Below are 57671 nucleotides of genomic sequence, written 5' to 3'. Positions count from 1 at the left end.
CCTGGCCGAGCAGCATCCGATCGATTGGCTGCTTCCATGACCGCGCAACAGCACCAGCAACAACAGCCGCAGCAGCAACTGCCGCCGTCCGGCCGCCGCCGGCACCGCCCGGACAGCGCCGCGCCCGCCCCTCAGCGCGGCACGCGCCGCCGCGCCCCCGCCCCGAAGCCCAAGAAGCGGAAGGCGGTGCGCACCCCCACCGTTCTCCAGATGGAGGCCGTCGAGTGCGGCGCTGCGGCGTTGGCGATGGTGCTCGCCCACTACGGGCGCCATGTGCCCCTTGAGGAGCTGCGCATCGCGTGCGGCGTGTCCCGCGACGGCTCGCGTGCCAGCAACGTGCTGAAAGCGGCGCGCAGTTACGGTCTGCAGGCCAAGGGCATGCAGATGGAATCGGAGGCACTGGCCGAGGTCCAGGCGCCCGCCATTCTCTTCTGGGAGTTCAACCACTACGTCGTCTACGACGGCATGGGACGCAGGTTCGGCCGCCGCGGCGTGCACATCAACGACCCCGACAAGGGCCGCCGTTTCGTCGCGACGGAGGACTTCGACACCAGCTTCACCGGTGTCGCCCTCGTCTTCGAGCCCGCCGACACCTTCCGCAAGGGCGGCCGTAAGCCGGGAGTGATGAGCGCGGTCCCCGCCAGGATGCGCGGCACCACCGGCACCCTGCTGGCCGCGCTGCTCTCCAGCCTGCTGCTCGTCGCCGTCGGCGCCGCTGTGCCCGCGCTGAGCCGTACGTACATCGACATGTTCCTGATCGGCAATCAGACGTCACTGCTGGGGCCGCTCTTCGCGTCGATGGCCGCGATGGTGGTGCTCACCGCCGTACTGACCGGTCTGCAACAGGCGAATCTGCTGCGCGGCCGCATCATCTCGTCCACCCTCAGCAGCGCCCGCTTCCTGCGCCACCTGCTGAGGCTCCCGGTCACCTTCTTCGCCCAGCGCAGTCCGGCCGATCTCGTGCAGCGGCTCCAGTCCAACGATGCGGTGGCCGAGACACTGGCACGCGACCTCGCCGCCGCGGGCGTGGACGGCGTCGTGGTGATTCTGTACGCCGTCCTGCTGTGGACGTACGACCCTCAGCTGACGGTCGTCGGTGTGCTGATCGCGCTGCTCAACATCGTCGCCATGCGGATCGTGATCCGGCTGCGGGCCACCAACACCCAGAAGCTGCGCGCGGACAGCGCCCGGCTGACCAACACCTCGTACACCGGCCTCCAGCTCATCGAGACCATGAAGGCCACCGGCGGCGAGAACGGCTACTTCCGCCGCTGGGCCGGCCAGCACGCGACCACACTCGACGTGCAGCAGCGCCTCGGCGTACCGAGCGCCGCCCTGGCCGTCGTCGCGCCCACCCTCGCGACGCTCAACAGCGCCCTGATCCTGTGGATCGGCGGCATGCGGGCGGTCGAGGGCCACATCTCGATCGGCCTCCTCGTCGCCTTCCAGGCACTCGTGGCGCGCTTCACCGCGCCCATCACCCGGCTGAACGGAGTGGCGGGCAGGATCCAGGACTTCGCCGCGGACGTGGCCCGGCTGAAGGACGTCGAGAGCTTCCCGGTCGACCCCATGTACTCGCGACGCGAGCCCGACGCGAGCACGCGCAGGCTCAAGGGCAACGTGACGCTCGACAACATCACCTTCGGGTACAGCCCCCTCGACAAGCCGCTGCTCAGCGGCTTCTCACTGGAGGTCGGCCCCGGCCGGCAGGTCGCGCTCGTCGGCGGATCCGGCAGCGGAAAATCCACCGTGTCCCGGCTCATCTCCGGCCTCTACACCCCCTGGGAGGGGACGATCCGTATCGACGGGCAGCGCCTGGAGGACATCTCCCGCAGCGCGCTGGCCGCCTCCGTCTCCTTCGTCGACCAGGACATCTTCCTCTTCGAGGGCACGGTCAGGGACAACGTGGCGCTGTGGGACCCGTCGATACCGGACGAGGCCGTCGTCGCCGCCCTCCAGGACGCCGCCCTCTACGAGGTGATCGCGCGGCGCCCCGAGGGCATCCACAGCAGGGTCGAGCAGGACGGCCGCAACTTCTCCGGCGGGCAGCGCCAGCGGCTCGAAATCGCCCGCGCCCTGGTCCGCCGGCCGAGCATCCTGGTGCTCGACGAGGTGACGAGCGCCCTGGACGCGGAGACCGAGCGCGTCATCATCGACAATCTGCGGCGGCGCGGCTGTGCGTGCGTCGTGATCGCCCACCGGCTGAGCACAGTGCGCGACAGCGACGAGATCGTGGTCCTCGACCACGGCTCGGTCGTCGAACGCGGGCGTCACGAAGACCTGGTCGCTGCCGGGGGCCCGTACGCCGAGCTGGTCAAGGAGCACTGACGTGTCGTCCGCATACCCCTCTGCCTACTCGTCCGCCCAGTCGTCCGCATACCCGTCCGGGGTCGTGGGCCCCGGCGAGACCGACGCGGTGGTCCACGCGCTGGGCGGCCTCGGAGCGTCCCTCGACTGCACCGGCCTGCGCAGCGTTCCGCTGGAGGGGCCGCAGGTGCTGTGGCTCGTCGTGGGCGGGGCGCTGGACCTGTTCGCGGTCGACGCCGCCCAGCAGGGGCACTGGCACTTCCTGGGCCGCCTCGAAGCGGGGGCGCTGCTCCTCGGGCCGGTCGAGGGCCCCCATCACACGCTGCTCGGCAGGCCGTCGCAGGACTGCGTGCTGCACCGGATCGCGCTGCGAGAGCTGTACCAGCCGGAGTACCAGTACGGCGATCCGTACGGCGGCCAGTACGGCGACACCTACGGCGGCCAGTACGGGGATCCGTACGGCGGCCAGTACGACACCCAGGGCGGCATCGCCCCCACGCCGCTGGAGCATGCCTTCGCGCTCGGCATCGGACGCAGCCTCGGGGTGTTGTTCGAGGCACCCATGGACGGCGGGCGCGCGGTGGCCGACGAGGCCGTGGCGGACGACGACGTCCTGTGGATGCCCGTTCCTCCCGGCAGCGTCCAGTACGGCGCCTCGTTCAGCGCGGAGGCTGCGAGCGACCTGCTGGTCGACGGCGCCTTGTGGCAGCAGATGGTGAACCAGCAGTACCGGCTGCTGTCCGCGGTGGACCGCTGGATCGAGCAGATGGAGCGCGCCCACGAGGACCGGACGGCGGCAGGCATCAAGGCGGGCGCCGCCGTCCGCGCCCGTGCGGACGAGGCGCTGCTGACCTCCATCGGCAAGCCGGACCGGTCCGGGCGCAGCGCCGCCGGCGTCGACAGTGCCACCGACGACGCGACGTTCGCCGTCTGCCGCCGGGTCGCCGAGGCGGCCGGAATCACGCTCTCCGAATCCTCCAGGGGCGACGCGGTCAACGACCGCATCACGCCCGTCGAACGCATCGCCGTCGGCTCCCGCATCCGTACCCGTGCAGTACGGCTCGACGGGCGCTGGTGGCGGGCGAACACCGGCCCCCTGGTGGGCCACCGGGCCAAGTCGGGAGCCCCCGTCGCACTGCTCTGGCGCCGCGGGCGATACGAGGCGGTGAACCCGGCCACCGGCTCGCGGATACGCGTCGGCAGCGACAATGCCGACGAATTCGAGCCGCGCGCGGTCATGTTCTACCGCCCGCTGCCGGAACGGCCGATGACCCCGTGGCGGCTGATGCGCTTCAGCCTGCGCGACACCCGGCCGGACATCCGGAACCTGCTCCTCAGCGGGCTGGTGACCGTCGGCCTGGGCGGTCTGGTGCCGATCGCGACCGGGCAGGTGCTCGGTGTCTACGTACCGAACGCCGAGACCAGCCTCATCGTCCAGGTCTCCCTGGCCGTCATGGTCACCAGCATCGTCACCGCCGCGTTCATGCTGCTCCAGAACCTCACCATCCTCCGGATGGAAGGCCGCATCGAAAGCACACTTCAGCCCGCCGTGTGGGACCGGCTGCTGCGGCTGCCGACGAAGTTCTTCACCGAGCGGTCCACCGGAGAACTGGCCAGTGCGGCCATGGGCATCAGCGCCATCCGCCGGGTGCTGTCCGGCCTCGGACCCGTGGCCGTACAGGCGACGACGGTCGGCGCGATGAACCTCTTCCTGCTGCTCTGGTACAGCGTGCCGCTGGCGCTGGCGGCCATCGGCATGCTGCTCGTCATCGGCGCCGTGTTCCTGGGGATGGGCCTGTGGCAGCTGAGGTGGCAGCGAAAGCTGGTCGAGCTGGGCAACAAGCTCAACAACCAGGCGTTCCAGACCCTGCGCGGGCTGCCCAAACTGCGTGTCGCCGCTGCGGAGAGTTTCGCGTACGCCGCCTGGGCCCGCGAGTTCGCCCGCTCGCGCGAGCTGCAGCAGCGGGCCGGCCGCATCAGGAACCTCACCACGGTCTTCGACGCGGTCTATCTGCCGCTGTGTTCGCTCACCATGTTCATGCTGCTGGCGGGCCCGGCCCGCGGCAGCATGACGGCCGGCGAATTCCTGACCTTCAGCACCGCCGTGACCATGCTGCTGACCTCGGTCACCCAGCTCACCGGCCTGCTCGTGTCGGCCGCCGCCGTGCTGCCCATGTTCGAGCAGATCAAGCCGGTCCTGGACGAGGCACCCGAGGTCCGCGGCTCCAGCGCCCAGCCCGGCGCCCTGTCCGGTGGCATCGAGGCCAAGAAGCTCTCCTTCCGCTACACCGACGACGGCCCGCTGGTCCTCGACGACGTGTCGCTCCAGGTCCGGCCGGGCGAGTTCGTGGCCATCGTCGGCCCCAGCGGCTGCGGCAAGTCGACCCTTCTCCGGCTGCTCATCGGATTCGACAAACCGGTCTCCGGCAGCGTGCTGTACGACGGCCAGGACCTGGCCGCACTCGACCAGGCGGCAGTGCGCCGCCAGTGCGGCGTCGTACTGCAGAACGCACAGCCGCTCACCGGATCGATCCTGGACTGCATCTGCGGCGCCGAGGCCTTCTCCCAGGAGGAGGCCTGGGAGGCGGCCGAGATGGCGGGCCTCGCCGAGGACATCAAGCGCATGCCGATGGGGCTGCACACCATGATCTCCGGCGGTGGCGCGATCTCCGGCGGCCAGCGGCAGCGCCTGATGATCGCCCAGGCGCTCGTCCGCCGCCCGCGCATCCTGTTCTTCGACGAGGCCACCAGCGCGCTGGACAACGAGACCCAGCGCATCGTGACCGAGAGCACCCGCAGGCTGAGCGCCAGCCGTGTCGTGATCGCCCACCGGCTGTCCACGGTCATGGACGCCGACCGCGTGATCGTCATGTCGGAGGGCCGGGTCGTCGAACAGGGGCCGCCGGCCGATCTGCTCGCCGATGCGGGCGGGCGGCTGCACGAACTGGTGCGGCGCCAAATGGCGTGAACATTGCACGGCCCCGGATGCGGCTTCTGGCGTAAAATGTGAGCAGCGGCAATTGAGCACGACGGCGTAATCCGATCATGAGCAAACAAATCGAGGATTACGCCCTCATCAGCGACCTGGAAACAGCTGCCATGCTCGGCAGGGACGGGTCGATGGATTGGCTGTGCCTGCCGCGCTTCGATTCCCCCGCATGCTTTGCCTCATTGATCGGTTCGGGAGACAACGGATTCTGGCGTGTTTCTCCCGTCGGCGGAGGCCCGTGCACACACCGGGCGTACCGCGAGGACACGCTCGTACTCGATTCCGTCTGGGAGACCGAATCCGGTGCGGTACGTGTCACCGATTTCATGCCGCTGCGCGGCAACCTGCCCTGCGTAGTGCGGATGGTGGAAGGCATATCCGGCTCTGTCCCCATGCGCAGCGAAATGAGACTGCGCTTCCATCAGGGCCGCATCGTGCCGTGGGTGCGGGTCACCGACCAATGCACTGTCGCGGTCGCCGGGCCGGACTCCGTGTGGGTGAGCAGCGACGGCCCGCTGCACAGGCTGGGCCGTGAGGCCACCGCGGTCCTCGACTTCACGATCGAGGCGGGCCGACGGCTGACGCTGATGCTCGTATGGGCACCCTCACATCTGCCCGCTCTGCCCGCGCCGCTCTGTCTCCCTTCGGAAACGGCACTCAAGGAGACCAGCGATTTCTGGCGGAAGTGGACCGGACAGTGCCGCTACCAAGGGCCGTGGCGAGAAGCCGTAGTCCGCTCGCTGATCACACTGAAGGCGCTCACCTACGCACCCACGGGCGGCATCGTCGCAGCGCCCACCACTTCGCTCCCCGAATGCATCGGCGGCGAACGCAACTGGGACTACCGGTTCTGCTGGCTCCGCGATTCCACCCTCACCCTTTCCTGCCTGCTGCGCAGCGGATACCGCGACGAGGCGACGGCATGGCTTGACTGGCTGCTGCGCGCCATCGCGGGTGAACCCGCCGATCTGCAGACCATGTACGGCATCGGGGGACAGCGGCGGCTGCCGGAGACGGAGGCGCCCTGGCTGACCGGATACGAGGGGTCGCAGCCGGTCCGGTTCGGAAATGCCGCCGTGGACCAGTTCCAGCTGGATGTGTACGGCGAAGTGCTGGACACGCTCTATTGGTCCTTGCAGGCCGGTATACCCATGCAGCCGCACATGTGGACCCTGGTGAAGGCCCTGATGCGCTACCTCCAGGAACACTGGCGCGACCCGGACCAGGGACTGTGGGAAGTCCGTGGACAGCGGCGGCATTTCGTCCACTCCAAGGTCATGTCGTGGGTGGCCGCCGACCGGGCCCTGCGCATGGGAGACATCCTCGGCAGGAACGGATCGTCGGCCGCGTGGCGGGCCATGCGCGACGAAGTGCACCAGGAGGTGTGCCGGGAGGGCTGGGACGAGAAGCAGCGGTCGTTCGTGCAGTCCTACGGCTCGTCCGCCCTGGACGCGTCAGCCCTGCTGATTCCCAAACTCGGCTTCCTGGCGGCTGACGACGCAAGGGTGTGCGGCACGGTCCGGGCGATGCGGGCGCTGGATCACGCCGGATTCGTCCGGCGGTACGAGCACAACGGCCACGGGGTGCACAGCGTGGACGGGATGCACGGCTCCGAGGCCACGTTCGTGGCGTGCTCGCTCTGGTACGCCGACGCCCTGGCCGCGATCGGCGACCTGGACCGGGCGGGGGAGACCTTCGAACGAGTCCTCGGTGTCCGCAACGACGTGGGTCTGCTCTCCGAGCAGTGGGATCCGGGCAGCCACCGTCAGCTGGGAAACGCTCCGCAGGCATTCAGCCATATCGCTCTGGTGGAAACGGCGTTCGCCCTGCAGAGGGCGCCCCACCGCGGCGCCTGACCGCCGTCAGGAGCACCATGCCGGAGTCGCCGTAGTCGGGCAGCGTCGGGTCGGCGTCGATCCGGGTAACCGCGAGCCGCTCCGTGATCGGTGCGAACACCTCCGTGACGACCTCCGGGTTCACCGGGCAGCCCGGCCACCGGGAAGCGGGACCGATGCGGTACGTGGGCATGTTCTCCATGAAGGCCGCGACCAGGTGCCCGCCGGGTTCCACGGAGCGGACGAAGCGGTGGCAGAACTCCGTGAACTCCGCGAAATCCTCGGTGACGCCCTCGGCGACGAAGTTCATCGACGCGCTGCCGTAGGTGCCGGGTGTGAGGGCCCGGATGTCGCCGTGGATGACCTGCACCGGCGCCAGTGCCTCCCGCAGGGTCTCGGGCAGATCCGGATTCAGCCGTCGGCACAGCGCGTAGAACGGCTGCCAGCTCTCGTCGGGCCCCCGGTCGCGCTGCCGCATCAGATAGGCCACGCACGAGGCGCCGGCCTCGACGGCATCGATACGGCGGCTCGCCGCGGCGGCCAGCATGAGCGGGTAGAGGTTGGGCCCGGCCCCGAATTCGAGCGAGCGGGCGACACTCCCCGGCGCGAACCGGCGGTAGAAGGCGGAGTGGTGCGTGATGACCGCCGCGTCCGACGGGTGCAGCTGCCGGTAGTTCTCGGCGAGATAGTCCTCAACGGGCCAGCTGTCCCAGTCCACATCGTCGTTGTGGGTCGGCGGACCACTGCGGGCCGGCGGAGAGTTGTGGGTCGGCGGACGCACGGGGTCGGTCCCACGCATGGCGCGCTCAGCGCCCCGGCCGCAGGGCGAAGCGCTCGGAGAGCCGCGTCAGTGTGTCGTTGAGCTGGTCGATGTCCTCGTCGGAGTTCAGGGCCGTGATCTGAATGCGGAAGCCGACACGGTCGTGCGGGACGAGCGGATAGGCAGCCAGCGTCACGTAGATGCCGTGGTCCCACAGGAATCCGGCGACCGCGCTGAGGTCCGACGCGTCCTGAAGCGGAATCTCCACGATCGGCAGCCGGTCGGTATTGAGCGTGTCGAGGCCGAGGCCGTGGACGTGGTCGAGGAGCCGGACGGTCTTGCGGTACAGATCGGCGCGGATCGGGTCACCGCGCCGGTCGTTGACCTCCAGGCCCGCCAGCGTCGTGGCGAGAGAAGCCGTCGGCGACGGCCCGGAATACAGATAGGGGGCCGCTGCCACCTTCAGATGGTCCTTGAGCCAGGTCGGCAGCGCGAGGAAGGCCAGCAGCGACGAGTACGCCTTGGAGAAGCCGCCGACCAGCACGATGTCGTCGTACGTCTCGCCCGTATGCCGTACGACGCTGTTGCCACGGCAGCCGTACGGGCACAGCTCGTCCGCCCTGCGTTCCCCGATGACGCCGAAGCCGTGCGTGTCGTCGATGTACAGCGTCGCGTTGCGGTCCCGGCAGATTCCGGCCAGTTCGGGCAGGTCCGGGATGTTTCCGGTCATGCTGTTGACGCCGTCCAGGCAGACCAGCCGCACCGAACCGGGCGGCACGGCGCGCAGCATCGAGTCGAGCTGCTCCGGCCGGTCGGCGCGGAACCGCTGCATCGTCGCGCCCTGCCCTCGGGCCGAGACACATCCGTCGTACACGGTCCGGTGTGCGGCGGCCTCCACGAACACGTGCCCCTTGCCCGTGAGGACGGGGATCACCGAGGCGTGGATCAGGGTGGCCGTCGGCAGGAGCAGGGTGTCCGGCGCTCCGAGCAGAGCGGCGAGTCTCTCCTCGATCTCCGGGTAGAGCCGCGGGCTGCCCAGCAGCCTCGACCAGCTGGGATGCGTTCCCCACTTCCGTACGGCCGGCTCGATCGCGTCGATGATCTCCGGATCGCAGTCGAAGCCCAGGTAGTTGCACGAGGCGAAGTCGATCAGCCAGTGGTCTCCGCTGCGGATGTGCCGGCCCCGTACTTCGTCGAGGACTGCGTCGCTCATGGGGCTCGTACGCCGCAGATGTTCTAGGTCACCCCAGCGCTGATCGTGCCGCACTTCTAGGGGTGGGGTAGCGGCTTCGCGCATGACGTTCTCCTTTGGCGCGATGGCCCGGCCCTTGATGGCCGCCCTGGATCCCCCGGCTCCCCCCTCGGGCCCGATGCCTGCACGTGCCTGCGTCGGCGCACCGCTGTCCTGCGCGGACGGGGACAGCCAGGCTCCGTCGCGGTGGCGCAGCAGGAATTCGCCCTGCTCCACGGTCATCGGACGTGCGAAGAGATAACCCTGTCCGAACCGGCAGCCCATACCGGCCAGGAGATCTCGTTGCGCGGAGTCCTCGATTCCCTCGGCGATGACCTGAAGGCCGAGCGTGTCGGCGATACGGACGATGCCCTCGACGAGCGCGACCTGCTGGGTGTCGAGCGCGATGTCGTCGATGAACGTCTTGTCGATCTTCAGGACGTCGATCGGGAACTCCCGGAGATAGCCCAGCGAGGAGAATCCGGTACCGAAGTCGTCCACGGCTATGCGCACACCGACGTCCTTGAGCGAGTGCATGACACCCTGGATCTGCCCGTCCCGTCGCATCAGCACCGATTCGGTGAGCTCCAGCTGCAGGCAGCCGGGGGCGAGTCCGGACGCTTCGAGTGCTCTGCTCACCTTGTCCAGGAAGCCTGTGTCCTGGAACTGCCGGGCCGACACGTTGACGCTGACGTACGGCGGCGTCGACCGCGGCGTCGCCCGCTGCAACCCGGCGATGTCCGCGGTGGCGTTCCCCAGGACCCAGGCCCCCAGTGGTGTGATGTGACCGGTCTCCTCGGCCAGCGCGATGAACTGATCCGGCGGGACCAGGCCGCGCTGCGCGTGCGGCCAGCGGGTCAGTGCCTCGAAGCCGACGACATCACCTGCCGCGATGTCCACGACGGGCTGGTAGCGCAGGGTGAACTCCTCATCGGCGATTGCCTTGTCCAGGCTCGCCAGGAGGTCGTGCCGCTCCACCATGCGGGCATGCAGCCTCGGCTGGAAGCGGCGCCACTGGTGCTTCCCGGCGGACTTGGCCGCGTAGAGCGCGAGATCGGCGTGGCGCAGGAGTTCCCCGGTGTCGCTGCTGTCCATGGCCGTGGCGACGCCCACACTGGCCGACACGCTCACGGCACCGTCGGGGAGCCGGAAAGGCCGGTTCAGGGTCTGTACGACCTGCGCCGCCAGGATCTCGGCATCGATCGGCGCCTTCGCATCCTCCATCAGCACCGCGAACTCGTCACCGCCGAGGCGTGCTGCCGTGTCGCTGCGGCGCAGCGCTCCCGACAGCCGGCCGCCCACGGCGGCAAGGAGCTGGTCGCCGACCGTGTGCCCCATCGTGTCGTTGACGACCTTGAAGTCGTCCAGGTCGATGAACAGCACACACGTGACCGTCGACTCGCGGCGCCCGCGCAGCAGCGCACGCTCGATCCGCTCCAGCAGCAGCGTCCGGTTCGGCAGACCGGTGAGCGAGTCGTGAAAGGCCCGCTGGGTGAGTTCGTGCTCCAGCCGACGCTGCTCGGTCACGTCCCGCAGGGTGACGACAAGACCGCGGACGGTCCGGTCCTGCCGCAGATCGCTGCACCGCACCTCCACTTCGATGCGGCCGTTGTCCCGCGGCACCCACCAGTGGTCGTGGGGGTCCTGCTGCTCGCCCTCCCGCACGGCCGTGAGCATCCGGGTGGCCCGGTCGCGGTCCCGTAGGTCCACCAGTTCCGGAAGCTCGGCACCGCTCAGCCGGACGCTGCCGAACACAGCCTCCGCCGACGGACTCGCGTACCGGACGGTGTTGTCGTCCTCGACGATGAGGATGACGTCCGAGGCGTTGCCCACCAGCGTGCGGAAGTACGCCTGGCTCTCCCGCCGCGAGATCTCCTGGCGCAGCGCCACGCGCTCCATCGCCAGTCCGGCGTGCGAGGCCAGGATCTCCAGCGAGCCCCGCGTCTCGTCGAGCTGCTTCTCGGGGCCCGCCGCAAGCAGTACACCGGGCATCTCGCCGCCGGCCGGGCGATCGGGCTGGATCATCGGGCACACGAGAGCGCTCGGCAGGTCCCCGAATTCGGCGGCGACACCGGGGCCGAGTTCGGCGACGGGCACCAGGTTCGTACGGCGCAGGGCCGAGGCGGTGTCCCCGCCCGGCGGTGTCCCGCCCTCGGCGTCGGCGACGCGCCGGTCGCCGATGGCGGCCGAGGGCGGTGACCGTACGGCGTACAGGTCCTCGGCACGCGCGGCCGACAGCAGCATGGTTCCGTGCCGGACCTTCGGCCCGAACAGTGCGCTGACGGCCGCGTCGCAGGACCGCTCGATCTCCTGCGGTCTGATCGCCGCGACCAGCGAGGCGGCCGCCGTACGCAGCGCCTGCTCGCGCGCCACGGCTTTGCGCTGCGCCACCATCATGCCCGCGAGACGCAGCATCACCAGCAGGAACAAGGCCCCGGAGAAGGCGGCGATCACGGCGGCGTCACCGACGTTGCCCCGGACCGCCTCGTGGAGCAGGATCGCGGGCGCGATCAGTGTGGCCGCGGCGAGGAGCACGAGCCTGTGGGGTTGCGGGATCAGGGACTGGGTCTGATGGGTGCGCGCGGTCAGCGCCGCCATCGACGGATGCAGGCCGGCCAGCCCCCACGCCGTGTAGAAGACGATCCAGCCGGTGTCCAGCAGCGTGCCGGCCTGCCATGTCCCGTTCAGCTGGAGAATCCCGTAGGCGATGTCGAAGCCGAGCAGGGTGATCGTGCCGAGGACGAGTAGCTGGAGGGCCCGGTTGGGGCCCGACAAAGTGCCCGGGGTGATCAGCCGGACCAGCAGCGCAAGCACCAGCACGTCGCCGAGCGGGTAGGCGATGCTGATGGCCCGCTGCTCCCAGGTCAGGCCCTCGATCTGGGTGAGCGGCTGGACCAGATAGACCCATACCGGCAGCGCGAGCCCGCCGGTGAAGATCAGTGCGTCCAGCAGACTCGGCAGGTCACGGCCCACCCAGCGGTACCGGACCAGCCCGAGCAGGCCTGCGGCGAACAGCGGGTACGTCGTGAGATAGAGGGCGTCAGCGGGGGAGGGGAACGGATTGGACTCGTGGAAATACTCTTCGAGCACGTTGTAGTAGGTGTCGCCCGCGGCGAACGCGAGCAGTGCCGCCGCGAGCACCCACCAGGGCCAGCGGTGCGCGGGCCGGTTGAGCTGAACACCCGTGAGAAGGGCCGCGGCACCGCCGACTCCGATGAGAGCCCACAGCGACGTGCGGGCGCCCGGGAACGTCATGTAAAGGCTTGTGGCGCACGCAACGAGGATGATGTAGGCGGCCATCAGCCGATGTGCCCGAAGCACAGGCAAGCGCCTCCCTGCGTTGCCGGACACCGGCCCGCTGACAACGCGTTGGCCTGGATTTCCGATCCCGCTCCTTCGATCGTAGGCACAGCGGGGGGTGCGCTGCATCTCGCCGCCCGGTGCTCGGCGAGTGCAGTTCAGCCCGGGCCGCTCATCGCGTTCCGGCCTCCGGCAGAACCCGCGTAGCCATGGGGGTTGAGCTGCTGAAAGCGCCAGGCGTCCCGGCACATGTCGATCAGGTCCCGGGTCGCCTGCCAGCCCCAGTCACGCGCCGCCGCTGTCGCGTCGGCGACGAGTTCGGCCACGTCGCCCGGGCGGCGGCCCACGATCTGGTACGGGATCGGGCTGCCGCTCACCTCACCGAACGCCTCGACGACTTCCAGGACCGACCGGCCCCGTCCGACACCGAGGTTGTACACATGCATGCCCGGTGCGTCGGCGAGGTGGTCCAGGGCGACACGGTGGGCCTCGGCGGTGTCCATGACGTGGATGTAGTCGCGGATCCCGGTTCCGTCGACGGTGGCGTAGTCGTCTCCGAACACGTGGAGCCGTTCACGCAGGCCGATGGCCACCTGGGCGACGTACGGCATCAGATTCTCGGGGACTCCGACGGGGGCCTCCCCGAGCAGTCCGCTGGGGTGCGCGCCGACGGGGTTGAAGTACCGCAGGCAGAGCACGGTGAACTCCGGGAGCCGGCGGCACACGTCGTCCAGGATCCGTTCGCAGAGCCACTTGGAGGCCGCGTACGGACTGGTGGGCCGGGCGGGGGTGTCTTCGCTCAGTGACCCGTGCCCGGCGTCGCCGTAGACCGAGCTGGACGAGGAGAACACGAGCTGGTGCACCCCGTGTTCGCGCATCGTGCGCAGCAGGGCGGTCGTGCCGCCGACGTTGGTGTCGTAATACTCGACAGGCATCCGTGTCGACTCACCCACGGCCTTGTGCGCGGCAAAATGCACGACGGCGTCCACGGAGTGGCGGTCGAAAACGGCCGAAAGGGCGTGTCGATCACGGATGTCCAGCTCGTACACGGCACCGACGAAGCGGTCGGCGATCCGTTCCACACGGGAGAAGACCTGGGGCGTGCTGTTGGAGTAGTTGTCGACCGCGATCAGTTCGTAGCCGTGGTCCAGCAGCTCGACGCAGGTGTGACTGCCGATGAAGCCGGCCCCGCCGGTGACGAGGACCGTCGACGGGGGCGAAGCGGGCCGCGCGCCGCCTGCGAGGCCGCGCTGGTGGTCCGGCTCGCTGTGCGTCATGGCCTGACGCTCCTGAGTAAGAAAACGCTGTACGCTGACGCCGTATATTTACGCCAGATATGTACGACTTTGCACCTGTTGTTCCTTGGCGTCAAGGGGGTCAAGGGGCGACGATGTGCGGGAGAGCGGCGCGGAGGCCACCACCATGTCAGGACAACCGGAGGAAGCGGCGGAAGGTGCCGGACGACGCGCCAGCGACCGGGGCCGCTACGGGCGACTGAGCAGGGAACGCGTGCTGGCCATGGCCCTGGAAGTCGTCGACCGCGACGGGCTGTCCGGCCTCAGTATGCGCAAGCTGGGCGCTGAGCTCGGGGTGGAGGCCATGGCCCTGTACCGGTACGCCCCCAGCAAGGACGCGCTGCTGGACGGGCTGGTCGAGGCGCTCTGCCAGGAGCTGGAGAAGGTACTGGCGGCCGAGCCGGAGCCGCATCAGGGGGCGGAGGCGGTGGACTGGCGGCAGGCGCTGCACCACATCGCGCTCGCCACCTACCGGGTCGCGATGCGCCACCCCAATGCGGTGCCCCTGCTCGCCACCCGCCTGCTGTCCACGCCCCTGGCCCGCCGCCCCCTGGCCGTACTCCGCAGCGACGAGCGCGTCCTGGTCCTGCTGCACGACGCCGGACTGGGCGAGCGCGAGGCCGTGGCGGCCCACCGGGCGTTCACCGCGTGGCTGCTCGGGTACCTCCTGGTCGAGCTGCGGGCCATGGACGACGAGCCCGACGAACCGGATCCGGCCTTCCGGCTCGGCCTGCACCGTATGCCCGCGCAGGAACTGCCCCGGCTGAGAGCGACCGCCATCGCCCTCGCCGAGCGCGGCGGCCCGGAACAACTGGCCGCCGGGCTCGACGCCTTGCTCGACGCATTCCCCGGTCGATCCTGAGCCCTGATCGGTCCTGAGGCTCGGTCGATCCTGAGCCCTAGTCGATCCTGAGCTCACCCATCGCGCTCCACCCGTCCGCGCCTTCGATGCTCGTGCTCACGATGTCGGGCGTACGGCGGACCAGCGGGCGCATCGTCTCCAACGCCGCCTTGAAATGCTCGGAGTTCACATGCGCGGCCGCCGCGTCGTCCTTGAACGCCTCGACCAGCACATAGGTGTTCGGGTCCTCGATGCTGCGCGACCACTCGAACCACAGGTTGCCGGGCTCGCTCCTGGTCGCGTGGGTGAAGGCCTCGACGTGCTGCGGCCACTCTTCGGCGTACTCGGGCTTCACCGGAAACTTCACGACAATAAAGATCATGGTCCCCATTGTGCACTCTGACTACGCTGGTGCCGTGTTCACCTCTCAGGGACCGACCTTCCGCGAACTGACCGTGCAGGCGCTCTCGTCGATCGAGCGCGGCTACGACCTGCTCGCCCCGAAGTTCGACCACACCCCCTTCCGCACCCCCGACCGCTTCCTGGACGCGGTCGCCGACACCCTGAGCCCGCTCGGCCCGTTCGACGTGGGCCTCGACATCTGCTGCGGCACCGGCGCGGGACTTCGCGCATTGCGGCCGCTGTGCCGGGAGCGGGTCACCGGGGTCGACTTCAGCGCCGGGATGCTGGCCGCCGCACGGGAGGCCGCGGCAGGGGCGGAGGAGTCGGCGACGGTGGAGTGGGTACGGGCCGATGTCCGCGCCCTGCCGTTCAGGCAGGACTTCGATCTCGCGGTGAGTTTCGGGGCGTTCGGCCACTTCCTGCCGTCCGAGAGGCCCGGTCTGTTCGCCGGGGTTCACCGCGCACTGCGGCCGGGCGGTGTGTTCGCCTTCCCCATCGGCGCTCCGCAGCGCTTCAGCTCACCGCTGTACTGGTCGCTGCTCGGCTTCGACTGGGTGATGCGCGTACGCAATGTGCTCTGGCGGCCGCAATTCGTCATGTACTACCGGACCTTCCCGCTGCAGGGCGTACGGGACGACCTGCAGCGGGCAGGCTTCACGGTGGAGCTTCATCCGCTGGAGAAATTCGGCCGCCGGGCCGACGGCAGCCCCAACTGGCGGCTGATCGTGGCCCGGCGGGCGGAGTGACCTGCATGCCCCGGGTCAGGGCTGGGGCGGCCGGTCCTGCTCGTCCGTACCGTACTGCTCCCTGAGCTTTTCCTGGCCGGTGTCGACCTGGCCGCGGTGTTTGCCCTGGGTCCTGTCGTCGACAGTGTCGCCCGCCCTCTCGACGCCCTTGTCGGCCTGGCTCTCGTGGCCCTTGAGCATGTTCTTGATCTTGTCCTTCATGGACATGGGTCATCCTCCTGGTCGGGTCGCCCCCGCCCTCCCAGGGTCACCGCATCTCGCGCGGTTCGCATCCGCGAGCATTGCGGCCCCTTGTCAGGCCAGTGCCTTGAGGATCACGTCGGCGAGCGGGGCGGCGGAGGCCGGGTTCTGGCCGGTGTGGAGGTTACGGTCGGTGACCACCTTCGGGGCCCACGGCTCGCCCTCCTGGAAGTCGGCGCCGATCTCGACGAGACGGTTCTGGAGCAGCCACTTCGCCTTGTCCGCCAGGCCCGCCTGGGTCTCTTCGGCGTTGGTGAATCCGGTCAGCCGGTAACCGGCGAACGGCGACGTACCGTCGGCGTTCTTGGCGGCCAGCATCGCGGCCGGGCCGTGGCAGACCACGCCCAGCGGCTTGCCGGACGCGAGCGCCCCGGCCAGCAGCCTGCCGGAGTCGGCGTTGACGGCCAGGTCCTCCATCGGGCCGTGGCCGCCGGGGTAGAAGACCGCGTCGTAGTCGGCCAGGTCGACCTCCTCCAGCTTCAGCGGCCGCTGGAGCTCGGTGAGGGACGCGAGGGCCTTCGAGACTTTGTCGGCGCCCTCCTTGCCGCCGTGGAACTCGGGCGCCAGGCTCGCCCGGTCCACGGCCGGTACGACGCCGCCCGGGGTGGCGACCACGACCTCGTGGCCCGCCTTCTTGAACGCCTCGCAGGGGGCTACGGCTTCTTCGGCCCAGAAGCCGGTCGGGTGCCGAGTGCCGTCGGCCAGCGTCCAGGTGTCGGCGCCGGTGAGTACGAAAAGGATCTTGGCCATGGAGTTCTCCGTAGGCATGCGGTGGACGTGGGTGTCGAACGTAAAACTCCGTGCCATAGGAGACCGCCGGGGAAACCGGCACGACGCATTGGAATTCCAATGGCACCGGGGGAATACGCCGTACGGCTGTCAGCGGCCGACCGGGTCCCTGTGGGCCCCGTCGTCCGGGGCCACGAGCGTGAGATGACCGCCCTCGTCGAGGGGCGTCGGGACGGTGATCAGGGCTGTCTGCCGTGCCGTGTCGGCGTCGAAGATGTGGATCTCCCCGTGGCCGCCGCGTGTGACGGCGATCAGCGACGTGGCGGGGGAGGCCGCTATGGCGCGGCGTTGAACGCCGTCCCACGGAGTGCCGCCGCGGCGCGGAGCGCCCGCCATGGGCGGCAGGGGGAGCCGGGCACAGACCTCGGGCGCGGCGGATTCGGTGGAGACGAGGATCAGTTCGTCACCGTCGGGGTGCACGCGGGCGAAGGCGACATGGCGGGCCGCGACCGCCAGGCGGAAGACCAGGCCGGGGCCCAGTTCCAGTCGGCCGGTGAGGCCCGGGTCGAGGTGGTGCCACCACGCGTCGTTGGTCCAGTCCGGCCAGCTCTCCGGGGCGCTCGGACCGCCCCGTACGCATGACCACAGCGTGCGGTGGGCGGCGTCGAGCCGCAGGTAGTAGCCGCGCCCGCCGGTGCGTCCGCCGGCCGGCCAGGGCAGCGTGACCCCGGCCTTGAGCGCGTCGCCGTCGCGGCGTGCGCGGTGGACACCGGAGCCCGCTGCCGCGAACACCCAGCCGGTTATGGGGTCGTAGGCGTCGCCGTGCCCGTCGTCGTCCGGCAGAGGGAGGCCGCAGTCCGGTTCAGCGGGCGGGCACGCAGGGGCGGCGGCCATCAGCGCCGTGTGCCGGTACGCCGTCAGCTCGCCCGGCTCCCGGTGGCGCAGGACAACCAGCGGGTCGTCGGCGGAGCCGGCCAGGGTGACTCCGGGCTCGCCGACGCGGGTGCGTACGCGGACCGCGCTCGGGCCCCCTTCGGCCGCCAGATCGACGGCCGTCAACTGGTCTGTCCAGGCGGACCAGTTGCGGCCGAGACCGGTGGACACCGCGATACGCCGCCCCGATGTGTCGGCGGCCAGGTGCTCGGCGGGCACGGCCACCGGCACGCGGGCCTCGATGAGCGGACGGCCGGCGTCGGGACCGTAGGGGTCGAGAACCAGCAGCTCGCCGGCGCGGTCGTCGACGAAGGCGGTGCGCGTGCCGGGAAGGGCGAGGAAGCCCGCGTGCTCGGCGAGATGGCGCCCGTCGATACGGGCCGTGGTACGTCCGTCGGTGAGATCCAGAATGCGGATATTTCCGGCCACTTGATCGGCGACGAGCAGGCGTGGAGCGAGGGGCACGGTCGGCCTCCGGGCTGAGAGATGGCGGCGGGGGTTGCTTTGATAATGATTATCATGTCTAAATCATGCGGGGTGGGGGCCGGTCCGGGGACACCCCTGCTCACACCGTTTCCGGAGCCCCGGGACACCGAGAAGAACAGAGGGCACGTCATGTCGCGCGCAGTGACAGGAGTCATCCGCCGGTGGGCGGCGGCCGCCGCCGCAGGGGCCGTACTCGTGGGGTGCGGCGCTCCCGCCGAACCCGCCTCCGAGAAGGCGGGCGGTGACGCGGGCCCGAAGACCGCGGTGGATGTGCGTCCCATCAAGGCCGCGCGTACGGTCACGGACTCGCAGGGCGTCACCATCACCGCCAAGACGCCGCCGAAGCGCATCGTCTGCCTCGTCGCCCTGTGCGACGACATGCTGGCCGAGCTCGGCATGACGCCGAGCGCCACCAATTCCGCGCTGCTGGCCCACCCGGACTTCCTCGGTCCGGCGCGTGCGAAGAAGATCCCCGTGGTGCCCGGCGGCTTCCTCAGCCCCGAGGTGGAGGCCGTCCTCTCGCACAAGCCGGACCTCGTGATCGGACTGAAGGACACGCACGGCAAGCTCGCCCCCGCGCTGAAGGGCGCCACGACCTTCTGGCCCGTACAGCCCTCCACCTGGGAGGACAGCGTTGGATACCTGCGGAACCTGGCGGCACTGACCGGGCGTACGAAGCAGGCGGAGGCGGCGGAGAAGCGCTTCCGTACGAAGCTCGCGAAGGCCGAGCGCAAGAAGAGCGACAAGACGAGCCTGATCATCTTCGGCAGCGACGAGAACTTCGGAGTGGCGACGCCCAAGAACGACGTGGCCGCCGGACTGTTCCCGAAGATCTCCTCGTACCCCTGGAAGGGCCGTGGCGTCGAGGGCAGTTACAGCATCGAGGAGATCCTCGCCCGTGACGTGGACGTGCTGTTCGTGGAGACGCTGTCCTTCGGCGGATCGGACGGGAAGCTGTCCGAGAAGCTCGCCAAGAACCCCCTCTGGGCCCGGATCCCCGCCGTGAAGAACGACAAGGTCTTCGAGGTGAACTCGGAGGTGTGGGCCAAGGGGCGCGGCACCCGGTCGCTCGGCATCGTGCTCGACGAAGCAATGGCCGCCCTGCGGTGACGAAGCGCCAACTGGCATGTGCAGTGGGCCTGTTGGTGATCGCCGTTGCTGCCGCGCTGTGCCTGGGCACGCCGTACATCGCGCCGCACCGCCTCGGTGCGGCGCTGGCCGGCGACGGCCTCGAAGGGGTGATCCTCGCCGAGCTGAGGCTCCCGCGGCTGGTGCTCGCACTGGCCGCGGGAGCCTGCCTGGGCGCCGCCGGCCTGGTCCTCCAGGAGGCGCTGCGCAACACGCTCGCCGTACCCGAGATGATCGGCGTCTCCTCCGGCGCGGCGCTCGGCGTCGCAGCGCCGCTCGTGCTGGCGCTGTCGGTTCCCGTGGTCCTGGAGCCGCTGCTGGCCCTGGGCGGGGCCGTGTTCGGCGGTGTCCTGACGCTGGTGGCCGCCGGATTCGGGCGCAGTCCTTCGGCCGTACTGCTGACGGGCGCTGCCGTGTCCGCGGCCCTTCAGGCGGGACTGCTGGTACTGATGGTGCTCGCCGACCAGCTCGATCTGCAGCTCATCTACCGCTACCTGCTGGGCAGTCTGTCCTCCCGCACCTGGGACGACGTGACCGGGCTCGCGCCCTGGCTGCTCGTCGCCGTACCCGCACTGGTGCTGTGCGCGCCGGTTCTCGGAGTGCTGCGGCTCGGTGACGACGACGCCCGGGCGATGGGCGTACGCGTCCGCCGGGCCCGGCTCGGCGCACTCGCCATCGCCATCGTGCTCATCGCCCCGGTCGTCGCCGTCTGCGGACCGGTCGCCTGGGTCGGTTTCCTCGCGCCACAACTGGCGCGCAGGCTCAGGCCCGAGGCGGATGCGCTGGGCTGGCTGCCCTGGTCCGCCGTGTGGGGCGCGCTGATCGTCCTGTGCGCCGACCAGCCGGCCCGGCTGGCGCTCGCGCCGGTCGAGACGCCGGTCGGAGTGTGGACCGCACTGCTCGGCGTACCCGCGGGGGTCGCGCTGCTGAGAATGCGACGTGGGGCTCAGGACCGCGGAGCGGGTACGTCGGTCGCATCCGTTACGTCGGTTGCATCGGGTACGTCGCCCCAGCTCGCGGATGCCCCTTCGGGAGGCGGCCGATGAGCGCGCTTCTTGCCGTACGCACCCGGTGGCCCGGGGTGAAACTCGGCCTGCTGGCCGTACTCGTCGCTGCCGTCGCCTGCGCCGGACTGGTCGTCGGCCGGAGCCCGACGGCCGGGGGAGTGTGGGAGGTGCTGTCGGGCGGGGGCGACCCGACCGCGCGGCACATAGTCATGCAACTCCGCTTTCCCAGAACACTGGTGGCCCTGGGCGCCGGCGCGAGCCTCGGGCTGGCCGGGCTGCTGCTGCAGTCGGCGCTCCGCAACCCGCTGGCCGGGCCCGAGGTCACCGGCGTCACGCCCGGAGCGGTGCTCGGTGCGGTGACGGCGACGGGGCTCGGTTTCGCAGGCTGGGAATCCCCGGCCGCGGTGGTTGTCGCCGCGTGCCTCGGCGGATTCGCCGGAGCGGGACTGCTGTGGCTGCTCGCCGGACGGGAACAGGGCGACCCGGAACAGACGGCCGTACACGGGGTGCTCGTCTCCGCCGTACTGGCCGGGCTCACCGCGATGGTGCTCCTCGTCGCGCCGGGCGAACTGGGCAGCGTCGTGCAGTGGCTGGTGGGGTCCACGGAGGGCCGGGTGTGGGAGCACTGGACGCTCCTGTGGCCCTGGGCGGCTGTGTGGGCCGCTCTGGCCTGCGCGTTGGCCGCACCGCTGACGCTGTTGCGCTGCGGCGACGAGCAGGCGACGGCAGCGGGGCTCGCGGTCGGCAGGGCGCGTGCGGCGGCGCTGGTGTGTGCGGTCGCGCTGACCGCGGGTGCGGTCTCGGCCGTCGGCGCCCTCGGCTTCGTAGGACTCCTGGTGCCGCACCTCGCGCTGGCCCTCTTCGGAGCGGACCTGCGCTGGACCCTGCCCGGCTCGGCGCTGATCGGCGCGGTCGTGGTGTGCGGGGCGGACGGCGCCGCGCAGCTGTTGTCACGGCTGCTCGCGGAGGGGCTGGACGCCGACCGGCTGACCGTGCCGGTGGGCGCGCTGACGACCTGTGTGGGAGCCGCACTGCTGCTCGCCGTGGCCCGGCGTCATGGATCGGAGCCGAGGTGAGCTGTCGTCCGTACGGCCCGCACCCGGCAATCACGAAGAAAGGGCAGAGATGACCGCGTCACAGGCCGGAGCCGAGAAGACCAGGTCGCAGAGCGCGGCCGACGACGCCCGGCTCGCGTCGCACGGCGCCATCGCCGTCGAGGGCGTCAGCTTCGGCTATCCGGGGCGGGAGGTACTGAGCGGCGTAGACCTGCGGGTCGAGGCGGGCGAACTGCTGGCGCTGGTCGGCCTCAACGGCTGCGGGAAGAGCACCTTGCTGCGGCTTGCCGCCGGCCTGTTGCGCCCGGCAGCTGGGCGCGTACTGCTGGACGGTGACGATGTGTCGCGCCTGTCCCGGCGGGCCACCGCTCGCCGGGTCGCTCTGCTGCACCAGTCCTCGCCCGCCGTACCCGGCATGACGGTACGTCAGCTGGTGAAGCAGGGTCGCTACGCCGCTCGCGGCCCTCTCGGGATGCTCAGAGAGGGCGACGACGAGGTGTGCGCGCGGGCCCTCTCCGACGTTGGTGTGGCCGACTGGGGTGGGCGGCTGGTCGATTCGCTGTCGGGGGGCGAACGCCAGCGTGTGCGGCTGGCGATGTCCCTGGCCCAGGACACCGGCGTACTGCTCCTCGATGAACCGACCACCTATCTGGATCTGCGGCACCAGTTGGAGGTGCTCCAGACCGTGGTGCGGCTCCGTGAGGAGCGCGGGCTGACGGTGGTGATGGTGCTGCACGACCTCGGTCATGCCGCGCGCTTCGCCGACCGCATCGTCGCGCTGCGCGGCGGGCGCGTGGCGGCCGACGGCCCGCCGGAGGAGGTCGTCACCGCGGACCTGCTGGCCGAAGTCCTGGGCGTGGCAGGGCGGGTGGGGCGCGATCCGCAGGGCGGGTGGCCCGTGTGTTACCCAGATCACCCTCTGCCGGGCGCCGATCCAGTTGTGAAATGACAATCATATTCATTAGTGTCTGTGGTGCGGCAGCCGCTCGGCTGCCGCACCACCCGTATGTGAATGGAGACTCCACATGGAGCAGAACAAGGTGTTCAGCACGATCGCCGAGCAGGGCCAGCTGGCGCACCTCTCCGCGACCCACTCGAACGCCCTCGTCGAGAACCCCTTCGACGACGCTGCCGCCGCCGACGCGGTCGACGCCGAGAAGTAAGTCCCATGGAGCGGGCCCGCCCAGTCACTGGGCGGGCCCGCCGCCTTTCGTACCTGTCCCCGCACACCAGGAGCCCCACCCGTGACCGTCAGCAGACTTCTCCCAGGCGTCGAGATCGTCACCGTGCCCGACCGCGGCCTCGCGGTCCGTACGCAGGACGGCGCGTTCCTGCGCATCGATACGGGTGAGGTGGCCGCCGAAGACCTGCTGGCCAGGTTCGGGGCGGACGGAGGCCGCCGAGAGGGAAGTCCCGCACTGGAACGGCTGGTTGAGGCGTTCGAGCAGGCGGGCTATGCGCGGTCGGACGGTGGCCGGCGACCGCTGGAGGGGCGGACGGTCTTCGTGCTCGGCGACGAGCCGCTCACCGGAGCCCTGGCGCGTCGGGCGGCCTCGGAAGGCGCCGACGTCCAGAGCGTCGACGCCGAGCAGGTGGCTGCCATGGCCGAGGGTGGTGCGGGCCTTGCAGATGACGCGGATGCGGGTGCGTCGGCGGCTGTCGTCTGGTGTCTCGACGCCCCCGTCCCCGTGGGACTTTGGGACTCCGCCGACCGGCTGCCCGGCATCGGTATCGGCTGGCTGCGCTGCCATCGCGAGGGCCTCCAGGCCTGGGTGGAACCCCTGGCCTCGCAGCCCGGCGACGTCACCTCCCGCGACGTACGGCTGCGGCGTCTCGCGGCGACCCCGGCACACCATGAACTCGCCGCCTACTGGGCCGGTTTGCGGACCCCGGAGGCGGATCGGGCGGGTACCGAAGCATCGGCCGCACTGATCGCCGAGCTGCTTACGGCCGACCTCGTCGCCTGGGCCGACGGCGACCGGAAACAGGACGGCAGGCTGCCCGTACGCCGCCGTCTCCGGCGCGTCGATCTGCGCGACCTGACTGTCACCGAGCACCCCGTCCTGCCCGTACCCCAAGTGGCCCCGCTGTCCTCGCCGGGCGGTCGGCGCGGTGCGGCCAAGTGAGCGCGCATCAGGGCGCGGACACTGCCCTTGAGGCTCCGGCGGTGGTCATGATGTCCGACGGCGTCCGGCTGGCTGCGGACCTCTGCCTGCCGTCCGGCAGAGGTCCGTTCCCGTCCGTCGTGATCCGTACGCCGTACGACCGGCGCCTGCACCGGGCGGAACTCCGCGCCTGGGCGTCGCACGGCTTCGCCGCCATGGCACAGGACGTACGCGGACGGCACGCCTCGGACGGCCAGTGGCGGCCCTACCAGCACGAAGAGGGGGACGGGGCGGCGACCGTGCGCTGGTTGCGCGGCCAACGGTGGTCCGACGGGCACGTCGTCGCGAGCGGGAGCTCGTACGCGGCGTACTGCGCGCTGTCGGCCGCGCTCGGCGCGTCGTCGGAAGAGCGGCCGGACGCCGTCATCGCCGCGGTGCCCGCCCTCGGGCTCGCCGAGACCGCGCGTGAGCCCGGCCGACCAGGTGAGACAGGTGAACCGGGCGGCCCGGAGCGGCTGTTCGCCCGTACCGGCTGGTGGGCGGCGCACGGAGACCGACGCGACTCCGACGAGACCGCGCTCGACGACGCCCTGGCCCGCGACCCCCGGCTCTTCGAGCATCTCCCGCTGGCCGGTCTCCCGCACAGGCTCGGGCGCGACCTGCCCTCCTGGCCGCACCTCTGGCGGGCGCAGCGCCGCAGCGACGTCGCCCTGCGCGGCGCGTCAGCCGACGTACCCCTGCTGGCCGTCGGCGGATCCCGCGACCCCTTCCGCGACGACACCGTCGAACTGTGGCAGCACTGGGGCGGCCCTGCCCGGCTCCTGATCGGCCCCTGGGGACACGCACTGACGGCGTCCCCCGGCCCTGAAGCACACCCGAAGCACCGGCTGAATCTGGGCGCGTTGTACGTCCGGTGGGCGCGGGCGGCTCTCGCGGGCCAGCTCTCCGGCGGGCGGCGCGGCGTCGCCGCACTCGGCGGCAGCCAGTGGTGGACCGCCATGGCGGACGACGTGGAGGAAACGGAGTACCCCTTCGGGACGTGCACCGGACTGCGCCTCGTACGCGGCGAGCAGTTCACCGCCGATCCGGAACAGCCGGTGCGCTCCGACGCGTTGACCGTACCGGCCACCGGCGAACCCGACCGGTGCCTGCTCGTCACCGCCCCGATTCCCCGCCCGCTGGACCTCCTCGGCCCTGCCCGCGTCCGGCTGACCGCCGCTGCGGACACGCCGTGCGCCGACTGGGTCGTACGCCTCGTCGCCCTCGATCCGCGCGGAACCGCGGACCCCGTCGCCCTCGGCGTCGTACGGCGCAAGGACGGCGGCAACGACCCCGCCCGCATCGAGGTCCCGCTCGGGCACGTCGCCCGACGGCTGCCCGCCGGAACGCGCCTGCGCCTCGAAGTCGCCGGACACCACTTCCCCGCGCACGCCCGCAATCCGCACACCGGCGAAGACCCCCTGACCGCCACCCGGCTGCTTCCCTCACGCCGGTCCCTCATCCTCGCGGGCAGTGCGCTGTCACTGCCCGTCGTCCCTGCCAGGCACCGTGTCCCGCGTGTCGATCCCGCACAGGAGATATGCAGTTGACCACCTCCACGACCACGTCCCCGGCCACCTCCACTGCCACGCCAACGACCGGCACCAGCGCGCCCGTCGGCGCCGCCCTGCCGCTCGACGAACTCGTCGATCCCGTCTGCGGGCTGATCCGCGGAGTGGAACCGGTCGAGCACCCGGCGGGCGCCCCGCCCCGCTACGTCGCCATGACGGCGGAGGTCGCCGACGCCCGCCGCCTGGGGGCCTGGCCCGCGGACCGTGTCTCGCTCGGCACGACGTTCGGCGACCCGCAGGGCGCCCGTATCGCCGCCATCGCGGAGGCCGTGGAGCGCTACTGCGGCAACCGGCTGCCCCCACCGGGACACCCCGAGGTGCCCCGGCGCGCGACGGCGTCCCAGCTCCTCGGCGAGGGAAAGAGGCTGTACGGGCCGGGCGACCTTCCCCGCTACGCGCCCTGGCAGTACGCGCGCGAGGCCTTCCCGTACGAGCCCTTCGGCGACGACACCCGCGCGCTGTGGGCGCGGGGCAGCGAGGGCGGGCAGGAATGCTGGGCGCCGGTCGCCCTCACGCATCTCAACTGGCGCCAGGGCGAGCTCCGTTCACTGCCCCGCACCCACCACCTGAACTACGCGGGCATCGCGACCGGACAGGGACTCGACGACGCCGTGGAGCGCGGCCTGCTGGAAATCGTCGAGCGCGACGCGCTGGAACTGTGGTGGCACCTCGACGGACCCACCCGGGGCATCGACCCGGCCAGTGTGCCCGGCTTGACAGCCGATCTCGAAGGCTGCGGCCTCGATGTGTGGATCGTCGAGATGCCGTCCGAATTCGCGCCCTGCATGGCCGCGCTGGCCTACGATCCGCAGCGCCGTATCTACGCCGCGGGCTTCGCCTGCCGCTACGACCCGGCGGAAGCGGCACGCAAGGCCGTCCTGGAGGCCGTGCACACCTGGGTGTTCACGCAGGGCGCGGTCGAGGCCGACGGCTGGGTCTTCCGCGCGATCGACGCGGGCATGCTCGCGCGCGGCCTGTACCTGGACCACCGGGCCGACCGGCGCTATCTGGACGACTGCGGCACGGACTTCGCGGCCGTACGGGACCTGGGCGCCCACGTCCAGGTGTGGCTCGACGACCGGGTCACCCCGCTGGCGACACGCTTCACCGAGCCCGCGGGCGGCCTCGTCGACATCGCCGACGTCATGCCCGGCAGCCGCGAGGTACTCGACCGCGGGCTCGCTGAGGGCGGGCACCGCGTGATGACCTTCGACCTGACGACCGAGGACGTCGCCGAGACCCCGCTGCGCGTGGCGCGAGTCCTCGTGTCCGGCCTCATACCCAACGCGCCCGCCGCCTTCGCCTACTTCGGCAACCCGCGATTCGCCGATGCGGCGCTGTCCCGGGGATGGCGGTCCGCGCCGCCGAGCCTGCCCGGGGACTTCACGCTCACGCCCCCGCCCCACATGTGAGGGGCGCCGACATGACCCCGGAGCGCTTCACCAACGGCACGGCGCACGCGGCCCTCGCGCGCGCACGGTCCCTCGCGGCGCCCGGCCCGGACACCGCGGCCGGGAGCGCGCCCGTGTGGCCCTCGCCGCCGCAGGCGATCACCGGCGAGATCGACGGTGTACTGCGGCACGCACTCGCCGCCGCCGACGGCGCCAACGGCCGCCTGCGACCGGTGCCTTCGGCGGGCGCGCTGCACCCCGTCGACGCCCACCTCCTGGTCGGCCGGGCGGGCCCGCTGCCGCCCGGCCGCTACGCCTACGACGCCCGCACCCACCGGGTCCACCATCGCGGCCCCGCCCCGGACGACCCGCCCGACGGCACCCTCGCCGTCCTCACCGTCACCGCCCGCCGCACGGTGTCGCACTACGGTCATCGCGCGCTGCCCCTGCTGCTCCTCGACGCCGGACACGCGGCCGCCGCGCTCGCCCTGGCGGGGGCGGCACAGGTGTGCCTGGACGCGGACGGCGCCCTCCTGTCGGCCGCGGCGGGGCTCCCGAACAGCCGCCGGTGGCAGGAGACCTGGCCCGGAACCGAGCCGCAGCATCCGCTCGCGGCAGTCACGGTCACTCCCACGGCGGAGGACCCGCAGCGGGCTCTCGAACGCTGGGCGTCCTGCGGTTCGGGAGCAGCGCCGCACGCTGTGCCGTCGGCCGGTAGGGGCGCTGCGGTGCTGGACGAGACCCGGCGTGCCCTGGACGACGTAACTCTGTCCGGGGGCGGACCGGGACAGTGGGCACCCGCAGCGCAGACCGTTCCGCGAAGCCTGGCGTTGTCCCGGCGCAGCGCACCGCCCCCGCTGCGCGGTGAGCCCGTGCGGGAAGACCTCGCCCGGGTGCTGGCCCGCGCGGCCGGGGCATGGCCGGGCGGGCCCCGGTGGTGTGTCGCCGTCGGCGGCGCACGGCCCGTACTGCTCGAACTCGCCCCCGGTACGGACGACATCCCCGTCCTCCGGCAGCTGGCTTCCGGCGACGCCCGGCCGGCGCTTGCCTCCTGGGCCGCCGGCCAGGGGTGGATCGCCGAAGCCGGAGCGGTACTGCTCGCTCACGGATGCCCGACGGGCGCCGATCCGGCGCGAATACGACGCGACCACCTGGCCGCCGGATACGGAGTGGGCCTGGCGCAGACCGCTGCCACCGGGCTCGGCCTGCGGTCGCGGCCGGTCGGCTCCTGGCAGCAGGCCGACCTCGGCGCCGCACTGGGCGGCGAACGCGGCCGGGACTGGATCCTCCACGGACTTGCCCTGGGCAGAGGCGACGAACGGTCCCGCGCCTTCCCGGAAGACAACCCCCAGACACCCGGCCGGGCAGAAAGCTCCGCCGGGCGACCCGCACCGTCATCCCGAGGTGAATTCCATTGATGCTGCATCCGGAGCTGACGCGCGCTGCCCGCACGGCGCGCGGCGCCCTCCTGGGAGCGACGGCGCTGCTCGGCGCGGTCGCTCTCACCCACCTCGCCCAGGCGGCGCTCCTCGCCGCCGCACTCGCCGGCATCGCGCGCGGCGACACCCGCCGACTGCCGTGGCTGCTCGGCGCGGTGCTCGCGGTCGTCGCCGCCCGCGCGGGGCTCGGCTGGTGGCAGCGGCGCGTGGCCGTCCGCGCCGGGTCCCGGGTGCGGATCGGGCTGCGGGACTCGCTGCTCGACCGGCTCGGGCAACTGGGGCCGGCCCATCTGGAGGGTGCCCGCGCCGGGGCCGTACGGGCCACGCTGATCGACGGCGTCGAGGGCGTGGACGCGTACGTGTCCCGCTACCTGCCGCAGCTGCTGATCACCTGCGCCGTGCCACCGCTGCTGCTCGTCGCCGTCGCCGCCGTGGAACCGTACGCGCTCCTCGCGCTCGCCCCCGCCCTCCTCCTGGCACTCCTCGCGCCCCGGTGGTGGGACAAACTCCTGGAGCGGCGTGGCCGCGAGCACTGGGACACCTACGAAGGCCTGGCCGCCGACTACCTCGAAGCCCTGCAGGGAATGCCCGCACTGCGCGCCGCCGGTGCGGTCGGGCGTACGCGTACACGCCTGGAGAAGCGTTCGTCCGCCCTCCACCGCGCGACCGTGGCCAAGCTGCGCGTCTCCCTCGTCGACACCGGCCTGACCGATCTTGCGATCCAGGGCGGGACCGTGGCCGCCGCGCTCGTGGCAGGTGCGTCGGCCGTGTCGGGACACACCGCTGCCACGGGGACGTATCTGCTGCTGATGCTGTCCTCGGAGTGCTTCCGTCCCGTACGTGACCTCTCCCGCGAATGGCATGCGGGCTATCTGGGCGTCTCGGCCGCCGACGGCATCGCCGCGCTGCGCACGGCCCGGGGCGGGGTCCCGGACGACGGCGAGGCGCAGGCCGACTGGCCCACCGCACCCGACATCCGCTTCGACGAGGTCACCTTCCAGTACCCGGACACGGACCGCCCTGCTCTGCAGAACATCAGCTTCACCGCCACCGGCGGGCGTACGACCGCGGTCGTAGGGCCCTCGGGCGCCGGCAAATCCACACTCCTCGGACTGCTGCTGCGCCACAGCGCCCCACAGAGCGGGCGGGTGCTCGTGAACGGGCGGGACGCGTCCTCCTTCACCCTCGCCTCCCTACGGCGCGGCATTGCCGTCGTCTCCCAGGAGACGTACCTCTTCCACGCGACCATCGCCGACAACCTCCGCCTCGCCCGCCCGGACGCCACCGACGACGAACTCCGCACGGCCGCCCGGTCGGCCGGAATCCATGACGAGATCGCCGGGATGCCGGACGGATACCGGACCGTGGTGGGAGAACGCGGAGCCACCCTGTCCGGCGGCCAGCGCCAGCGGCTGGCCCTCGCCAGGGCGCTGCTGGCCGACGCGGACGTACTGATCCTCGACGAGGCGACCAGCGCGGTGGACGAGCGCCGCGAATCACGCATCGGACAGGAACTGGCCACGGCCGCCCGTGGACGTACCTGCATCGTCGTCGCGCACCGCCTGGATTCCGTACGGGACGCCGACCGCATCGTCGTCCTCGACGGCGGCCGGGTGCAGGCCGTCGGCGATCACGCCACTCTCATGGCCGACGGGGGCCTCTACGCGTCGCTGGTCAAGGCCGGACGTACGGAACACGAAGAGACAGGACGGGCCGCATGACGTCCCTCAACACCGCCGAGCGCGGATCGCTGCGCGCACTGCTTCCCGCACTCGGCGCCCACCGGACCATGGTCGCGCGGACCTGCGCGGCCGCCATCGTCGACCAGGCCGCGCTGGTCGCCCTCGTGACGCTCGCCGCCCACACGGTCGGCGCCGCCGTCATCGAACGCGCGGCGCCCGCCACCGGCACGGTCGCGGCGCTCATCTGTCTCGTCCTCGTCAGGGCCTTGGCGACCTGGCGGGAAATGGACCTCTCGCACGACCTCGCGTACCGAGTCCTCGCCGAACTGCGCGTACGCGTCTTCGACGGCCTCGCACGCAGCGCGCCCGCGCGGATCGCCGGGCGGCGCAGCGGCGACCTGGCGGCCACCGCCATGGGGGACGTCGAGGCACTGGAATTCTTCTACGCCCACGCGATAGCGCAACTGCTCGCATCCGCTCTGGTCTTCGGGACGGGTACGGCCGCACTCGCCGTTGTCGAGCCGTGGATGCTGGCCGCGGTGCTCCCCGTCGCGGGACTGCTCGTACTCGCACCGCTCCTGGAGGGGCGGGGGAGGACGGCCAGAGGGGCCAGGACGCGTACGGCCGCTGCCGAACTGTCGGCCGAGGCGGTGCAGACCGTGGACGGGTTGCGCGAACTGCTCGCCTTCGGCGCCCTGGCGCGCAGGCGCTCCCGCCTCGCCTCGGCCGGGGAGGATCTGGCCGACGCGCAGCGCGCCGAACAGTCGTGGGAGGCGGCCGCGGCCGCCGTCCGCGATGTGCTGGTGGTCGGCGCCGTGGCCGGGGTGGTCGCGATCGCGGCGCACGCCGTTTCCGTCGGGCGGCTCGACGGCGCCTGGGCCCCGGCCGCCATGGCTCTGGCGCTCGGCACCCTCGCGCCGGCCGCCGACTCCGCGGCGGCGCTGGGGCAGGCGGGCGGACTGCGCTCGGCGGCAGCCCGCGTCGGCGCGGCGATCAAGGCGCCCCCGGGCGCCCCGGAACCCGCCGCGCCCCGGCCGGTGCCCGAAGGCCCGCTCGGGGTCCGGCTGCGCGACGTCCGCTTCGACTACGGCGGCGCCACGGTGCTCGACGGTGTCGAACTCACCGTCCGCGCGGGGGAGACCCTCGCGCTCGTCGGAGCCTCCGGGGCCGGCAAGTCCACCTGCGCCCACCTCCTCGCCCGCTTCTGGGACCCCGCGCACGGAGCCGTCGAGCTGCTGCCCGCAGACGGTTCGGGGCCGGTGGACCTGCGCGACGTGGCCGAGCTGGAACTGCGGCGTGCCGTGGCCGTCGTCGGCCAGGAGACCCCGCTGTTCCACGGCACCCTCGGCGAAAACCTCCGCCTCGGCGCACCCGCCGCGACGGACGCCGAAGTGCTGGCGGTGGCCCGCAGCTGCGGCATCGACCGCTTCGTCGAGAGCCTCGACATGCATGTCGGCGAACGCGGCACGACCCTGTCCGGCGGCCAGCGCGCCCGTATCTCGCTGGCGCGCGCCCTGCTGAGCGACCCCCGGGTACTGGTCCTCGACGAAACCACCGCGCACCTCGACACGGCCGGTGACGCGGAACTCGCGGCGGCTCTCCATTCGGCGTGCGCCACGCGTACGACGATCTGGGTCGCGCACCGGCCGGCGACGATCCGACGGGCCGACCGTATCGCCGTACTGGAATCCGGACGCATCGCACAGGAGGGGAGATGGGAAGAACTCGCGTACGAGGGAGGCGCCTTCAGCCGTGTGCTGGCGGCCTGACCGACGACTTCCGGCAACCGCCCGGGACCATGCTGTGAGCCTCTCGTCACGGGCGGTTGATCACTTTCGATTAGGACACGCTAAGCTCCCCTGTGGCACGGCGAGTTGACGCGACCGAACCATGTCCTCTCCTGCTGTGCAACACGCCTCTCGCGAGGGAGATCACGTATGTGGTCCGACGAGTGCCGCCATACCCTGGCACCAACCGCGCGACGAGTGCGTCCCCCTAGCTTCTTCCCCCCTGTTCGATCGCGTTGGTTTTGAGGATGCAGATGGAACTTGCCACTCCGCCACCGGCGGCCCGTGCCCCGGCCGCCTGGTACACCTGGTGGCTGCTGCCAATCGGTTTAGGCGTTGCCACGGCCGTCGCTGTGACCGCAGGGCCCGACCAGGCCCGAATATCCGCCGCCATTGCGGGAGTGGGGGCGACAGTGGCGACAGCCGCCTGTGTGCGGCTCCTGTTCCGCACTCAGCTTCGCCTGCGCCATGCCACCGTGGACTTCCACGCGAGGCAGGCACAGCACTCCCAGCAGTGGCAGCAGCACATGGCCTCCCTCGGGGAGCAGCGCGCCACCGAGAACGCCGCCCATGAAGCACGTCTGATCGACGAGGCCAGGGCGTGGCAGGGCCTGCTCGATCACCAGCGGGAGCTGGTCGCCCGGCTGGGCGACGAATTCCTGCCGGACGCGCTGCGGCGGCTGCGTGAAGGCGAAGCCATCGACGACGTCCTGTCGCCTCTCTCACAGGACCCGGACGCTTCACCGGAGTTCAAGCGTGAACTGCGCAAGGTCCTCAGGGCCGCGCTGATCGCCGTCGAGGAGGAGCTCAACCGCAGCACCTCCGCCGAGCAGGCCGTCATCAGCATCGGCAGCCGGATCCACGTCCTCACCAGCAAGCTCCGCGGCCGCCTGCACGAAATGCAGGGCGAACACGGACGCCTGCCGACGGTGGCCCGCGGCCTGATGGAACTGGACCAGGAGATCGGCCCCGCCGACTGTCTCGCGGCCAGCATCGGCGTACTGGGCGGCTCGGACCGGCCGGGACGGCAGTGGCAGGAGCCTCAGCGCCTGCTCAGCGTGGTCCGCGGCGGCGTCGGCCGTATCAAGGACTTCGACCGTGTGCAGCTGCGCCACCTCCCCGAACTGGGCGTGGACGGCGGTCTGGTCGACCACCTCACGCTGATCTTTGCCCACCTCCTGGACAACGCCACGCGGTACTCACCGCCCACCGAGCCCGTGGTCGTCTCCGGCAAGGAGGTGCCCAACGGTGTCGGCATCGAGATCCAGGACGCCGGCAAGGGGCTGAGCGAGGAGAAGAAGCGCCAGGCACTGGAAGCGCTGGAGGGCGTCGCCGCGGGTCCCGGCCTCGGCGGCCTCTCGGAGGACGCACACCTCGGCCTGCGCGTCGTGGGAACTCTCACCCGCAAGTACGGGATCAGGGTTACGTTCGCCGACTCGCCCTGGCTCGGTACCTCGGTGGTCGTGGTGGTTCCCCACAACTACTTCAGCCCGCTTCCGGCCGGCCTTGTGTCCGACAGCCCGTCCGTACCGGTCGCCGCGCAGGCGCCCGCGCCGAGCGTCGTACTCAGTCCCGCACCGGAACCGGCGGCCCCGGCAGGCGCCGTCGGGATCGACACCACGCCGGGCGGTCTGCCGAGGCGGCGCAGCAAGCGGGGGGAGACCCAGAAGACGGCCGACAGGACGCGCGGAGAAGCTCCGGCTGCCGCCGCGACGGCGGCTGTTCCGCCGGATTCGTCCTTCTCCGGCCTGGCCGCTTTCGCCACCACCGCCGGACGTGACGCCGCCGGACGTGACACTGACGAGTCCCGCACCGAAGAGAGCGACTAGCCTCATGACGCAGCACGAGACCGATGTGAGCTGGGCGCTCCGCGACCTGACCGAGAGCATCCAGGAGATCCGCTTCGCCCTGGTGGCGTCCAGCGACGGCAAGGCCATCACGTCGTACGGCGCCGACGACCCCGACGACGTCGACCGGTTCGCCGCCGTCGTCGCGGGACTGCAGGCGCTGGCGCAGCCCGTGGCCGCACAGTTCCCCAAGTACAGCGGTCAGTTGCGGCTTGCCATGATCGAAGTCGACGGCGGGCACCTCTTCGTCGTCCGCGCGGGGGTGGAGACGTACCTCGGCGTCCTGGCCAAGGAGGGCCTCGACCAAGGCCTGCTCGGACATCAGATGCGGGACCTGGCACGAAGGATGGGAGAGCTCCTCGGCACCACACCGCGCCTGGAGGAGCATGCTGAATGAGTGATCCCCAGCGGCCCACGGACCCGTCCGGACTCGAGCGCTACTACGTCCTGACCGGCGGCCGCAGCGCGCCGGGCGGGGCGGCGCTCGGCCTCGACGTGGCGACGCTCGTCGTGTCCCGCGCCGCTCCCGTCGCGGGCATGCAGCACGAGCACGAGGCGATACTCCGGTGGTGCCGCGATCCGCTGTCGGTGGCCGAGCTCGGCGCCCACCTCGGACTGCCCTTCAACATTCTCGCGGTGCTGGTAGCCGACCTGCTGGAAGCAGGCCAGGTGGAAGCTCGTGACCCCATCCCGGCTTCCTCCGGCCTCGGGCCGGACCTCGCGCTCCTTGAGGAGGTACTCAGTGGACTTGAAAGGCTTTGACCGCCCGGACTGGCCGCAGTCGTCCGGATCACTGCCTGCTGAAAGCCGCTCGGTCAAAGTGATGATTGCCGGCGGCTTCGGCACCGGCAAAACCACCATGGTCCGCTCGGTGAGCGACATCAAGCCGCTCACCACCGAGGAGACCCTGACCCAGGCCAGCATCGACGTCGACGACCTGGTCGGCGTGGCGGACAAGCAGAAGACCACGGTCAGCCTCGACTTCGGCCGGATCGGCCTCAGCGAGCAGCTCGTGCTCTATCTCTTCGGCACGCCTGGGCAGGAACGTTTCTGGTTCCTGTGGAACGGTCTGTTCAAGGGAGCGCTCGGCGCCGTCGTCCTTGTCGACACCCGGCGGCTGGATTCCAGCTTCCGGGCCATCGAGGAGATGGAGAGGCTCGACGTACCCTTCGTCATCGCCCTCAATGTCTTCCCGGACTCCAAGGACCATCCCATCGAAGAGATCCGGGACGCTCTGGACATCACCGACCACACCCCGATCGTCGCGTGCGACGCACGCGACCGGGGATCGAGCCGTGATGTGCTCATCGCGCTGATACGCCATCTCAAGGAACGTTCTGCCGCAGCTCTGGAGCCTCGATGAACAGCCCGTCTTTAAACGGTCCGCACAACGACGCCGCACAGGCGGCCTCGGGCGGATGCCCTGTGCGGTCCGCCGCGCCGGGCGGGCTCACCAGGCTGTACGGACCCGAGGCGTCGGCCGATCCGCACAACATCTACGCCCAGTTGCGCAAGCAGTTCGGCTCAGTCGCCCCGGTGCTGCTCGAAGGCGACGTACCGGCCTGGCTGGTGCTCGGGTACCGGGAGAACAAGCGGGTCCTGGACAATCCCCGCCAGTTCAGCCGTGATTCCCGGATCTGGCGCGACTGGGAGGAGGGCCGTATTGAGAGCACCTCGCCCCTGATCCCGATGCTCGGGTGGCGGCCCGACTGTGTCTCCCAGGACGGTGAGCCGCACCGGCGGCTGCGCGGTGCTGTCACCGACAATCTGCAGGCGCTGGCGGCCCGGGGCATCCGCCGTCACGTGACCCACTTCGCCAACAAGCAGATTGACGCGTTCGCGGATGCGGGGCGCGCCGACCTGGTGGCGCAGTACGCCGAGTACCTGCCCATGCTCGTACTCACGAGGCTCTTCGGGCTCGCGGAGGGCGAGGGGCGGCGGCTGGCCACCTCCTGTGCGCAGCTGATGAAGGGGGGCGAGGACGCTGTCGCCCACAATGAACGCATCATGCAGGTTCTCGGCGAACTTGCCGAGCGCAAGCGTGCGGAGCCCGGCTCCGATTTCACAAGTGGTCTGATCGAGCACCACGCCGGGCTGGACGAGGACGAGATCCTCAGCCATCTCCGCCTGGTGCTGATCACCGCGCACAACACGACCAGCAACCTCCTGGCGCGGGTCCTGCAGCTGATCCTCACGCACACCACACGCCTCGCCGGTCTGGTCAGCGGTCAGCTGAACGTCTCGGCGGTCGTGGAAGAGGTGATGTGGAACACCCCGCCGCTGGCGGTCCTTCCGGGCCGGTTCGCCACGGCCGACCTGGAACTCGGCGGTCAGCGGATCAAGGCGGGCGACCTGCTCGTTCTCGGCCTGACCGCGGGGAACCTCGACCCCGAGATCCGCCCTGATGCCGGTGTCTCCATCCACGGCAATCAGGCGCATCTCGCGTTCAGCAGCGGCCCGCACGAATGCCCGGGACAGGGGGTCGGCCAGGCCATCATCGAGACGGCCGTCGACGTTCTGCTGCACCGTCTGCCCGGACTGCGCCTCGCGACCCCGGCCGGGGAGCTCACGGCCACGGCCTCGACGTGGGAGATGCGGCTGGACCGTATTCCGGTCGAGTTCACGCCGCAGCCCGCCGCGGTCTGATCGTTTGCCCTTCTGCCGGCCGGCCCCCTTCATGACGTACGGGGCCGGCCGGCAGAGGCTGTATCAGACCGGAAGCAGGTCGTCCAAGGACCCGCGGCCCTGGAGTTCGGCGGTGGCCGCCGGGCCCTCCTTGGCCGCGGCGTACCGACCCGTGGTCAGCGCCCACTCGTAATTCCCGTTGATCCAGTGCTGGACGGCCTCGACGCCCATCCGCACCCGGTCGCGGTCGTCGGCCGAGAGCCCGAGCTCGTCGCACAGCTGGGGAACCTCTGATTCGAGCCGAAGATAGTCCCGCAGGCGCTCACTGGTCATCAGGAACGCCTCGTCGGTGGCCTCTTCCCACGAGTAACCGCGCTCGCGGTGCAGAACGGTGATCAGGTTGTGGCCGTCTCCTCGTCGCTTCTCGCGCTCGAAGGAGTGGATGTCGTTCATGAAACCGATGGTGTCCGCCGCGGCGTCCCGCAGGCCGATCATGACCGGGTGCGCCTGCGCCTGAGCGGGCACCTCGAACCGGCGGCTGCGCTCGCCCGCGTCGATGCTGTGGTGGATGCCGACCGTGCGGCGGCGGAAGGCCGTGTAGTCGTCGAGCCCCAGCACGGTGCCCCGGGCAGCCAGGTCGACCTCCTCGGAGTGCGCCGCGAGGAAGCGCCCCCAGGAGGCGGCGAAACGGGTGCGCCAGGTCAGGGACATGCCGTCGGCGAGCTGCTCCCAGACCTCCGCCCAGGCCACGGTGATCGGGCAGATGACGCGGGGACGCGTTCCGGTGGGCCGCAGGGGAGTCACGATGAGCTCCCTGGCGACCTCGGCTATTCGGTCGGCGCCGTCGGGACTGCCGGAATCGAACTGGTCGTCGAACAGGAAGGCGAGGGAGAACCAGTTCATCAGGACGACCATGTCGTCGGCCGAGGCGTGCGGATAGGTGCGTATCGCGGCCTGCGGCAGGTCCCAGGATTGATATTCCTCGTAACCGGCCTGGCTCCTGACGAGCCCCATGTCCCGGACCCACCGCAGATGTTGCTCTCTCGCGTACTCCAGGTGCTGGCTGACCGGGGTCCTGAAGGGGAGGTCGAACCGGACGTCCTGTGGCACAGGGGTGCTCCTTGAGGCGGGCACGCAGGGCCCTGCGTGCGAGCGGGTGGTTTGCGCCATCTGCATGATTTGTCATGCACATTGGCTCGAATTGCGCTACGAGGCTGCCCCGGGCGTAAACGATCTATGCGGCGGGAGGGGTCTGAGTGACAGGTGTGAGCGAAATCGGTGATGTCAGTGGTCGATGCGACGCTTGGCGCATGACTCACAAGCCATGGAATCTTGCCGACATCGAACGTGCCGTACGCAGCAGTTGGTCCGCCGACACCTGCACGCCCGCGCACCGGCCCCACTGGAACACGGACAACCCGGCGCGCGACCAGTGCGGTGTCACCGCGATGGTCCTCAACGACCTGCTGGGCGGCGAACTGATCCGCGGCGAAGTCCACGTCGACGGAGAACGGGTGGACTACCACTGGTGGAACCGCCTGGGGATGGGGATCGAGATCGACCTCACCCGGGAGCAGTTCGGCCCCGAGGAGATCGTCGTCGGCGGTGACGTCATAGTCAGGCCGCCGCAATTCGTCCGGCTCCGTGAGGAGTATGAACTCCTGCGCGACCGGGTGCTGGAGGCGCTTGGTCCGCAGACGTGAGTGTCTACGTGGGCAATGCGGGCAAGGACGCACTGCTGGACCGGGGCTGGCTGCTCGGCCATTTCAAGGATGCGGGGGATCCTCGCCACAGCGATGCCGTAGAGATCAAATGGGGCACCCACCCGCGTGGCGATGAGCGGAAGCAGTGGGTGAGAGGTGAAGCGCGGACGGCTCTTCTCGTCCTCATCAGCGGTCGCTTCCGCGTGGAACTGCCGGACCGCAGCGTTCTCCTGGCGGAGCAGGGTGACTACGTCGTGTGGGGCCACGGAGTGGACCACTCGTGGGTTGCGGAGGAAGAGTCGGTGGTGCTGACCGTTCGGTGGCCCTCCGTGGCCGGGTACGCAGTGCCGCAGGCGGACCGCGTAACGCCCTAGTCGGGCAGCGGATGGATGTCCCCCGTGAGGGAGGACAGCGGCTGTGCGGTGCCGCCGCGGCGGCGCTGGATGATCTCCGCGGCGATCGACACCGCCGTCTCCTCCGGAGTGCGCGAGCCGAGGTCGAGGCCGATGGGGGAGGCGAGCCGGCGCAGTCCGGCCTCGTCGACCCCCGCCGCCCGCAGCCGGACGGTGCGGTCGGCGTGGGTGCGGCGGCTGCCCATGACGCCGATGTAGCCGGCGGGCGTACGCAGCGCCGTGACGAGGAGGGGGATGTCGAACTTGGGGTCGTGGGTCAGTACGCAGATGGCTGTGCGCGCATCGGTCTCAGTGCTCGCGAGGTAGTCGCTCGGCCAGGCGCAGACCACCTCGTGGGCGGTGGGGAAGCGCTCCGGGGTGGCGAACACCGGCCGGGCGTCGCAGACGGTCACCCGGTAGCCGAGGAAGGAACCCATGCGGGCGGTGGCGGCGGCGTAGTCGATCGCGCCGAACACCAGCATGCGCGGCGGCGGGGCGTAGCTCTGGACGAAGACGGCCACGTCGTCCATCCGGCGCTGCCCCTGCGCCCCGTAGTGGTGCAGCCCGGTGCTGCCCTGGGACAGCAGATCGCGCGAATCGCCGGTGACGGCGAGGTCGAGGCTCGGGTCGCCCAGGGTGCCCTCGGCCGCATCGCGGCGTACGGCGATCCTGGCCCCGGGATCCCGTCCGGACGCCGTGCTGGAGATGATCGTGGCCACAGCCATGGGCTCGCCGCGCTCGACCACGTCAAGAATGCGCATCAGCTCCGCCCGGTCCTCCTCGCCGGAGAAGGCCTGCACGAAGACGCCGAGCGTGCCGCCGCAGGTCAGGCCGACGCTGAACGCCTCTTCGTCGCTGATGCCGTACGTGTGCAGCTGGGGCGGCCCGGAGGCGAGTACGTCGGTCGCCGCCTCGTACACCGCGCCTTCCACGCAGCCGCCGGAGACACTGCCCGCCACCTGGCCGCCGACGGCCACCGCCATGGCCGCCCCGGGACCGCGCGGCGCGCTGCCGCGCACGGAGACGACGGTGGCCACGGCGAAGTCGGTACCGGATCGGTGCCACTGGCGCAGCTCGGACAGCAGATCGTGCATCGTACGAGCCCTTCCCTGTGGGGCTGATGTCGTGTGGTGCTCCCATGCTGCCGCGTCACGGGGGTTGCGGCCTCTCAGGGCTCGCAGTGAGGAGTGCGCGCGTCTACGGCCCAGACGCCGGCCTGATTGGCGGGCTCAATATGAGCCCGTCCGGCGTCCGCTTCCGCTGCCTCGTCATGCCGACACCGACGAGCACGACGATCATCCCTGCGACCACCCGGACACTGAGCTCCTCGCCGAGCACAATCGCCCCCATGCGCCACGGACACCACCGGCAACAGATATCCCACGGTGGCCGCATTGGTCGCACCCTCCTCCGCGATGATCCTGTACGTGAGGTAGAAGGTGATCCCGGTCGCGAAGACGCCCAGGACGACGACAGCGATCAGGGCGCTCGCGTCCAGCTCTACCCGTAGGAGGCCGCCCGCCGGCAACGTCAGCGCGGTCAGCCCGGTCGCGGCGATCAGCTGGGCCGCCGCGAGGGAGACGGTGGGCGTGCCCTTCCAGACGAGGGCGCGCCCCATGTAGGTGAACGCGACGGCATAGCTCGCCGCCGCCCCGAGGATCGCGAGCGCGCCCCAGCCCACGAGTCCGGTCTGCTGCCACGGGGCGAAGATCAGCACCGTCCCGCCGAAACCGAGAAGGAGCCCGCCCACGCGGACCGCATGGAGTCCGCGCTCGGTGCCGATCGCGAGGCCGATCAGCAGGGACCACAGCGGAGTTGTCGCGTTCAGCACGCCCGCAAGCCCCGAATCGACGGTCTGCTGACCGATGCTGAACAGGGCGAACGGCAGGGCGTTGCAGAAGAACGCAGCCACGAAGACGTGACCCCAGGTGGCCCGGTCGCGAGGGAGCCGCTCGCGAGCGGCGCAACACAGGACGGTCAGGACAAGCGCGCCCAAGCCGCAGCGGATGAGCGTGACCTGAACGGGAGTCAGGCCTTCCAGGGCCAGCTCGATCCACAGGAACGTCGATCCCCACAACAGGGCCAGCACGCCCACACGTACACCACTGATCACTTCGCATCTCCCCGTCCGGCTGTCCGTTCATGAACGGTGCCCGACACAACACGACAGGACAAGCAAAAAGTGCTGCACCAACCGTTAAGCTGTCCTACATGCTCGATGTGAGAAGAATGCAGGTCCTGCGCGCGGTGGTCACCAGTGGCTCGGTGACCGCGGCAGCGGCCAACCTGGGATACACGCCGTCCGCCGTCAGTCAGCAGGTGGCGGCCCTGGAGAAGCAGGCGGGGATCGCACTGCTCGAACGGGTCGGCCGGGGCGTACAGCCGACTGCGGCGGGCCGCCTGCTGACCGAACACGCGGCCCTGATCAGCAAGAACGTCGCGGAGGCGGAGACCGCCCTGGCCGACCTGAAGGCCGGCCGTACGGGACGGCTGGAGATCCGGTACTTCGCCACCGCGGGCGCCTCCCTCGTGGCGCCCGCGCTGGTCCGGCTCCGCCGCGAGCACCCCGGTGTGCGGGTCGATCTCAAGCTGAGCGATCCCGGGGACCCGCTGCCGGACGTGGAGCACGCCCGGGCCGACCTGGCCCTTGTGGTCCGGCCGCGCGAGCAGCACCGGGAAGGTGTCCGGCTGGTACACCTCCTCGACGACGCGTACCGAGCCGTACTGCCTGCGGGGCACCGGCTCGCCTCGAAGCGGGTGCTCGACCTGACCGACCTCGCCGACGAGCCCTGGGTCGGCAGCGAGCCGCCGGGGCCCTGCCTGGAGCCCGTGCTCGACGCGTGCGCCGCAGCGGGTTTCAGCCCGGACTTCGTGGTGGAGAGCGAGGACTACGCCACGGCGCAGGGGTTCGTCGCAGCGGGCCTCGGCGTCGGTCTGATGCCGCGCATGGGGCTGAGGAATCGCCACCCGGACGTCGTCGTACGCAAGGTCAGCCGCCCGGAGCCGGTCAGGGCGATCTATGCGGCGGTACGGGAAATCTCGCTGGCCCAGCCCGCCGTACTCGGCCTGCTGGAAGCGCTCAGGGAGGCGGCGGCGGAGTAGGGCAAAACGCACGCGGGAAATCCGAGGTGCGCATCTCAGTCTTATTTGAGACACTGATGTCTCAAGCGAGACCGTAGTGTGCCGGAACAAGCCGAACAGGACCCTCAATGCACCCCGCCCCCGCCCAGCTCGACCCCCGACGCTGGGCCGTCCTCACGATCCTCTCGGGCAGCCTGCTGCTGATCGCGATGGACACCACGATCCTCAACGTCGCGTTCCCCTCCCTCGTCGCCGACCTCCAGCCCAGCTCCGTCCAGCAGCTGTGGATCATCGACGTGTACGCCCTCGCGCTGTCCGGCGTGCTGGTCACCGCCGGTGCGCTCGGCGACCGCTGGGGCCGCAAGCGTCTGCTGATCATCGGCTTCGCCGTCTTCGCGCTCGCCTCGCTGATCGCCGTCTTCGCCACCGCCCCCTGGCAGGTCATCGCCGCCCGCGCGCTGCTCGGAGTCGGTGGCGCGGCCATCATGCCGTCGACCCTCTCGATCCTTCGGCACGTCTTCACCGACGCCCGTGAACGCGCCTTCGCGTACGCCGTCTGGGCCGCCGTCTTCGGCGGCGGCATGGCGCTAGGCCCGGTGGTCGGCGGTCTGCTCGTCGAGAAGAACGGCTGGCAGTCCGCGTTCCTGCTCAATGTTCCGGTCGCGCTCGCCGTGATCGCGTTCGGCCTGTGGCTGCTGCCCGAATCCCGTCAGCCCAGGCCCGGGCGCTGGGACTGGTGGGGCGTCGGACAGTCCGTCGTCGGCATGCTCGCCCTCGCGGGCGGCATCAAGCAGCTCGGCAAGGGCGGACCGGCGGACCCGGTCGCCTGGGTGCTGCTCGGCGTGGCCGTGGTCGCGCTGACGGTGTTCGTACGTCGCCAACTCCAGCTGGAGCAGCCGCTGTTGCAGGTACGGCTGTTCGCGAACCGGTCCTTCAGTATCGCAGCGGCCGCGATCTTCCTCGGGATGATCGCGCTCGGTTCGGCGCTGTTCCTGATCACCCAGTGGTTCCAGTACGGAGAGGGCTACACCCCGCTCCAGGCCGGCATCAGGCTGCTCCCCGCGCCGCTGGGGCTGGTCGTCACCTCACTGGTCACACCCGCCCTGATGCACCGGCTCCCGATCCGGCACGTCCTGGGCGCCGGACTGCTGATGATGACCGCGGGCCTCGCGCTTCCCTGGCTGTTCCAGCAGTCCGGCGCCCTCGGTTACCCGTCCGTCGCCTTCGCACTGGCTGTCCTGGGCTGCGGCGTAGGCATCGCGACCACGGTCGCCTCGGTCACCCTCATGGCCTCGGCCCCGGCGTGCGACGTCAGTGGCGCCGCCGCGATTGAGGAGACTTGCTACGAACTGGGCGCGGCCATGGGCGTCGCCATCCTCGGCAGCATCGCCTCGGCCCTGTACCGGGCAAACCTGCCCGAACTCGGCCTGAGCGGTGCGGCGTCGGAGTCTGTACGCGACTCCGTCGGCGAGGCCGCGCACGTGGCCGGACTGACCGGCGGCCCGGCGGGAGCCGCGCTGCTCGAAAAGGTCTCCACGGCCTTCACCGCGGGCATGACCCCGACGTTCCTGCTCGCCGCGGTGCTGCCGCTGGCCGCGGCGGCGCTCGCCTGGGCGAAGATCCCCAAGGGCCTGCGCCCGACCGAGGACGCCCACTGACGGTCTCTCCCGTCAGGCGTCAGGCGTCAGGCGTCGGGCGCCAGAGGCCAGACGTCAGGGGCCAGACGCCGGACGTCAGACTTCACACGTCAGACGCGTGGAATCAGCAGGGCCGCCGCCGACCTGGCCGATGCCAGGGCCCGGCGGCGGTCGCTGCCGCGCTGGGCGAGCACTACGCGGGTGCTCAAACCGTCGAGCAGCGCCAGGAGTTCACCGGCGCGCTCCGGTACGTCCATCGCCGCGAACCTGGACTGCGCGACCCCCTTGGTGAGCAGCGCCTCCAGGTCCTCCTGCCAGCCCCGGTCCATCTCCTCCTGGGCCTGGCGCAGCTCCTCGTTGGCGGGCGTACGCGCCCAGAGCTCGATCCACAGCATCCAGCGCGGGTCGCGCGGTCCCCGTGGCAGGTACAGCTCCAGGAACTGATCGAGCTTGCGCTCCGCCGTCGTCCTGCGGCTCAGCAGCGTGCGGCGTTCCTTCGTGAGGTCGGCCTCGCTCCAGCGCAGCGCCTCGAGGAGCAGCCGGTCCTTGCTGCCGAAGTAGTACAGGATGTGGCCGCCGCTGGTCTCCAGCCGCTCGGCCAGGGCCGACATGGTGAGCGCCGCGAGCCCCTGCTCGGCGATGACCGCCATGGCTTCCTCGAGCATCCGCTCCTGTGCGAAGTGCCCGTCGCGCCGTCGCGCCGCTCCTGCCACTCGTTCCGCCTCCGCCGTGCCGTTCCCGATGGAACACGACCTTATCCGCGGATTTCGCGCAGGGTCTTGACGGGTCGGCCAGGCGCACCGCATCTTGAATGCCGTTCTAAGTTCTAGAACGGCATTCAAGGTCTGGTTACCGAGAGGCGGGGCGATGCAGACAGCACGGCAGCAGGAGCGGCATCAGCAGCAACAGAGCGACGAGGTGTTCCGGGTCGAGACCCATGGCATCGACCCCATCCCCGACGAGGAGCGGCACGGCAGTGCCAAGGACCTCTTCTGGCTCTGGTTCGGCTCCAACCTCACCTTCACCTACGTCATCAACGGCGCTCTCGCCGTCGCCTTCGGCCTGTCCTTCTGGCAGGCGACCGCCGTCGTGGTCGTCGGCGGCCTCGCCTTCTTCGCCATCAGCGCCGCCGGCCTCAGCGGCATCCGTACCGGAACGGCCACCCTCGTGATCTCCCGCGCCGCCTTCGGCGTACGCGGCAACTGGCCCGCCGGAGTGCTCAACTGGGTCGTCAGCATCGGCTACACCATCGTCAATACGGTGGTCGGCACCCTCGCCCTCGAAGTCTTCTTCGCCGAACTCGGCTGGCACGGCGGCGACACCGCCCGCGCCCTCGCCCTGCTGATCACCCTCGCCCTGACCTTCGCGGTCGCCATGTGGGGCCACGCCACCGTGCAGTTCGCCGAGCGCTGGATGGCGTACGCCTTGGCCATCGGCTTCGCCGCGCTCCTGGTCTTCGTCCTGCCCGGCGCGGACACCACCGCTCCCGCCACCGGCCCCGGCGCCGCCGGCTGGAGCCTGGCCTTCGTCGTCATGCTTGCAGGCCCGTTCTCGTACCTGCCGATGCCCGCCGACTACACGCGCTACCTGCCCAGGACCACCTCGCTGCGTGCCATCACCTGGAGCGGGGCACTGGGCGGCTTCGTCTCGTCGGTCGCCCTCGGCGTCGCGGGCGTGGCGGCCGCCACCCAGACGGACATGAGCGACGCCGTCGCGGGCGCCGAAAAGCTGCTGCCCGGCTGGTTCCAGCCGCTCTTCCTGGCCCTGGTACTCGGCGGCTCCGTCACCAACTCGATCATCACGCTCTACTCCTCCAGCCTGAACCTCCAGGTCCTGGGCATCCCCTGGAGCCGGTCGAGGGCCATCGTCATCAGCGCCGCCGTCACCGCGGTCGGCTCGCTCGGCGCCCTCTTCCTGGCCGACTTCACTGCGTCGCTGCTGTCCTTCCTCTCGCTGCTGATCATCGTCTTCGCACCGTGGGGCGGCGTCTTCCTCGCCGACATGCTGCTGCGCCGCTGCCGTTACGACGCGGACGCCCTGCACTCCGGATCCGGCGGTGCGTACTGGTACCGGGCCGGCTACCACCCGGCGGGCATGACCGCCCTCCTCACCGGCATCGTCTTCGCCGGTCTCACCTGCGACTCGGTGCTGTGGACCGGCCCCCTCGTCGCGCCACTCGGCGGCGCCGACCTCACACTCCTCGGCTCGGTCGTCTCGGCCCTCACCTACTGGGCACTGGCCGCCCGTACGCCCGTCCGCTCAGCCCGCTGAAACATCCGTACTTCCCGTACCACCCCAGGAGCCCACCCCTCATGTCCCGCACCACCGGCACCACCCCGGCCGAACTGCTCCTCCTCAACGCCCGCATCCACACGGTCGACCCCGCACTGCCCGAAGCCCAGGCCCTCGCCGTGCGCGACGGGCGTATCGCCTGGCTCGGCCCGGACTCCGGCGCCGAACCGTGGACGGGACCTGACACCAAGGTGATCGACGCGGGCGGCCGGCTGGTGCTGCCCGGCTTCGTCGACGCCCACAACCACGTCAGGCTCGGCTCCGACGACGCCTGCGTCCAGCTCGCCGGTGTACGTACGCTCGACGGCATCCACGACCGCATCCGCGCCTGGCACACCGCCCACCCGGACGCCGAGTGGATCGAGGCCGAGGCCTTCGACTACTCGGCGATCCCGGACGGCAGGATGCCGCGCGCCGACGACCTCGACCCCGTCACCGGCGACACACCCGCCTTCGTCCTCAGCTACGACGTGCACACCGCCTGGCTGAACACCGCGGCCCTGCGCCGCCTCGGCATCAGCCGTGACCGTACGAGCCTGCCCTTCGGCGAGGCCGAGACCGACCCCGCGACCGGCGAACCCACCGGATTCATCAAGGACTTCGCCGTCAAGGGCCTTTCCCGCGACGGACACCGCGCCCTGCGCGCACTCGGCGTGCCCTGGGCATCGCCCGACCGGCAGTACGGCCGCCTCGTCAAGAGCCTCGACGATGCGATCCGGTACGGCATCACGACCGTCGTCGAGCCGCAGAACTCCCTCGACGACCTCGCCCTCTACGAGCGGGCCCGCGCCGAAGGACGGCTCAGGTCCCGTATCGTCGCGGCGCTCTTCCACCCGCGCGGCACCACCGGAGCCGACCTCGACGAATTCGCCGCGGCGGCACAGAAGTACGACGACGACCGGCTGAGTGTCGGCCCGCTCAAGCTCTACATCGACGACGTCGTCGAGCCGCGCACCGCCGCCCTCCTGGAGCCGTACGCGGGCTGCCACCACCGGGGCGACACCTTCTACCCGCCGGAGGAATTCGCCGAGCTGCTGACGGGCCTCGACGCGCGCGGCTTCCAGTGCTTCGTCCACGCCACCGGCGACCGGGGCATCCGTACCGTCCTCGACGCCGTAGAGCACGCCCGTACGGTCAACGGCCCGCGCGACGCCCGGCACCAGGTCGTCCACGTCGAATGCCTCGACCCGGCCGACACCCCGCGCTTCGCGGAGCTCGGCGTGGTCGCCTGCATGCAGCCGCGCCACTGCGCCCCCGAGATCGCGGGCCCGGGCAAGGACTGGGCGCAGAACGTCGGCGCGGACCGCTGGCACAAGGCATGGCCGATGCGCAGCCTGCACGAGGCCGGCGCGGTGCTCGCCTTCTCCAGCGACTGGAACGTCGCCGAGATGGACCCCATGACCGGCATCTACACCGCCGTGACGCGGCGGCCGCTCGACGGTGGCGAGCCGTGGATGCCGGGCGAGACGGTGGACGTGGCCACCGCCGTGCACGGCTACACCATGGGCTCCGCCTACGCCAACTTCCTCGACCACGAGCGGGGTTCACTGACCGTCGGCAAGGTCGCCGACTTCGTCGTCCTCTCCCGGGACATCCTGCGCGCCGCGCCCGAGGACATCCCGGGCACCGTCGCCGAGACCGTTGTCGTGGGCGGCGAAATCGTCTCCGAGGCCTGAGGGGAAGAGAGTTCAGAGCCAGCCGTTGCGGCGGAAGGCGCGGTGGATGGCGAAGCAGGAAACGGCCATGCCGACGAGGGTCGCGGGATAGCCGTAGGTCCACCGCAGTTCCGGCATGACGTCGAAGTTCATGCCGTAGACGCCGCAGATCATGGTCGGTACGGCGATGATCGCCGCCCAGGCCGTGATCTTGCGCATGTCTTCGTTCTGCGTGATCGTCACCTGGGCCAGATGGGCCTGCAGGATCGAGTCGAGCAGCCCGTCGAAGGCGGTGATCTGCTCGGAGGTCCTTGCCAGGTCGCCCGAGACGTCACGGAAGTACGCCCGTATGTCCGGGCTCACGGACGGCATCGGCTCGGTCGCCAGGACGTTCAGCGGCCGGGCCAGCGGCGCGACGGCCCGCTTGAGCTCGAGGAGTTCACGCTTGAGCTGGTAGATCCGGCCGGCATCGCCACGGCCCGCCGACTCGCTGAACACGGCGCTCTCGACCGCGTCTATGTCCTGCTGCACGGCATCGGCCACCACGAGGTAGTCGTCGACGACATGGTCCGCGATCGCGTGCAGCACCGCGGAAGGACCCATGGCCAGCTGATCGGGCGCCGCCTCCAGGGCCTCCCGGAGCGGGCCGAGCGAGCCGTGTCCGCCGTGACGGACGGTGACGACGAAGTCGGATCCGGTGAAGACCATGACGTCGCCGGTGTCCACGATCTCGCTGGTGGCGGTGACTTCGGCGTGCTCGACATAGTGCACGGTCTTGAAGACGGCGAACAGCACGTCGTCGTACCGCTCGACCTTCGGCCGCTGATGAGCCTGTACGGCGTCCTCCACGGCCAGCGGATGGAGCTCGAACAGCTCGGCAAATCCGGCGAATTCCTCCTGGGCGGGCTCATGCAGCCCGATCCAGACAAACCCCCGGCCGGACTTGCGGACCCGCCGCAGGGCCTCCTCCGCCGGACAGTCGCCCGGCTGCCGCAGGCCGTCCTCGTACACCACACAGTTGACGACCGCGCTGCCGAGCGGTGACCTGGTCGGATGGCTCAGATCCACGGTCCGGCCGTAGGCGCGGCGTACCACTCGGCTGATATTGCGGATCAACGGCATAGCGGGCTCCTTCAGAAGATCGTCGGCCAGTGTGCCAGGGCTGCCGCGGGCCCCGCCGCGAGGGGCGGCCCGCCGCCGCGGCCGTTCGCGGCACTGAGGCCCCCCGGCGGGCCGTACACTCCCAAGCATGGGTCGCACATGTGAAACGAAGGAGTGCCTGGTACAGGCTCCTCATGCCCTGTGCGCGTTGCACGGCCACGGCTAGCGATCCGTTTCTCCGCATTTCTGCGTTTTCTGCTCGCCGGTTTCTGATCCGGCCCTCACTCCCCAGTTCGTGGAGCCCTCTCCGTACGGCGGTCTGCTGCCGTAGACGCGTGGGCGCCGCCTCCTTTGCCGACGCCGGAATTCCGGCCTCGCCCGCCGTACCCCCGAGAGGACCCCTGTGAAGTTGAGCGAGTTGCTGGCCGGCCATGACCACGAGGTCCTCGCGGGCGATCCGGAGACGCTGATCACCGCCGGAACATGCTTCGACGCTCACCGGGCATCACCGGGCGCTCTGTTCATCGCGGTGCCCGGCCACGCCGAGGGCGGCCCCGAGTCCGTCGGACCGGCCCTCGCACGCGGCGCCGTCGCGGTACTGGTCGAGAGCGCGGCGCTCGACGCCCCGGCATCCGCATCGGCATCGGCCGCCGGAGTCTGCGTCGTCCGGGTTCCCGACACCAGGAAGGCGGCCGCTGCCGTGGCCTCCCGGTACTACGGCGAGCCCGGGCGGGCCATGGACATGGTCGCCGTCACCGGCACCAACGGGAAGACTTCCGTGTCGTACATGGTCGAGTCCCTTCTGCGCCTCGCCGAGGGCGCAGAGGTGGGCGTCATCGGTACGGCCGGCAGCCGGATCGGGGACGAGCTGATCCCCATGCCCAGGTCGGTGCTGACCACACCCGAATCGCCGGACTTCCAGTACTTGCTGGGGCGCATGCGCGACCGCGAGGTGTCCACCGTGGTGCTCGAAGCCACCTCGATGGGCCTGCTGAACCACCGCGTCGACGACTCGTTCATCGACGTCGGGATCTTCACCAACCTCACCCAGGACCACCTCGACGACCACGGCACGATGGACAACTACCGGGACGCCAAGCTGCGCCTCTTCCAGGGCCTGTGCCGGCGTGCCGTCGTCAACGTGGACGACGCTGTGGGTGCCTCGATCGTGGCGATGATGCCGGGCGAGGTGGTGACGTACGCCCTCGACTCCGAGGCCGACTACCGGGCGACCGACCTCAGCATGGACGGCCACGGCACGCGCTTCACTCTCCACCACGACGGCCGCAAGTACCCGGCGGCGATCCCCGTCCCCGGCCGGTACTCGGTCGCCAACGCGCTGGCGACCGTGGCGGCCTGTCACCTCCTGGGCCACGACCTCGCGGGGCTGGTCGCCGCACTGGACCGGATGCCGCCGACGCCGGGGCGGTTCGAACGCTTCGAGACGCCGGGCGGCACGTCCGTGATCGTGGACTACGCGCACTCCCCGGACTCCCTGGACAAGGTCCTGGGCACCATCCGCGGCTTCGCGAAGGCTCGGGTGATCACGGTCTTCGGCTGCGGCGGCGACCGGGACGTGACCAAGCGTGCCCGGATGGGAGAGATCGCCGGGACGTACTCCGACCTGTGCGTTCTCACCTCGGACAATCCGAGGTACGAGAACCCCGAGGCGATCCTGGACCAGGTCACCCCGGGCCTCACGGCGACGGGCACCCCGTTCGTACGCTTCGCCGACCGCCGCAGCGCCATTGCCCACGCGCTGTCCGCCGCGGGCGCCGACGACGTCGTACTGATCGCGGGCAAGGGCAGCGAGCCGTACCAGATCGTCGGCGAGCGGCTCATCCCGTTCAGCGACATGGCTACGGTGCGGGAACTGGCCGGGGCGTAGCGGAGTCCTCGCCGGTGGTCAGCCGTACGACGTTGGACTGCGCGCCGTAGGTGATGGCGCGGCCCCGGTAGGCCGCCCGCTTCTCGTCCGGCAGGGTGATCAGGCCGAAAGAGTTGATGTCCGGGTCCAGGACGGCGACCGGGCGGAATGCGCGGCTGCCCTCGGGCCTGGTTTCGAGCAGGAAGCCCTCCTCGTCGTCGGCGTGGTCCGTCCAGGTGAACCTGATGCCGTTGGCGTGCTCGACGGTGGCCTTGAGGCCGGTCGGTGCGGAGGCGGCATCGCGTACGGAGTGCGTGGTGACGGCGGTCTTGCCCGCGACCGTGCGGGGAGGCGCCCACTCGTGGTCGCCCTTCTGGTCCTCCTCCGTCAACTCGCCCGGTGGGAGGGTGACTTCGACCGGGCGGGAGGCGGGTCCGTAGTAGGGGCGCAGGCGGTAATGGAATGCGGTGCGGGGCATGAGGTCGGGATGCCGGTACGTGCGTTCACCGGGAGCCAGGTACCGCAGAATCGTGTACGGGCCGTGGGGCTCCGTCGCGAACTCGACGACGTGGCCGGCCGCACCGCTCTCGTCCCCCGTCCACCGCAGGGTGATGTCGACGGGTGAGACGAGAGTGGCCGTGAGGCGGGTGGCCCCCCTGACGCGGGTGCTGCTGATCCTGAAGTACCGTTCCTCCGGACTGAGCAGGAGTGGATCTGCTCAGCCGCACGCCCCGAACGGTCTTGGGCGCACTGGTCCCCGGCGTACTCAACCCCGGGGCGGTGACACGCATCCTGTGCGTGGTCCGGGCCCGGGAGGTCGGTTCCCTGCGCGATCTGGCCAAATGGGTACGGCCAGAGGCGACGGGGAGGCCCTGAACCATCACTCCGGTGGAGCGGGGGCCCCGCACGCTGGCGCCGTACCCGGCGTCCCAGATCACACGATCACGTTAACCCGGACGGCCCAGGAGGCCGCAAGCCCGGAAGTCGACCATCACACGATCGAGTTAAACCGCCCTCGTGCACGCTCCCCGGCAAGCAGCTGACGACACCTCGAACTGACGGGTGCCGCCGGTGTACGTCGCATAACGCCGCTCGGCGCGCTGGTCACCGCTCGCGGTGGAGCAGGTGAGCCGGAAGGTCAGCCCTTCGACCTGACCGCACCCCCTTTCCTGCACGTTGAACGACGGGGAGACGGAGGTCCAGCCACCGGGCTCGACCTCCGCGCGGGCGTTCGGCGCCAGGACCAGTCCGCAGGTGGCTGTGAGGCCGACGATGGCGAGGAGTCGGTTGCGCACGTCTTCACTTCCCTTCTCGAATTCGCGTATATGAACGCTGTTCATGGGAGGGGCGGTGCGAGAGCGTAGGACTGGACCAGCCGCCTGGCAATGGCGGGAGCGGAATCCGCCGGGAACATCCGGCGGATTCCGCTTCCTGTGACGTCAGTTGCGGATACGGCGGGCCGCTGCCACCAAGTTCTCCAGAGCCGGACGAACTTCGGCGGCAGTACGGGTCTTCAGACCGCAGTCCGGGTTGATCCACAGCCGGTCGGCCGGAACGGTCCGCAGCGCGCGATCGATCAGATCCGTGATTTCGCGCTCGGCCGGAATGCGCGGCGAGTGGATGTCGTACACGCCCGGCCCGACCTCACGGGGATAACCGGCCGTGGCCAGTTCGTCCGCGATCTGCATGTGCGAGCGCGCGGCCTCCAGGCTGATGACATCGGCGTCGAGGTCGTCGATCGCGGCCAGAATCGCGCCGAACTCCGCGTAGCACATATGCGTATGGATCTGGGTCTCAGCACGAACACCGCTGGTCGCGAGCCGGAACGCCTCGGTGGCCCAGGCGAGATAGGACGAGCGGTCGGCGCTGCGCAGCGGCAGCGTTTCGCGCAGCGCCGGTTCGTCGACCTGGATGACGGCGGTGCCCGCCGCTTCGAGGTCGGTGACCTCGTCGCGCAGGGCAAGAGCGACCTGGCGGGCGGTGTCGGCGAGCGGCTGGTCGTCGCGGACGAAGGACCAGGCGAGCATGGTGACGGGCCCGGTGAGCATGCCCTTGACCGGGCGGTCGGTGAGGGACTGGGCGTACGACGTCCAGCGCACCGTCATCGGCTCGGGGCGGGACACGTCGCCTGCCAGGATCGGCGGGCGGACGTAACGGGTACCGTAGGACTGGACCCAGCCGTGCCGGGTGGCGAGGTAGCCGGTGAGCTGTTCGGCGAAGTACTGGACCATGTCGTTGCGTTCGGGCTCGCCGTGCACGAGAACGTCCAGCCCGGCCTTCTCCTGGAAGGCGATCACCTCGCGGATCTCGGCGGCGATCCGTTCGTCGTACGCCGCACCGTCGATGCGTCCGGCGCGCAGGTCGGCGCGCGCGGTGCGCAACTCCGTGGTCTGCGGGAACGAGCCGATCGTCGTCGTGGGCAGCGGCGGCAGCCCCAGCCGGGCCCGCTGGGCCGAGGTGCGCTCGGCGTACGGCTCCGGGCGGCGGGCCTGCTCCGGCGTGACGGCGGCGCACCGGGCACGCACGGCAGGGTCGCGGGTGAGCGCGGAGGCGGATCGGGAGGCCAGCGCGGCGCGGCTCGCGGCCAGTTGCGGCGCGACGGCGTCCGCTCCGCGGGTCAGGGCGGTGGCGAGGGTGACGGTCTCCGCCGTCTTCTGGCGGGCGAACGCCAGCCAGCGGGCGACCTGCGGGTCCACATCGCGTTCGACGGCCGCGTCGAGCGGGACGTGCAGCAGGGAGCAGGAGGGCGCGACGTCGACCCGGTCGGCGAGCCCGAGCAGGGTGGCGAGGGTCGAGAGCGAGCGCTCCAGGTCGTTGATCCATACGTTGCGGCCGTCCACGACCCCGGCGATCAGCCGCTTGCCCGGCAGGCCGCCGGCCGCGGCGAGGTCGGCGAGGTTGGCGGCGGCCGGTCCGGTGAAGTCCAGCGCGAGGCCGTCGACCGGGGCGTGCGCGAGAACCGGCAGCGCCTCGCCGAGCCGGTCGAAGTACGACGCGACCAGGAGCTTCGGCCGGTCGGTGAGCGCGCCGAGTTCGCGGTAGACGCGTGCGGCGGTGTTCAGTACGGCGGGGGTCTGGTCCTGGACGAGGGCGGGCTCGTCGAGCTGGACCCAGTCGGCGCCCGCCGCCCGCAGATCGGACAGGATCTCGGCGTACACCGGCAGCAGCCGGTCGACGAGGGTGATCGGCTCGAACCCGTCGGCGACCCCCGGGGCGGCCTTGGCGAGCAGCAGGAACGTGACCGGGCCGACCAGGACAGGGCGGACCGAGTGGCCGAGCGCGACCGCCTCGCGGCACTCCTCGACCGGCCCCCGGGAGGTGGCCGTGAAGACGGTGTCGGGGCGGAGTTCGGGCACCAGGTAGTGGTAGTTGGTGTCGAACCACTTGGTCATTTCCAGCGGCGCGGCGTCCTCCGTGCCGCGTGCCATGGCGAAATAGCCGTCCAGCTGGTCGGCATGAACGGCGGCCCGGTGGCGCTCGGGAATCGCGCCGACCATCACGGCCGCGTCCAGAACATGGTCGTACAGCGAGAAACTGCCGGTCGGCACCTCACGGATGCCCGCGTCGGCCAGCTGCTGCCAGGCGTCGCGACGCAGTCCGGCGGCGGTGCTGTGCAGGTCGGCGGCGCTGGTGCGGCCCGCCCAGTAGCCCTCGACGGCCTTCTTGAGCTCCCGGCCGGGGCCTTGGCGGGGGTAGCCGTGCACAGTGGGCTGTGATTGCGGGGTGGCGGAACGGTCGGCCACGGAACTCTCCTTCGCGAGTCGCGGAGATGACCCCGGAGCGGGCCGAGGACGCGAAGGAAGGCGCACCGGGCGACGTACGGCAACACCATGACAACAGCCATGATCCGCCTGCCCGTTACCGCCGACCTGCCCTCGAGGTCACCGAGATCACCGCATGCGGGGTCGCACGCGGGCAGTGGCAGGTATTCGGACTCGCGGGCCTGCCGTACCGGGCTCTCGCCCGGCGGGCACCTACTGGCCGTCGCTTCCCAGACCCGGAATCCGGGGCCAGTGCGTATGACGGCGGTCGTTCCCACTCACCGCTGCGGGGCAGTCCCGGATTCCCACCGGGTTCCCTCTTACGACGCTTCCGTCCGGCTGACGGATCGAACCAGCTGCAAGGACAACGTACTCCACACGATCTTCGAACAGCGGGGGGTGGGTAGCCTCCCGCTGTGAAATTTGGTGTGAACATACTCAACTTCGGTCCCGGCACCACCCCCGCGAGCCTGCTCAAACAGGCCCAGGACGCAAGGGAGTCAGGCTTCCGCTTCGCGATGATCTCCGACCACATCGCGGTGACTCCCGATGTGCACGAGACCTATCCGGCCCCTTTCTACGACCAGTTCGTACTGGCCGCCCACCTCGCGGGACGCGTGCCCGGCCTGACCCTCGGCACCACCGTGACCGTCGTCCCGTACCGGCATCCGCTGCAGACCGCCCGGATGGCCGCCAACATCGACTGCCTCAACACGGACGGGTTCATCCTCGGCGCGGGCGTCGGCTGGTCCGCGCGCGAATACGCCGCGCTGGGCGTCCCGTTCGCCGAGCGCGGCCGCATCACCGACGAGTACCTCACCGCGATCCGCGCCGCGTGGACCGAGGACCGGACCACCTTCCAGGGAGAGTACGTCGCATACGAAGGCGTACGGACGGCCCCCGCCCCCGCCACCGTCCCCCACCTCCCCGTCTGGGTCGGCGGCGGCTCACCGGCCGCCCTGCGCCGCGCCGCCCGCCTCGGCGAAGGCTGGCACCCGTACCGGCCGACCATGGCCGCGATCCGCGCCGCCCTGCCGGTGCTGGCGGCGGAGGCGGAGCGCGCCGGACGGCCGGTGCCCGCGCTCGTACCGCGGCTGCAGATCCACCTGACCGAGAGCCGCATCGGCGGCGAACACCCGGTCGGCCACGGGACGGCCGACCAGATCCGCGAGGAACTCGCGGCGCTCCACGACCTGGGCGCGACCCACGTGCTCTTCGACACCAATCCGGACTCGCCGGGACTGCGCGGGACCGCGGACGACGACCGCAGGGTCCTCTCGCTCCTCGTCGACAAGGTCGTCGATCCGGAGACAGGGACCGTACGCTGACCGGCTGACCTGCTGCCCTGCCCGGTCGACTGCAGGCCCGACTGCCTCACGGGGCAGCCTCGTACGTGTATCCGGCGACCCAGGTGATGTCGAGCTGCGCGGACGAGCCGGGCGCGGCAGGCGGACCGTACAGCGCGCTCTCGTTCTGCAGGACCCAGGACAGCGGCTCCTGCGGGATGCCGCGCGTACTCGATCCGATGAGCACGCCGTCCAGGTAGTAGCGGATCTCCTCCGGCGTCCACTCGACGGACGTGGTGTGCCAGTCCGTCCAGCGGGCGCCGGTGGCGAACATGTCCTGCTGCCCGCCGTCGCAGGGGTGTGTGAAGGCGGTGATCGTTTCGGTCCAGTTCTGCTCCGGATAGTCGATCTCGCAGCCGTTTCCGTACCAGAGATGTGCCGACTTGTAGCCGGGCGCGGCCTCCACCACGCGGAACCTCTCGCTGAACTTGCCGTACGTCTGCTCCATCAGCTTCTTCGGGACGACGGCCGCAGCATGGACGGGACCACCGTCCGCCGGCCTCCACATCCGGATGCTCATCCGGCCGTCGCCGCTGTCGTCCGGGCCGACGGCGACCGTGTCCTCCGGGTGGTAGTTGCCGCCGACTGACCGGACGGCATTGCCGTCGGCGCCGGACGTCGCGGTGTCCTGCCAGCTGTTCGGGTACGCCCACCACTCGTCCCGGTACGTGCCTTCCAGGCCTTCGCAGTACGCGTCCGGGGTGTCGGCGTAGTGGTCGCAGTCGCTGAACGAGCCGAGCGGCACCGTGTCCCCGTTGAAGTCCTCCGCGAAGACCTGCCGGAAGGGGCCGCAGTCGCCGCGCGGCATGCTGTCGCCCACGGTGCGGCACGCGTCCTGCGACGGCGCGGAGGCGCCCGACGTGGGCGTGAGCCAGGCGAGGAGGAAAGCCACCGGGGCGAGAGCGAGCGCGGCGGCCAGGAGACGGCGCCGCGGGCGCCGGTGCGTGTGTACGGTCATGGGCCCGGTCCTCCACTGGGGCGACGGCCCGCCGGGGGTTACGGCCGGTGGCGCGTCGCGTGCCTGTTCTGGACGGTGCGCCACATACCGTACGGGCGCCGGGCCCGAGGGGGCCAGGGGTGCCACTAGGGTGACTTCGGTGCCACGTACGGCGGCGACCGCCGTGCGGTGGAGCGGCCGGGTACGGACGCTGGGGTCATGTCACATCACCTCAGCGGACCCCATCTCCGGTCGCCCATGGACGACGCCCGGCTGGACCTGACGGACGTGTTCGCGTTCACCGTGCCGGGCGACAGCACCGTACTGATCATGAACGTCAACCCGATCGCCCCCACCGGAGGCACTGCGTTCCACCCGGACGCGGTCTACCGCATCAACGTCGACACCGACGGCGACCACCGGGCGGACCTGGCGTTCAGCTTCGAGTTCTCCCGGCCCGTCGACGGGCAGCAGACTTTCACCGTGTACCGGGCGACGGGCGAGCAGGCCCGCGGGCACGAGGCCGCCGGCAAGCAGCTCGTCGCCGACGCGCCGGTCAGCTTCGGGCCCGCGCCGACCGTGGTCGAGGCCGGACCGTACCTGCTCTCCGTCGGTCTGCGCAGCGACCCGTTCTTCGCGGATCTCGACGGGATCGTCGACAACTTTCAGTGGACGGGTGTGGACTGGGGAGCCGACAAGAACGTCTTCGGCATCGTGATCGAGGCCCCGAACGCCGAGATCAGTACCGATCCGGAGATCGGGGTGTGGGCACGGGTCAGCGTGCGGCAGAACGGAGAGCTCAAGTCCGTCGACCGCGGCGCCCACCCGTCGCTGACCGCGTACTTCAACGCCGAGGAGGCGAAGGAGGCGTACAACGAAGGGGAGCCCGCCGCGGACTGGGACACGTACCGCGAGCCATGGACCGAGGTCCTCCGGCGCACCGGCGGATACGACGCGGAGGCGGCCGAGGCGGCGCTGCGGGTGATCCTGCCGGACATCCTGCGCTACGACCGGGACCTGCCGGCGGCGTACCCGAACGGGCGGGCGCTCACTGATGACGTTACGTCGGCGCGGCTGGCGATGATCTCGGGCGGGCAGATCGCCACGGACCACATCGGCCCGCATACGGATCTGCTCCCGGAATTCCCATACTTGGGCACGCCGCACGCGGTGGCCGACTAGCGCGTGCCCTGCGGGGCTTGTTCCCCGACACTCTCGTAGGGCGTCCGGGGTCTGGGGGCTTGCCCCCTCACGCCGCGGAGCCGTAAATGTCACAGCCGGGAAGGGGCGGGGAGGGGAAAGCGCCGCAGGCAGGCCGCACCCGCACCCGGACCCGGACCCGCGCTCACGCTCCGATGTGCGTGTACGGGGCCCACAGCCAAGGACTCCTCGGGTACCTGTCCCGCAGTTCACGGGTGATCCGGTGGACCGCCCGAGCCGGGCGCAGGCCGCCGCCCGTCATCTCCCCGTACAGCCGCGTAGTCACATCAGCCGCGTCCCCGTCCGCCACCTCCCACAACGTGGCGATCACATGGGCGTACCCCGCCAGCTGGAACGACGACGCGACATGCTGCGCCTCGTCGGCGAGCCGCACCGAGCCTGCCGCCGTACCGCACGCCGCGAGGAACGCCAGTTCCGCGTCGAGCGAGAGGCCTGCGAGGTCGGCCATGTCCAAGGCGCCGTCCACGAGCACGAGATGGTTGGCGGAGGAGCGCAGCGGGTCGGCGGTCGCATGACACGCGAAGTGCACCCAGCTGTGTTCCGGCAGCGCCCCGACCACCGCATCGCGGGTAGCGTCGTCACCCGCGAGGACCGTCGCCTCGGGGAACAACTCCGCCAGCCTCCCCGCCTCTTCGAGCGCGTGGTCGAGCGGCGGATACCCCGGCACCTCCGGCGCGGCGACGACAAGCAGCGTGCGTTCGGCCGCCGGCCGCGCCTGCTTCGAGGCCGAGCGGCGCAGTGCGCTCAGCGTCGCGGTGTACGACGACACGACATGGTCGGCGACACCGTGCGGGCGGTGCTCCCCGGCGGCGTACTTCCCCGCGGCATGCAGCGGGAAGAAGCTCAGCAGGCTGGTCGGGCACCACCAAAGCCGTGGCAGCTCCCGCTCCCCACGCTCATCCCCCTCC

46 protein-coding genes, 2 pseudogenes and 1 riboswitch (1 of these 49 running past the window's edge) are annotated in these 57671 nt (G+C 70.8%); of the genes and pseudogenes, 31 read left to right on the top strand and 17 right to left on the bottom strand.

Features of this window, described 5'->3' with window-relative positions; translation table 11 throughout:
• The 4 genes from J7I98_RS31935 to J7I98_RS31920 all read left to right on the top strand — a co-directional run.
• Window positions 1–40: the 3' end of an HlyD family efflux transporter periplasmic adaptor subunit gene (locus J7I98_RS31935; RefSeq protein ID WP_214928540.1), read on the top strand. It extends 767 nt beyond the left edge of the window; the window shows 40 of its 807 coding nt (coding positions 768–807); the start codon falls outside the window, past its left edge; the stop codon is at window positions 38–40.
• On the top strand, window positions 37–2328 hold the full coding sequence (locus J7I98_RS31930) for an NHLP family bacteriocin export ABC transporter peptidase/permease/ATPase subunit (RefSeq protein ID WP_214928539.1): 2292 nt from the start codon (window positions 37–39) through the stop codon (window positions 2326–2328). The genes J7I98_RS31935 and J7I98_RS31930 overlap by 4 nt, the downstream gene beginning before the upstream one ends.
• A 64-nt stretch (window positions 2329–2392) precedes the next feature.
• The gene (locus tag J7I98_RS31925) at window positions 2393–5275 is read left to right on the top strand and encodes an NHLP bacteriocin export ABC transporter permease/ATPase subunit (RefSeq protein ID WP_214928571.1); all 2883 of its coding nucleotides are present in this window, start codon (window positions 2393–2395) and stop codon (window positions 5273–5275) included.
• Window positions 5276–5352: 77 nt separating this feature from the next.
• Window positions 5353–7152 carry a glycoside hydrolase family 15 protein gene (locus J7I98_RS31920; protein ID WP_214928538.1) on the top strand — a complete coding sequence of 600 codons (1800 nt, stop codon included), beginning with the start codon at window positions 5353–5355 and terminating at the stop codon, window positions 7150–7152.
• Here J7I98_RS31920 and J7I98_RS31915 read toward each other — a convergent pair.
• The 3 genes from J7I98_RS31915 to galE form a co-directional block, all read right to left on the bottom strand.
• The gene (locus tag J7I98_RS31915) at window positions 7088–7930 is read right to left on the bottom strand and encodes a class I SAM-dependent methyltransferase (protein WP_251021511.1); all 843 of its coding nucleotides are present in this window, start codon (window positions 7928–7930) and stop codon (window positions 7088–7090) included. The genes J7I98_RS31920 and J7I98_RS31915 overlap by 65 nt on opposite strands.
• Window positions 7931–7937: 7 nt before the next feature.
• A complete protein-coding gene (locus J7I98_RS31910) occupies window positions 7938–12422 on the bottom strand; it encodes an aminotransferase class I/II-fold pyridoxal phosphate-dependent enzyme (RefSeq protein ID WP_214928537.1) in 4485 nt (1494 codons plus the stop codon).
• A 158-nt stretch (window positions 12423–12580) separates the two neighbouring features.
• Window positions 12581–13699, bottom strand: coding sequence for a UDP-glucose 4-epimerase GalE (gene galE / locus J7I98_RS31905; RefSeq protein WP_214928536.1), 1119 nt, complete (start codon window positions 13697–13699; stop codon window positions 12581–12583).
• 145 nt (window positions 13700–13844) lie between these two features.
• Here galE and J7I98_RS31900 point away from each other — a divergent pair, with 145 nt between their 5' ends.
• A complete protein-coding gene (locus tag J7I98_RS31900; protein WP_214928535.1) occupies window positions 13845–14579 on the top strand; it encodes a TetR/AcrR family transcriptional regulator in 735 nt (244 codons plus the stop codon).
• Between the two features lie 37 nt (window positions 14580–14616).
• Here J7I98_RS31900 and J7I98_RS31895 read toward each other — a convergent pair whose 3' ends face one another.
• Entirely contained in the window at window positions 14617–14940 is a 324-nt protein-coding gene (locus J7I98_RS31895) for a putative quinol monooxygenase (RefSeq protein WP_214928534.1), read from the bottom strand.
• Between the two features lie 34 nt (window positions 14941–14974).
• Here J7I98_RS31895 and J7I98_RS31890 point away from each other — a divergent pair, with 34 nt between their 5' ends.
• Window positions 14975–15706, top strand: a complete 732-nt coding sequence (locus J7I98_RS31890; RefSeq protein ID WP_214928533.1) for a class I SAM-dependent methyltransferase — start codon at window positions 14975–14977, stop codon at window positions 15704–15706.
• Between the two features lie 15 nt (window positions 15707–15721).
• On the opposite strand, the gene J7I98_RS31885 is transcribed toward J7I98_RS31890, so the two are convergent.
• From J7I98_RS31885 to J7I98_RS31875, 3 genes are all read right to left on the bottom strand, one after another.
• Window positions 15722–15913, bottom strand: a complete 192-nt coding sequence (locus tag J7I98_RS31885) for an antitoxin (protein WP_214928532.1) — start codon at window positions 15911–15913, stop codon at window positions 15722–15724.
• 87 nt (window positions 15914–16000) lie between these two features.
• Window positions 16001–16696: a type 1 glutamine amidotransferase domain-containing protein gene (locus J7I98_RS31880; RefSeq protein ID WP_214928531.1), complete on the bottom strand. Its 696-nt coding sequence runs from the start codon at window positions 16694–16696 to the stop codon at window positions 16001–16003.
• Window positions 16697–16825: 129 nt separating this feature from the next.
• Window positions 16826–18073: a hypothetical protein gene (locus J7I98_RS31875; protein WP_214928530.1), complete on the bottom strand. Its 1248-nt coding sequence runs from the start codon at window positions 18071–18073 to the stop codon at window positions 16826–16828.
• Between the two features lie 150 nt (window positions 18074–18223).
• Here J7I98_RS31875 and J7I98_RS31870 point away from each other — a divergent pair, with 150 nt between their 5' ends.
• The 16 genes and pseudogenes from J7I98_RS31870 (at window position 18224) to J7I98_RS31795 (ending at window position 35791) form a co-directional block, all read left to right on the top strand.
• Complete coding sequence (locus J7I98_RS31870; protein WP_214928529.1) at window positions 18224–19204, top strand: ABC transporter substrate-binding protein; 981 nt, start codon at window positions 18224–18226, stop codon at window positions 19202–19204.
• Window positions 19201–20268: an iron ABC transporter permease gene (locus J7I98_RS31865; protein ID WP_308378015.1), complete on the top strand. Its 1068-nt coding sequence runs from the start codon at window positions 19201–19203 to the stop codon at window positions 20266–20268. The genes J7I98_RS31870 and J7I98_RS31865 overlap by 4 nt, the downstream gene beginning before the upstream one ends.
• Window positions 20265–21305, top strand: coding sequence for an iron ABC transporter permease (locus J7I98_RS31860; protein WP_214928528.1), 1041 nt, complete (start codon window positions 20265–20267; stop codon window positions 21303–21305). Before J7I98_RS31865 ends, J7I98_RS31860 begins: the two co-directional genes overlap by 4 nt.
• Window positions 21286–22249: pseudogene (locus tag J7I98_RS31855) on the top strand (ABC transporter ATP-binding protein). Before J7I98_RS31860 ends, J7I98_RS31855 begins: the two are co-directional and overlap by 20 nt.
• Window positions 22250–22309: 60 nt before the next feature.
• Window positions 22310–22447, top strand: a complete 138-nt coding sequence (gene amiA / locus J7I98_RS31850; protein ID WP_214928526.1) for a streptamidine family RiPP — start codon at window positions 22310–22312, stop codon at window positions 22445–22447.
• An 81-nt stretch (window positions 22448–22528) separates the two neighbouring features.
• On the top strand, window positions 22529–23410 hold the full coding sequence (locus tag J7I98_RS31845) for a hypothetical protein (RefSeq protein ID WP_214928525.1): 882 nt from the start codon (window positions 22529–22531) through the stop codon (window positions 23408–23410).
• 47 nt (window positions 23411–23457) lie between these two features.
• Window positions 23458–24978: a CocE/NonD family hydrolase gene (locus J7I98_RS31840; protein WP_214928568.1), complete on the top strand. Its 1521-nt coding sequence runs from the start codon at window positions 23458–23460 to the stop codon at window positions 24976–24978.
• A gap of 77 nt (window positions 24979–25055) precedes the next feature.
• On the top strand, window positions 25056–26411 hold the full coding sequence (locus J7I98_RS31835) for a YcaO-like family protein (protein ID WP_251021519.1): 1356 nt from the start codon (window positions 25056–25058) through the stop codon (window positions 26409–26411).
• An 11-nt stretch (window positions 26412–26422) separates the two neighbouring features.
• The gene (locus tag J7I98_RS31830) at window positions 26423–27808 is read left to right on the top strand and encodes a nitroreductase (RefSeq protein WP_214928523.1); all 1386 of its coding nucleotides are present in this window, start codon (window positions 26423–26425) and stop codon (window positions 27806–27808) included.
• A complete protein-coding gene (locus J7I98_RS31825; RefSeq protein WP_214928522.1) occupies window positions 27805–29550 on the top strand; it encodes an ABC transporter ATP-binding protein/permease in 1746 nt (581 codons plus the stop codon). The genes J7I98_RS31830 and J7I98_RS31825 overlap by 4 nt, the downstream gene beginning before the upstream one ends.
• Complete coding sequence (locus J7I98_RS31820; protein WP_214928521.1) at window positions 29547–31280, top strand: ABC transporter ATP-binding protein; 1734 nt, start codon at window positions 29547–29549, stop codon at window positions 31278–31280. Before J7I98_RS31825 ends, J7I98_RS31820 begins: the two co-directional genes overlap by 4 nt.
• 272 nt (window positions 31281–31552) lie before the next feature.
• Entirely contained in the window at window positions 31553–33127 is a 1575-nt protein-coding gene (locus J7I98_RS31815) for a sensor histidine kinase KdpD (protein ID WP_214928520.1), read from the top strand.
• A gap of 4 nt (window positions 33128–33131) precedes the next feature.
• A complete protein-coding gene (locus tag J7I98_RS31810) occupies window positions 33132–33542 on the top strand; it encodes a roadblock/LC7 domain-containing protein (RefSeq protein WP_214928519.1) in 411 nt (136 codons plus the stop codon).
• Window positions 33539–33907 carry a DUF742 domain-containing protein gene (locus J7I98_RS31805; protein WP_214928518.1) on the top strand — a complete coding sequence of 123 codons (369 nt, stop codon included), beginning with the start codon at window positions 33539–33541 and terminating at the stop codon, window positions 33905–33907. Before J7I98_RS31810 ends, J7I98_RS31805 begins: the two co-directional genes overlap by 4 nt.
• Complete coding sequence (locus J7I98_RS31800; protein ID WP_214928517.1) at window positions 33888–34508, top strand: ATP/GTP-binding protein; 621 nt, start codon at window positions 33888–33890, stop codon at window positions 34506–34508. The genes J7I98_RS31805 and J7I98_RS31800 overlap by 20 nt, the downstream gene beginning before the upstream one ends.
• Window positions 34505–35791, top strand: a complete 1287-nt coding sequence (locus J7I98_RS31795) for a cytochrome P450 (RefSeq protein ID WP_251021509.1) — start codon at window positions 34505–34507, stop codon at window positions 35789–35791. Before J7I98_RS31800 ends, J7I98_RS31795 begins: the two co-directional genes overlap by 4 nt.
• A 63-nt stretch (window positions 35792–35854) precedes the next feature.
• Here J7I98_RS31795 and J7I98_RS31790 read toward each other — a convergent pair whose 3' ends face one another.
• Window positions 35855–36880, bottom strand: coding sequence for a 7-epi-alpha-eudesmol synthase (locus J7I98_RS31790; protein WP_214928516.1), 1026 nt, complete (start codon window positions 36878–36880; stop codon window positions 35855–35857).
• 200 nt (window positions 36881–37080) lie between these two features.
• On the opposite strand from J7I98_RS31790, the gene J7I98_RS31785 reads away from it, so the two are divergent.
• Both J7I98_RS31785 and J7I98_RS31780 read left to right on the top strand, forming a co-directional pair.
• Window positions 37081–37473 (top strand): hypothetical protein, encoded by a 393-nt coding sequence (locus tag J7I98_RS31785; protein ID WP_214928515.1) that lies wholly within the window; start codon window positions 37081–37083, stop codon window positions 37471–37473.
• Window positions 37470–37847, top strand: a complete 378-nt coding sequence (locus tag J7I98_RS31780; RefSeq protein ID WP_214928514.1) for a signal peptidase I — start codon at window positions 37470–37472, stop codon at window positions 37845–37847. Before J7I98_RS31785 ends, J7I98_RS31780 begins: the two co-directional genes overlap by 4 nt.
• Here J7I98_RS31780 and J7I98_RS31775 read toward each other — a convergent pair.
• Both J7I98_RS31775 and J7I98_RS31770 read right to left on the bottom strand, forming a co-directional pair.
• A complete protein-coding gene (locus J7I98_RS31775; RefSeq protein WP_214928513.1) occupies window positions 37844–38959 on the bottom strand; it encodes an XdhC family protein in 1116 nt (371 codons plus the stop codon). The genes J7I98_RS31780 and J7I98_RS31775 overlap by 4 nt on opposite strands.
• A gap of 103 nt (window positions 38960–39062) precedes the next feature.
• Window positions 39063–39960, bottom strand: a pseudogene (locus tag J7I98_RS31770) (DMT family transporter).
• A gap of 116 nt (window positions 39961–40076) precedes the next feature.
• On the opposite strand from J7I98_RS31770, the gene J7I98_RS31765 reads away from it, so the two are divergent.
• A complete protein-coding gene (locus J7I98_RS31765) occupies window positions 40077–40967 on the top strand; it encodes a LysR family transcriptional regulator (protein WP_214928512.1) in 891 nt (296 codons plus the stop codon).
• Window positions 40968–41074: 107 nt separating this feature from the next.
• Window positions 41075–42604 carry an MFS transporter gene (locus J7I98_RS31760; protein ID WP_214928511.1) on the top strand — a complete coding sequence of 510 codons (1530 nt, stop codon included), beginning with the start codon at window positions 41075–41077 and terminating at the stop codon, window positions 42602–42604.
• A gap of 89 nt (window positions 42605–42693) precedes the next feature.
• On the opposite strand, the gene J7I98_RS31755 is transcribed toward J7I98_RS31760, so the two are convergent.
• Entirely contained in the window at window positions 42694–43296 is a 603-nt protein-coding gene (locus tag J7I98_RS31755; RefSeq protein WP_214928510.1) for a TetR/AcrR family transcriptional regulator, read from the bottom strand.
• A gap of 154 nt (window positions 43297–43450) precedes the next feature.
• Between J7I98_RS31755 and J7I98_RS31750 the strand changes: the two genes are divergently transcribed.
• Complete coding sequence (locus J7I98_RS31750; protein WP_214928509.1) at window positions 43451–44854, top strand: cytosine permease; 1404 nt, start codon at window positions 43451–43453, stop codon at window positions 44852–44854.
• Window positions 44855–44895: 41 nt separating this feature from the next.
• Window positions 44896–46551: an amidohydrolase gene (locus J7I98_RS31745; RefSeq protein WP_214928508.1), complete on the top strand. Its 1656-nt coding sequence runs from the start codon at window positions 44896–44898 to the stop codon at window positions 46549–46551.
• Window positions 46552–46563: 12 nt separating this feature from the next.
• Here the strand turns inward: J7I98_RS31745 and J7I98_RS31740 are convergent, their stop codons facing one another.
• The gene (locus J7I98_RS31740) at window positions 46564–47652 is read right to left on the bottom strand and encodes a magnesium and cobalt transport protein CorA (protein WP_214928507.1); all 1089 of its coding nucleotides are present in this window, start codon (window positions 47650–47652) and stop codon (window positions 46564–46566) included.
• Between the two features lie 382 nt (window positions 47653–48034).
• Here J7I98_RS31740 and J7I98_RS31735 point away from each other — a divergent pair, with 382 nt between their 5' ends.
• Window positions 48035–49519: a UDP-N-acetylmuramoyl-L-alanyl-D-glutamate--2,6-diaminopimelate ligase gene (locus tag J7I98_RS31735; RefSeq protein ID WP_214928506.1), complete on the top strand. Its 1485-nt coding sequence runs from the start codon at window positions 48035–48037 to the stop codon at window positions 49517–49519.
• On the opposite strand, the gene J7I98_RS31730 is transcribed toward J7I98_RS31735, so the two are convergent.
• The 3 genes from J7I98_RS31730 to metE all read right to left on the bottom strand — a co-directional run bounded on the left by J7I98_RS31730 (window position 49491) and on the right by metE (window position 53241).
• Entirely contained in the window at window positions 49491–49976 is a 486-nt protein-coding gene (locus J7I98_RS31730) for a fibronectin type III domain-containing protein (RefSeq protein ID WP_251021507.1), read from the bottom strand. The two genes, J7I98_RS31735 and J7I98_RS31730, sit on opposite strands and share 29 nt — an antisense overlap.
• 526 nt (window positions 49977–50502) lie before the next feature.
• Window positions 50503–50793 (bottom strand): hypothetical protein, encoded by a 291-nt coding sequence (locus tag J7I98_RS31725; RefSeq protein ID WP_251021506.1) that lies wholly within the window; start codon window positions 50791–50793, stop codon window positions 50503–50505.
• A 144-nt stretch (window positions 50794–50937) separates the two neighbouring features.
• Window positions 50938–53241 carry a 5-methyltetrahydropteroyltriglutamate--homocysteine S-methyltransferase gene (gene metE / locus J7I98_RS31720; RefSeq protein ID WP_214928505.1) on the bottom strand — a complete coding sequence of 768 codons (2304 nt, stop codon included), beginning with the start codon at window positions 53239–53241 and terminating at the stop codon, window positions 50938–50940.
• Between the two features lie 159 nt (window positions 53242–53400).
• A riboswitch (cobalamin riboswitch) is annotated at window positions 53401–53631 on the bottom strand.
• Between the two features lie 56 nt (window positions 53632–53687).
• On the opposite strand from metE, the gene J7I98_RS31715 reads away from it, so the two are divergent.
• Entirely contained in the window at window positions 53688–54587 is a 900-nt protein-coding gene (locus tag J7I98_RS31715; protein ID WP_308378014.1) for a TIGR03619 family F420-dependent LLM class oxidoreductase, read from the top strand.
• A gap of 46 nt (window positions 54588–54633) precedes the next feature.
• On the opposite strand, the gene J7I98_RS31710 is transcribed toward J7I98_RS31715, so the two are convergent.
• Window positions 54634–55563, bottom strand: a complete 930-nt coding sequence (locus J7I98_RS31710) for a glycoside hydrolase family 16 protein (protein ID WP_214928503.1) — start codon at window positions 55561–55563, stop codon at window positions 54634–54636.
• A gap of 198 nt (window positions 55564–55761) precedes the next feature.
• Here J7I98_RS31710 and J7I98_RS31705 point away from each other — a divergent pair, with 198 nt between their 5' ends.
• Window positions 55762–56724, top strand: coding sequence for a DUF4331 family protein (locus J7I98_RS31705; RefSeq protein ID WP_214928502.1), 963 nt, complete (start codon window positions 55762–55764; stop codon window positions 56722–56724).
• 163 nt (window positions 56725–56887) lie between these two features.
• Here the strand turns inward: J7I98_RS31705 and J7I98_RS31700 are convergent.
• Window positions 56888–57671, bottom strand: a 784-nt coding sequence (locus J7I98_RS31700; RefSeq protein WP_214928501.1) for a CHAT domain-containing protein, incomplete at its 5' end; no start/stop codon positions are given.

It is taken from the genome of Streptomyces sp. ISL-98 (genome assembly GCF_018614055.1).
Taxonomy (GTDB): Bacteria; Actinomycetota; Actinomycetes; order Streptomycetales; family Streptomycetaceae; genus Streptomyces; species Streptomyces spiramyceticus.
This window is presented reverse-complemented; position numbering and strand designations above follow the sequence as displayed.

Excerpts from the sequence above, each read along its gene's own strand:
- J7I98_RS31705 (WP_214928502.1), top strand. The coding sequence starts at position 55,762 with ATGTCACATCACCTCAGCGGACCCCATCTCCGGTCGCCCATGGACGAC.
- J7I98_RS31820 (WP_214928521.1), top strand. The coding sequence starts at position 29,547 with ATGACGTCCCTCAACACCGCCGAGCGCGGATCGCTGCGCGCACTGCTT.
- J7I98_RS31730 (WP_251021507.1), bottom strand. The coding sequence starts at position 49,976 with ATGCCCCGCACCGCATTCCATTACCGCCTGCGCCCCTACTACGGACCC.
- J7I98_RS31795 (WP_251021509.1), top strand. The coding sequence starts at position 34,505 with ATGAACAGCCCGTCTTTAAACGGTCCGCACAACGACGCCGCACAGGCG.
- J7I98_RS31830 (WP_214928523.1), top strand. The coding sequence starts at position 26,423 with ATGACCCCGGAGCGCTTCACCAACGGCACGGCGCACGCGGCCCTCGCG.
- J7I98_RS31760 (WP_214928511.1), top strand. The coding sequence starts at position 41,075 with ATGCACCCCGCCCCCGCCCAGCTCGACCCCCGACGCTGGGCCGTCCTC.
- J7I98_RS31885 (WP_214928532.1), bottom strand. The coding sequence starts at position 15,913 with ATGTCCATGAAGGACAAGATCAAGAACATGCTCAAGGGCCACGAGAGC.
- J7I98_RS31915 (WP_251021511.1), bottom strand. The coding sequence starts at position 7,930 with ATGCGTGGGACCGACCCCGTGCGTCCGCCGACCCACAACTCTCCGCCG.
- J7I98_RS31860 (WP_214928528.1), top strand. The coding sequence starts at position 20,265 with ATGAGCGCGCTTCTTGCCGTACGCACCCGGTGGCCCGGGGTGAAACTC.
- J7I98_RS31810 (WP_214928519.1), top strand. The coding sequence starts at position 33,132 with ATGACGCAGCACGAGACCGATGTGAGCTGGGCGCTCCGCGACCTGACC.
- J7I98_RS31750 (WP_214928509.1), top strand. The coding sequence starts at position 43,451 with ATGCAGACAGCACGGCAGCAGGAGCGGCATCAGCAGCAACAGAGCGAC.
- amiA (WP_214928526.1), top strand. The coding sequence starts at position 22,310 with ATGGAGCAGAACAAGGTGTTCAGCACGATCGCCGAGCAGGGCCAGCTG.
- J7I98_RS31910 (WP_214928537.1), bottom strand. The coding sequence starts at position 12,422 with ATGGCCGCCTACATCATCCTCGTTGCGTGCGCCACAAGCCTTTACATG.
- J7I98_RS31765 (WP_214928512.1), top strand. The coding sequence starts at position 40,077 with ATGCTCGATGTGAGAAGAATGCAGGTCCTGCGCGCGGTGGTCACCAGT.
- J7I98_RS31870 (WP_214928529.1), top strand. The coding sequence starts at position 18,224 with ATGTCGCGCGCAGTGACAGGAGTCATCCGCCGGTGGGCGGCGGCCGCC.
- J7I98_RS31880 (WP_214928531.1), bottom strand. The coding sequence starts at position 16,696 with ATGGCCAAGATCCTTTTCGTACTCACCGGCGCCGACACCTGGACGCTG.
- galE (WP_214928536.1), bottom strand. The coding sequence starts at position 13,699 with ATGACGCACAGCGAGCCGGACCACCAGCGCGGCCTCGCAGGCGGCGCG.
- J7I98_RS31840 (WP_214928568.1), top strand. The coding sequence starts at position 23,458 with ATGATGTCCGACGGCGTCCGGCTGGCTGCGGACCTCTGCCTGCCGTCC.
- J7I98_RS31740 (WP_214928507.1), bottom strand. The coding sequence starts at position 47,652 with ATGCCGTTGATCCGCAATATCAGCCGAGTGGTACGCCGCGCCTACGGC.
- J7I98_RS31815 (WP_214928520.1), top strand. The coding sequence starts at position 31,553 with ATGGAACTTGCCACTCCGCCACCGGCGGCCCGTGCCCCGGCCGCCTGG.
- J7I98_RS31930 (WP_214928539.1), top strand. The coding sequence starts at position 37 with ATGACCGCGCAACAGCACCAGCAACAACAGCCGCAGCAGCAACTGCCG.
- J7I98_RS31710 (WP_214928503.1), bottom strand. The coding sequence starts at position 55,563 with ATGACCGTACACACGCACCGGCGCCCGCGGCGCCGTCTCCTGGCCGCC.
- J7I98_RS31900 (WP_214928535.1), top strand. The coding sequence starts at position 13,845 with ATGTCAGGACAACCGGAGGAAGCGGCGGAAGGTGCCGGACGACGCGCC.
- J7I98_RS31895 (WP_214928534.1), bottom strand. The coding sequence starts at position 14,940 with ATGATCTTTATTGTCGTGAAGTTTCCGGTGAAGCCCGAGTACGCCGAA.
- J7I98_RS31920 (WP_214928538.1), top strand. The coding sequence starts at position 5,353 with ATGAGCAAACAAATCGAGGATTACGCCCTCATCAGCGACCTGGAAACA.
- J7I98_RS31785 (WP_214928515.1), top strand. The coding sequence starts at position 37,081 with ATGACTCACAAGCCATGGAATCTTGCCGACATCGAACGTGCCGTACGC.
- J7I98_RS31745 (WP_214928508.1), top strand. The coding sequence starts at position 44,896 with ATGTCCCGCACCACCGGCACCACCCCGGCCGAACTGCTCCTCCTCAAC.
- J7I98_RS31805 (WP_214928518.1), top strand. The coding sequence starts at position 33,539 with ATGAGTGATCCCCAGCGGCCCACGGACCCGTCCGGACTCGAGCGCTAC.
- J7I98_RS31775 (WP_214928513.1), bottom strand. The coding sequence starts at position 38,959 with ATGCACGATCTGCTGTCCGAGCTGCGCCAGTGGCACCGATCCGGTACC.